Annotated in this window: 60 protein-coding genes, 1 pseudogene and 1 riboswitch; of the genes and pseudogenes, 30 read left to right on the top strand and 31 right to left on the bottom strand. The window is 71.6% G+C overall.

The window, feature by feature from the left end; genetic code table 11:
* Window positions 1–702, top strand: coding sequence for a hydrogen peroxide-dependent heme synthase (gene hemQ, locus C1J01_RS03730; protein ID WP_111176032.1), 702 nt, complete (start codon window positions 1–3; stop codon window positions 700–702).
* Between the two features lie 115 nt (window positions 703–817).
* On the top strand, window positions 818–1,528 hold the full coding sequence (locus tag C1J01_RS03725) for a hypothetical protein (protein WP_146615459.1): 711 nt from the start codon (window positions 818–820) through the stop codon (window positions 1,526–1,528).
* Between the two features lie 27 nt (window positions 1,529–1,555).
* On the opposite strand, the gene msrB is transcribed toward C1J01_RS03725, so the two are convergent.
* A complete protein-coding gene (gene msrB, locus C1J01_RS03720) occupies window positions 1,556–1,957 on the bottom strand; it encodes a peptide-methionine (R)-S-oxide reductase MsrB (RefSeq protein ID WP_111175972.1) in 402 nt (133 codons plus the stop codon).
* 337 nt (window positions 1,958–2,294) lie between these two features.
* On the opposite strand from msrB, the gene ligD reads away from it, so the two are divergent.
* The gene (gene ligD / locus C1J01_RS03715) at window positions 2,295–3,296 is read left to right on the top strand and encodes a non-homologous end-joining DNA ligase (protein ID WP_111175970.1); all 1,002 of its coding nucleotides are present in this window, start codon (window positions 2,295–2,297) and stop codon (window positions 3,294–3,296) included.
* A 6-nt stretch (window positions 3,297–3,302) separates the two neighbouring features.
* Here ligD and C1J01_RS03710 read toward each other — a convergent pair whose 3' ends face one another.
* Window positions 3,303–4,115, bottom strand: a complete 813-nt coding sequence (locus tag C1J01_RS03710) for an MBL fold metallo-hydrolase (RefSeq protein WP_111176028.1) — start codon at window positions 4,113–4,115, stop codon at window positions 3,303–3,305.
* A 5-nt stretch (window positions 4,116–4,120) separates the two neighbouring features.
* Entirely contained in the window at window positions 4,121–4,318 is a 198-nt protein-coding gene (locus tag C1J01_RS03705) for a hypothetical protein (RefSeq protein WP_111175968.1), read from the bottom strand.
* Window positions 4,319–5,454: 1,136 nt separating this feature from the next.
* Here C1J01_RS03705 and C1J01_RS03700 point away from each other — a divergent pair.
* From C1J01_RS03700 to C1J01_RS03690, 3 genes are all read left to right on the top strand, one after another.
* Window positions 5,455–5,934, top strand: a complete 480-nt coding sequence (locus C1J01_RS03700) for an RNHCP domain-containing protein (RefSeq protein WP_111175966.1) — start codon at window positions 5,455–5,457, stop codon at window positions 5,932–5,934.
* Window position 5,935: 1 nt separating this feature from the next.
* A complete protein-coding gene (locus tag C1J01_RS03695; protein ID WP_111175964.1) occupies window positions 5,936–6,337 on the top strand; it encodes an RNHCP domain-containing protein in 402 nt (133 codons plus the stop codon).
* Between the two features lie 537 nt (window positions 6,338–6,874).
* Window positions 6,875–7,738, top strand: coding sequence for an alpha/beta fold hydrolase (locus C1J01_RS03690; RefSeq protein ID WP_111175962.1), 864 nt, complete (start codon window positions 6,875–6,877; stop codon window positions 7,736–7,738).
* On the opposite strand, the gene C1J01_RS03685 is transcribed toward C1J01_RS03690, so the two are convergent.
* Window positions 7,704–8,579 (bottom strand): tetratricopeptide repeat protein, encoded by an 876-nt coding sequence (locus C1J01_RS03685; protein ID WP_181448558.1) that lies wholly within the window; start codon window positions 8,577–8,579, stop codon window positions 7,704–7,706. The two genes, C1J01_RS03690 and C1J01_RS03685, sit on opposite strands and share 35 nt — an antisense overlap.
* A gap of 216 nt (window positions 8,580–8,795) precedes the next feature.
* Between C1J01_RS03685 and C1J01_RS03680 the strand changes: the two genes are divergently transcribed.
* Window positions 8,796–9,875, top strand: coding sequence for a class I SAM-dependent methyltransferase (locus C1J01_RS03680; protein ID WP_111175958.1), 1,080 nt, complete (start codon window positions 8,796–8,798; stop codon window positions 9,873–9,875).
* 32 nt (window positions 9,876–9,907) lie between these two features.
* On the opposite strand, the gene C1J01_RS03675 is transcribed toward C1J01_RS03680, so the two are convergent.
* The gene (locus C1J01_RS03675) at window positions 9,908–10,831 is read right to left on the bottom strand and encodes a U32 family peptidase (RefSeq protein WP_220039715.1); all 924 of its coding nucleotides are present in this window, start codon (window positions 10,829–10,831) and stop codon (window positions 9,908–9,910) included.
* A 73-nt stretch (window positions 10,832–10,904) separates the two neighbouring features.
* Here C1J01_RS03675 and C1J01_RS03670 point away from each other — a divergent pair, with 73 nt between their 5' ends.
* Window positions 10,905–11,675 (top strand): enoyl-CoA hydratase/isomerase family protein, encoded by a 771-nt coding sequence (locus C1J01_RS03670; RefSeq protein ID WP_111175956.1) that lies wholly within the window; start codon window positions 10,905–10,907, stop codon window positions 11,673–11,675.
* 20 nt (window positions 11,676–11,695) lie between these two features.
* Complete coding sequence (gene pgeF / locus C1J01_RS03665; RefSeq protein ID WP_111175954.1) at window positions 11,696–12,403, top strand: peptidoglycan editing factor PgeF; 708 nt, start codon at window positions 11,696–11,698, stop codon at window positions 12,401–12,403.
* A gap of 183 nt (window positions 12,404–12,586) precedes the next feature.
* On the opposite strand, the gene C1J01_RS03660 is transcribed toward pgeF, so the two are convergent.
* Window positions 12,587–13,741: a serine hydrolase domain-containing protein gene (locus C1J01_RS03660; RefSeq protein ID WP_111175952.1), complete on the bottom strand. Its 1,155-nt coding sequence runs from the start codon at window positions 13,739–13,741 to the stop codon at window positions 12,587–12,589.
* Between the two features lie 182 nt (window positions 13,742–13,923).
* Between C1J01_RS03660 and C1J01_RS03655 the strand changes: the two genes are divergently transcribed.
* Window positions 13,924–14,598: a GbsR/MarR family transcriptional regulator gene (locus C1J01_RS03655; protein WP_181448556.1), complete on the top strand. Its 675-nt coding sequence runs from the start codon at window positions 13,924–13,926 to the stop codon at window positions 14,596–14,598.
* Window positions 14,599–14,659: 61 nt separating this feature from the next.
* Here the strand turns inward: C1J01_RS03655 and C1J01_RS03650 are convergent, their stop codons facing one another.
* From C1J01_RS03650 to C1J01_RS03635, 4 genes are all read right to left on the bottom strand, one after another.
* Window positions 14,660–15,511 (bottom strand): phosphotransferase enzyme family protein, encoded by an 852-nt coding sequence (locus C1J01_RS03650; RefSeq protein WP_111175950.1) that lies wholly within the window; start codon window positions 15,509–15,511, stop codon window positions 14,660–14,662.
* 102 nt (window positions 15,512–15,613) lie between these two features.
* Entirely contained in the window at window positions 15,614–15,958 is a 345-nt protein-coding gene (locus tag C1J01_RS03645) for a hypothetical protein (protein WP_111175948.1), read from the bottom strand.
* A 26-nt stretch (window positions 15,959–15,984) separates the two neighbouring features.
* The gene (locus C1J01_RS03640) at window positions 15,985–17,145 is read right to left on the bottom strand and encodes an ATP-dependent DNA ligase (RefSeq protein WP_111175946.1); all 1,161 of its coding nucleotides are present in this window, start codon (window positions 17,143–17,145) and stop codon (window positions 15,985–15,987) included.
* A complete protein-coding gene (locus C1J01_RS03635; RefSeq protein WP_111175944.1) occupies window positions 17,120–17,863 on the bottom strand; it encodes a pyrimidine reductase family protein in 744 nt (247 codons plus the stop codon). The genes C1J01_RS03640 and C1J01_RS03635 overlap by 26 nt, the downstream gene beginning before the upstream one ends.
* Window positions 17,864–17,990: 127 nt before the next feature.
* Between C1J01_RS03635 and C1J01_RS03630 the strand changes: the two genes are divergently transcribed.
* Window positions 17,991–18,386 carry a hypothetical protein gene (locus C1J01_RS03630; RefSeq protein WP_111175942.1) on the top strand — a complete coding sequence of 132 codons (396 nt, stop codon included), beginning with the start codon at window positions 17,991–17,993 and terminating at the stop codon, window positions 18,384–18,386.
* 105 nt (window positions 18,387–18,491) lie between these two features.
* On the opposite strand, the gene glgX is transcribed toward C1J01_RS03630, so the two are convergent.
* Both glgX and C1J01_RS03620 read right to left on the bottom strand, forming a co-directional pair.
* The gene (gene glgX, locus C1J01_RS03625) at window positions 18,492–20,621 is read right to left on the bottom strand and encodes a glycogen debranching protein GlgX (protein WP_111175940.1); all 2,130 of its coding nucleotides are present in this window, start codon (window positions 20,619–20,621) and stop codon (window positions 18,492–18,494) included.
* Between the two features lie 81 nt (window positions 20,622–20,702).
* Window positions 20,703–21,128, bottom strand: a complete 426-nt coding sequence (locus C1J01_RS03620; RefSeq protein WP_111175938.1) for an OsmC family protein — start codon at window positions 21,126–21,128, stop codon at window positions 20,703–20,705.
* A gap of 167 nt (window positions 21,129–21,295) precedes the next feature.
* Here C1J01_RS03620 and C1J01_RS03615 point away from each other — a divergent pair, with 167 nt between their 5' ends.
* From C1J01_RS03615 to C1J01_RS03595, 5 genes are all read left to right on the top strand, one after another.
* Window positions 21,296–21,847 (top strand): sigma-70 family RNA polymerase sigma factor, encoded by a 552-nt coding sequence (locus tag C1J01_RS03615; protein ID WP_220039714.1) that lies wholly within the window; start codon window positions 21,296–21,298, stop codon window positions 21,845–21,847.
* A gap of 58 nt (window positions 21,848–21,905) precedes the next feature.
* A complete protein-coding gene (locus C1J01_RS03610; protein ID WP_111175934.1) occupies window positions 21,906–22,796 on the top strand; it encodes a maleylpyruvate isomerase family mycothiol-dependent enzyme in 891 nt (296 codons plus the stop codon).
* Between the two features lie 141 nt (window positions 22,797–22,937).
* Window positions 22,938–24,140, top strand: coding sequence for a serine hydrolase domain-containing protein (locus C1J01_RS03605; protein WP_111175932.1), 1,203 nt, complete (start codon window positions 22,938–22,940; stop codon window positions 24,138–24,140).
* A 221-nt stretch (window positions 24,141–24,361) separates the two neighbouring features.
* On the top strand, window positions 24,362–25,105 hold the full coding sequence (locus tag C1J01_RS03600) for a hypothetical protein (RefSeq protein ID WP_146615458.1): 744 nt from the start codon (window positions 24,362–24,364) through the stop codon (window positions 25,103–25,105).
* A gap of 164 nt (window positions 25,106–25,269) precedes the next feature.
* Entirely contained in the window at window positions 25,270–25,845 is a 576-nt protein-coding gene (locus tag C1J01_RS03595) for an HD domain-containing protein (protein WP_111175928.1), read from the top strand.
* Window positions 25,846–25,849: 4 nt separating this feature from the next.
* Here C1J01_RS03595 and C1J01_RS03590 read toward each other — a convergent pair whose 3' ends face one another.
* Entirely contained in the window at window positions 25,850–27,208 is a 1,359-nt protein-coding gene (locus tag C1J01_RS03590) for an ankyrin repeat domain-containing protein (RefSeq protein ID WP_235854233.1), read from the bottom strand.
* Window positions 27,209–27,392: 184 nt separating this feature from the next.
* Here C1J01_RS03590 and C1J01_RS03585 point away from each other — a divergent pair, with 184 nt between their 5' ends.
* Window positions 27,393–28,106, top strand: a complete 714-nt coding sequence (locus C1J01_RS03585; protein WP_111175926.1) for a DUF1707 SHOCT-like domain-containing protein — start codon at window positions 27,393–27,395, stop codon at window positions 28,104–28,106.
* A gap of 71 nt (window positions 28,107–28,177) precedes the next feature.
* Here the strand turns inward: C1J01_RS03585 and C1J01_RS03580 are convergent, their stop codons facing one another.
* The 6 genes from C1J01_RS03580 to C1J01_RS52970 form a co-directional block, all read right to left on the bottom strand.
* Window positions 28,178–28,954: a sirohydrochlorin chelatase gene (locus C1J01_RS03580; protein WP_111175924.1), complete on the bottom strand. Its 777-nt coding sequence runs from the start codon at window positions 28,952–28,954 to the stop codon at window positions 28,178–28,180.
* Complete coding sequence (locus C1J01_RS03575) at window positions 28,936–29,664, bottom strand: phosphoadenylyl-sulfate reductase (RefSeq protein WP_111175922.1); 729 nt, start codon at window positions 29,662–29,664, stop codon at window positions 28,936–28,938. Before C1J01_RS03575 ends, C1J01_RS03580 begins: the two co-directional genes overlap by 19 nt.
* Complete coding sequence (locus C1J01_RS03570) at window positions 29,661–29,834, bottom strand: Insertion element protein (protein ID WP_111175920.1); 174 nt, start codon at window positions 29,832–29,834, stop codon at window positions 29,661–29,663. Before C1J01_RS03570 ends, C1J01_RS03575 begins: the two co-directional genes overlap by 4 nt.
* Window positions 29,831–31,519, bottom strand: coding sequence for a nitrite/sulfite reductase (locus C1J01_RS03565; protein ID WP_111175918.1), 1,689 nt, complete (start codon window positions 31,517–31,519; stop codon window positions 29,831–29,833). The genes C1J01_RS03570 and C1J01_RS03565 overlap by 4 nt, the downstream gene beginning before the upstream one ends.
* Before the next feature lie 111 nt (window positions 31,520–31,630).
* Entirely contained in the window at window positions 31,631–31,714 is an 84-nt protein-coding gene (locus tag C1J01_RS53645) for a putative leader peptide (protein ID WP_354532976.1), read from the bottom strand.
* Window positions 31,715–31,777: 63 nt separating this feature from the next.
* Window positions 31,778–31,903: a hypothetical protein gene (locus C1J01_RS52970; protein WP_268958570.1), complete on the bottom strand. Its 126-nt coding sequence runs from the start codon at window positions 31,901–31,903 to the stop codon at window positions 31,778–31,780.
* Between the two features lie 89 nt (window positions 31,904–31,992).
* On the opposite strand from C1J01_RS52970, the gene C1J01_RS03560 reads away from it, so the two are divergent.
* The 4 genes from C1J01_RS03560 (at window position 31,993) to glyA (ending at window position 36,179) form a co-directional block, all read left to right on the top strand.
* Window positions 31,993–32,367: a YccF domain-containing protein gene (locus C1J01_RS03560; protein WP_111175916.1), complete on the top strand. Its 375-nt coding sequence runs from the start codon at window positions 31,993–31,995 to the stop codon at window positions 32,365–32,367.
* A 131-nt stretch (window positions 32,368–32,498) separates the two neighbouring features.
* Window positions 32,499–33,359, top strand: a complete 861-nt coding sequence (locus tag C1J01_RS03555; RefSeq protein ID WP_111175914.1) for a YihY/virulence factor BrkB family protein — start codon at window positions 32,499–32,501, stop codon at window positions 33,357–33,359.
* A 34-nt stretch (window positions 33,360–33,393) separates the two neighbouring features.
* The gene (locus C1J01_RS03550) at window positions 33,394–34,782 is read left to right on the top strand and encodes a serine/threonine-protein kinase (protein WP_111175912.1); all 1,389 of its coding nucleotides are present in this window, start codon (window positions 33,394–33,396) and stop codon (window positions 34,780–34,782) included.
* A gap of 38 nt (window positions 34,783–34,820) precedes the next feature.
* Window positions 34,821–34,903: riboswitch (ZMP/ZTP riboswitch) on the top strand.
* Window positions 34,904–34,928: 25 nt separating this feature from the next.
* Entirely contained in the window at window positions 34,929–36,179 is a 1,251-nt protein-coding gene (glyA, locus tag C1J01_RS03545) for a serine hydroxymethyltransferase (RefSeq protein ID WP_111175910.1), read from the top strand.
* Between the two features lie 94 nt (window positions 36,180–36,273).
* Here glyA and C1J01_RS03540 read toward each other — a convergent pair whose 3' ends face one another.
* Window positions 36,274–37,017, bottom strand: coding sequence for an anti-sigma factor family protein (locus C1J01_RS03540; protein ID WP_111175908.1), 744 nt, complete (start codon window positions 37,015–37,017; stop codon window positions 36,274–36,276).
* Complete coding sequence (locus tag C1J01_RS03535) at window positions 37,014–37,655, bottom strand: sigma-70 family RNA polymerase sigma factor (RefSeq protein WP_438943087.1); 642 nt, start codon at window positions 37,653–37,655, stop codon at window positions 37,014–37,016. Before C1J01_RS03535 ends, C1J01_RS03540 begins: the two co-directional genes overlap by 4 nt.
* Before the next feature lie 236 nt (window positions 37,656–37,891).
* On the opposite strand from C1J01_RS03535, the gene rsgA reads away from it, so the two are divergent.
* Together rsgA and C1J01_RS03525 are read left to right on the top strand one after the other, a co-directional pair.
* Window positions 37,892–38,989, top strand: coding sequence for a ribosome small subunit-dependent GTPase A (rsgA, locus tag C1J01_RS03530; protein WP_111175906.1), 1,098 nt, complete (start codon window positions 37,892–37,894; stop codon window positions 38,987–38,989).
* 105 nt (window positions 38,990–39,094) lie between these two features.
* The gene (locus C1J01_RS03525; protein WP_111175904.1) at window positions 39,095–39,721 is read left to right on the top strand and encodes a phosphoribosyltransferase; all 627 of its coding nucleotides are present in this window, start codon (window positions 39,095–39,097) and stop codon (window positions 39,719–39,721) included.
* A 6-nt stretch (window positions 39,722–39,727) separates the two neighbouring features.
* Here the strand turns inward: C1J01_RS03525 and C1J01_RS03520 are convergent, their stop codons facing one another.
* Window positions 39,728–40,207, bottom strand: coding sequence for an ATP-binding protein (locus C1J01_RS03520; protein WP_181448555.1), 480 nt, complete (start codon window positions 40,205–40,207; stop codon window positions 39,728–39,730).
* 116 nt (window positions 40,208–40,323) lie between these two features.
* Between C1J01_RS03520 and C1J01_RS03515 the strand changes: the two genes are divergently transcribed.
* Window positions 40,324–41,220 carry a Sco1979 family transcriptional regulator gene (locus C1J01_RS03515; protein ID WP_111175900.1) on the top strand — a complete coding sequence of 299 codons (897 nt, stop codon included), beginning with the start codon at window positions 40,324–40,326 and terminating at the stop codon, window positions 41,218–41,220.
* 135 nt (window positions 41,221–41,355) lie between these two features.
* Window positions 41,356–41,589 carry a DUF397 domain-containing protein gene (locus C1J01_RS03510; RefSeq protein ID WP_111175898.1) on the top strand — a complete coding sequence of 78 codons (234 nt, stop codon included), beginning with the start codon at window positions 41,356–41,358 and terminating at the stop codon, window positions 41,587–41,589.
* Window positions 41,590–41,676: 87 nt separating this feature from the next.
* On the opposite strand, the gene C1J01_RS03505 is transcribed toward C1J01_RS03510, so the two are convergent.
* From C1J01_RS03505 to C1J01_RS03490, 4 genes are all read right to left on the bottom strand, one after another.
* Entirely contained in the window at window positions 41,677–42,864 is a 1,188-nt protein-coding gene (locus C1J01_RS03505; protein ID WP_235854231.1) for an esterase-like activity of phytase family protein, read from the bottom strand.
* A gap of 141 nt (window positions 42,865–43,005) precedes the next feature.
* The gene (locus C1J01_RS03500; RefSeq protein ID WP_111175896.1) at window positions 43,006–43,467 is read right to left on the bottom strand and encodes a hypothetical protein; all 462 of its coding nucleotides are present in this window, start codon (window positions 43,465–43,467) and stop codon (window positions 43,006–43,008) included.
* A 42-nt stretch (window positions 43,468–43,509) separates the two neighbouring features.
* On the bottom strand, window positions 43,510–44,370 hold the full coding sequence (locus C1J01_RS03495) for a DUF2188 domain-containing protein (protein WP_111175894.1): 861 nt from the start codon (window positions 44,368–44,370) through the stop codon (window positions 43,510–43,512).
* Window positions 44,370–44,699: a hypothetical protein gene (locus tag C1J01_RS03490; protein ID WP_146615457.1), complete on the bottom strand. Its 330-nt coding sequence runs from the start codon at window positions 44,697–44,699 to the stop codon at window positions 44,370–44,372. The genes C1J01_RS03495 and C1J01_RS03490 overlap by 1 nt, the downstream gene beginning before the upstream one ends.
* A 142-nt stretch (window positions 44,700–44,841) precedes the next feature.
* Here C1J01_RS03490 and C1J01_RS03485 point away from each other — a divergent pair, with 142 nt between their 5' ends.
* Both C1J01_RS03485 and C1J01_RS03480 read left to right on the top strand, forming a co-directional pair.
* The gene (locus C1J01_RS03485) at window positions 44,842–45,231 is read left to right on the top strand and encodes a YbaB/EbfC family nucleoid-associated protein (protein WP_111175890.1); all 390 of its coding nucleotides are present in this window, start codon (window positions 44,842–44,844) and stop codon (window positions 45,229–45,231) included.
* Between the two features lie 7 nt (window positions 45,232–45,238).
* The gene (locus C1J01_RS03480) at window positions 45,239–45,628 is read left to right on the top strand and encodes a YbaB/EbfC family nucleoid-associated protein (RefSeq protein ID WP_181448554.1); all 390 of its coding nucleotides are present in this window, start codon (window positions 45,239–45,241) and stop codon (window positions 45,626–45,628) included.
* A 179-nt stretch (window positions 45,629–45,807) separates the two neighbouring features.
* Here C1J01_RS03480 and C1J01_RS03475 read toward each other — a convergent pair whose 3' ends face one another.
* From C1J01_RS03475 to C1J01_RS03460, 4 genes are all read right to left on the bottom strand, one after another.
* Window positions 45,808–46,119 carry a WhiB family transcriptional regulator gene (locus C1J01_RS03475; protein ID WP_080036407.1) on the bottom strand — a complete coding sequence of 104 codons (312 nt, stop codon included), beginning with the start codon at window positions 46,117–46,119 and terminating at the stop codon, window positions 45,808–45,810.
* Between the two features lie 100 nt (window positions 46,120–46,219).
* The gene (locus tag C1J01_RS03470; protein WP_235854230.1) at window positions 46,220–47,080 is read right to left on the bottom strand and encodes a sucrase ferredoxin; all 861 of its coding nucleotides are present in this window, start codon (window positions 47,078–47,080) and stop codon (window positions 46,220–46,222) included.
* 114 nt (window positions 47,081–47,194) lie between these two features.
* Entirely contained in the window at window positions 47,195–48,703 is a 1,509-nt protein-coding gene (locus tag C1J01_RS03465; protein ID WP_111175884.1) for a glycerol-3-phosphate dehydrogenase/oxidase, read from the bottom strand.
* Window positions 48,696–49,205, bottom strand: a complete 510-nt coding sequence (locus C1J01_RS03460) for a TetR/AcrR family transcriptional regulator (protein WP_111175882.1) — start codon at window positions 49,203–49,205, stop codon at window positions 48,696–48,698. Before C1J01_RS03460 ends, C1J01_RS03465 begins: the two co-directional genes overlap by 8 nt.
* Window positions 49,206–49,236: 31 nt before the next feature.
* On the opposite strand from C1J01_RS03460, the gene C1J01_RS03455 reads away from it, so the two are divergent.
* On the top strand, window positions 49,237–50,802 hold the full coding sequence (locus tag C1J01_RS03455; protein WP_111175880.1) for an FAD-binding oxidoreductase: 1,566 nt from the start codon (window positions 49,237–49,239) through the stop codon (window positions 50,800–50,802).
* Window positions 50,803–50,856: 54 nt separating this feature from the next.
* Here the strand turns inward: C1J01_RS03455 and C1J01_RS03450 are convergent, their stop codons facing one another.
* On the bottom strand, window positions 50,857–51,270 hold the full coding sequence (locus C1J01_RS03450; RefSeq protein ID WP_111175878.1) for a hypothetical protein: 414 nt from the start codon (window positions 51,268–51,270) through the stop codon (window positions 50,857–50,859).
* Between the two features lie 423 nt (window positions 51,271–51,693).
* Here C1J01_RS03450 and C1J01_RS03445 point away from each other — a divergent pair, with 423 nt between their 5' ends.
* Window positions 51,694–52,887: a metallophosphoesterase family protein gene (locus tag C1J01_RS03445; RefSeq protein WP_235854229.1), complete on the top strand. Its 1,194-nt coding sequence runs from the start codon at window positions 51,694–51,696 to the stop codon at window positions 52,885–52,887.
* Between the two features lie 33 nt (window positions 52,888–52,920).
* Window positions 52,921–53,742: pseudogene (locus C1J01_RS03440) on the top strand (bifunctional 3'-5' exonuclease/DNA polymerase); the annotation flags it as partial.

Raw genomic sequence — 53,742 nt, 5'->3', positions numbered from 1 at the left:
ATGACAGAGGGCGCTCCGCGGCCGAAGGCCCGCGATCTCAACCAGGTGATCCGTTACACGATGTGGTCGGTCTTCCAGTCGACCGGGCCCTGCCCGGCCGACCGCGACGGCCTGGCCGACGAGGTGCAGGAGCTGCTCGACCAGGCCGCCGGGAAAGACGTCGTGACCAGGGGGGTCTACGACGTGGCGGGGTTCCGGGCCGACGCCGACCTCATGTTCTGGTGGCACGCGCCGACGCCGGAGGACCTCCAGGACGTCTACGCCCGCTTCCGGCGCACCGAGCTGGGCCGCCACACCAGGCCCGTCTGGTCGGCGATGGCGCTGCACCGGCCGGCCGAGTTCAACAAGTCGCACATCCCGGCCTTCCTCGCCGAGGAGGAGCCGCGCGCCTACGTGAGCGTCTACCCGTTCGTGCGCTCCTACGAGTGGTATCTCCTCGACGACTCCGAGCGCCGGGCGATGCTCGCCGAGCACGGCCGGATGGCGCGCGACTACCCCGACGTGCGGGCCAACACCGTCGCGTGCTTCTCGCTCAACGACTACGAGTGGATGCTGGCGTTCGAGGCCGACGAGCTCCACCGCATCGTCGACCTCATGCGCACGCTGCGGGGCGCGCAGGCCCGCCGCCACACGCGGGTCGAGATCCCGTTCTACACCGGCGCCCGCAAGCCGGTCCGGGAGATCGTCGCCGCCCTGCCCTAGCCGGAACGCCCGGAGCCTTCGCCCGCCGAGTCGGCTGTCTCGCTGAATTGATCTACCCCGTTTGCCACAATCAGGGGGTCGCCGATCGGCTGGCACGTTCCACGGAGGGGGCGGGGTGACGGACTCCCGGAAGCGCGGACGCCACGCGGCGGGGCGTTCCCGGCACGCGCGGCGCCGCAGGGGGAGAGGTCTTTGGGCGGCGGGTGCGCTGGCCGGCGGGGCGGCGGTGCTGCTCGTGGTCCACGGCACGTCCGGTGGCGACGCCACGCTCGGCGCGTCACCGGCCGCCTCCGGGTCCGCCGCCGGGCCGGACGGTCCTCCCGGGCGCGTGCCCGCTGACGCGCAGGACGGCCGGGGCGGGTCGTCGGGGCCGTCCGGGCGTGCCGGGGCGCGGGAGGAGGACCGGCCGCGCGAGACCGGCAGGCCCGCGTCCCCTTCCGCCTCTTCCGCCTCACCGGGCATGGTGGCCGGTGCGTCCGCCTCACCGGGTTCCGGCGGTGTGTTCTCGGCGCACACCGACCCGCAGGCGGCGGAGTTCTTCCGTACGACGTGGGGGTCGCGCGACAAGGCGCTGAAGCGCCTCAGGGACATCCGCACGGTCGGCGGATATTTGCGGATTTATACGGATTTGCCGGACAGCGCGGACAATTCCACTGCGGCGATCATGTTGTGCGAGCGCGGCCTGCACTATTTGCGCAGCCGCGGCGTGGCCGACCCGGTGGTGTTCGTGCACGCGAAAGCCGGCGGGAACGGCAACCCGGTGCTCGCCAACATCCTCGGCCCCGCCGACCGCACGTGCCGGGTCACCCGTCCCGATCCCGGCTGACCCGGGACCGGGACGTTCGCCCGCGCGTCAGGGCTTGGGTTCGAGGCGCAGCGAGATCGAGTTGATGCAGTAACGATCATCGGTGGGCGTCGGGTAGCCCTCGCCGTGGAAGACGTGCCCGAGATGGGAGTCGCAGCGGGCGCAGCGCACCTCCGTGCGCACCATGCCGAGGCTGCGGTCCTCGATCAGCCGCACCGCGTCGGACTCGGACGGCTCGAAGAAACTCGGCCATCCGCAGTGCGACTCGAACTTCGTGTCCGACCGGAACAACTCCGCGCCGCAGGCACGGCACGAGTAGACGCCCTCGGTCTTGGTGTCGACGTATTCCCCCGTGAACGGGCGCTCGGTGCCGGCTTCCCTGAGGACGTGGTACTCCTCGGGCGACAGCTCGGCCCGCCACTCCGCCTCGCTCTTGACGACCTTCTCCATGCGTCCAGAGTACGAGATGGTGGCAAAAAGAGATCTCCGCAGGGTGAAGCATCCGTTCTGGGGCGAATTCGCGTCTTTGTAGGCAAGGGGGTGTCATCGCCTCCTGCAAGGGGTGAGATCGTCCGCCAAGATCCCGCCGAGCGGCGCAGCCCACGCCCGTGCTGGAGCCGCGGGGATCGTGAGGGGCCGGCCGGGTGGCGCGCCAGCGCCCGGAACGGCGGCGGACGGTCTGGTGGCTCGTCCCGTCGAGCCCCCGGTCCCGCCACCGCGGCGGCTCCGGGACGGGCCCACCCCGCCTACCGCCGGGTTGTCGGACCGGGGGAGTAGGTTCGGGGGCATGGCATCGCCGTACATCGAGCTCGAGGTGGGGGAGCGGACCGTCAAGGTCACCAATCCCGGCAAGGTCTACTTCCCGAAGATCGGCGCGACCAAGCGCGAGCTGGTCGAATACTACGTGAGCGTCGGCGAGGGGGCGCTGCGCGCGCTCAAGGACCGGCCGACCAACATCAAGCGCCATCCCGACGGCGTGCAGACCGAGGCCATCTACCAGAAACGCATGCCGCCGCGGCACCCCGACTGGCTGGAGTCGGTGACCGTGACGTTCCCGAGCGGGCGCACGGCGCAGTCCCTGCGCGTCACCGAGGTCGCCGCCATCGCCTACTGCGCCAACCTCGGCACCATCGACTTCCACCCCTGGCAGGTGCGCGCCGCCGACGTCGAGCACCCCGACGAGCTGCGCGTCGACCTCGACCCGCAGCCGGGCCTGGAGTTCGACGCCGCCCGCCAGGCCGCCTTCCTGACCAGGGAGGTGCTCGGCGAGCTCGGCATGACCGGCTACGTCAAGACGTCCGGCAACCGCGGCGTCCACATCGCCGTGCGCATCGAGCCGCGCTGGGACTTCATCGACGTACGCCACGCCGGCATCGCCCTGGCCAGGGCCGTCGAGGCGCGCGACCCCGCCCTGGTGACCACGGCCTGGTGGAAGGAGGAGCGCGGCGACCGCGTCTTCATCGACTTCAACCAGAACGCCCGCGACCGCACGGTGGCCAGCGCCTACTCCGTCAGGGCCCGGCCGCACGCCCCGGTCTCGGCCCCGCTCACCTGGGACGAGCTGGCCGACGCCGACCCGCGCGACTTCGACATCCGCACGATGCCGGCCCGGTTCGCCGAGGTCGGCGACGTGCACGCGGCCATCGACGACCACGCCCACTCCATCGAGCCGCTCCTGCGGATGTACGCAGAGGACGACCGCGGCGACATGCCGTACCCGCCCAACTATCCGAAGATGCCGGGCGAGCCCAAGCGGGTGCAGCCGAGCAAGGCCAGGTCCGACACCTGACCCCGGTCAGTGCCTGACGAGGCGGTGCGGCGCGAGCTCGCGGGTCTCGCCCCGTTCCAGATAGACGACCCGGTCGGCCAGGCCGGCCTGCTCGATGTGGCGGCGGAAGTCGTCCAGCGGTGAGCTGAAGACCGTGTAGTCGTCGTAGTGGATCGGCACGACCGCGTGCGGGTCCATCAGGTCCACCCACGCGGCGCCCTGCCGGCCGTCCATGGTGACGAGGAGCGAGCCGAGCAGCTTGGTGCCGCCCAGGTGCACGAGCGCCAGGTCGATGTCGGGGAAGCGGCGCGGGATCGAGTCGAGGCGGCGGTCGAGCAGCGTGTCGCCGCTGATCAGCATGCGCAGCTCCACCAGCCCCTCCGGGCCGCAGAACTCCAGCATCGTGCCGATCACCGGCGGCAGCAGCCCCGCCACCGGGCCGGGCGCGTGCTTGGCGGGCAGGGCGGTGATCGTCACCGTGCCGCCGGGGCCGCGCAGCTCGTGCTGCTGCCAGTTCTCCAGCCCCACGCTGCGCTTGAAGCCGCGCCTGCGCAGCTTGCCCGCCGCCGAGGTGGTGGTGATGACGGGTGTGTCCTTGTCCAGGTTCTTGCGCGCCACGCGGTCCCAGTGGTCACCGTGCAGGTGCGAGAGGATCACCGCGTCGATGACTGGCAGGTCCTCGATCTCCACCGCGGGGTCGTGCAGGCGGCGTGAGGTCAGGCCGTAGCCCAGGTGCGCCCGTTGCCCCTGGTGCAGGAAGTTCGGATCCGTCAGCAGCGTGATGCCGCAGTAGCGGATCAGCGTGGTCGCGTTGCCGATGAACTGCAGGCTTCCCTTCACGCTCGTCACCCCGGATGGTTCGGTCGCTGGGCCGGCGGAACGCCTCCGCCTTTGCCTCCGCCCTTGCCGCCCTTGTCCGTGCCGTGCGGGTGGGCGGCGGCGCGCTTGGCGGCTCCCTTGGTCTCGCGGGCGGCGTCCGCGGACTTGGAGACGCTGCTGGCCTTGCCGGACCTGCGAAGCTCTGGCTGTTGCGGATTGCTCATTCCCTTTTGTCCCCCTTTGTCGCGATATCTCCTGCCACAACGCGCTATAGCCAAACCCGCCGGACCGGCCGGAAAACCAGTGGCGGGACGCCTGTGGGCGTCGTTACGCTCGCTGACGTCCCATCGGTGGAGTATCCGGGCCGTTCGCGCCCGAAGAAGGGGTGTATTGATGCCCGGCCCCGCGCCCAGCGCGCCTCGCCACACCACCAACGGCCCACGCCGCGACCCCAGCACCGCCTGACCGACCCCGCGCACCCGTGCCGTCGGACCCGAACCATCCGACCCTGCAGTCGGACCGGAACCGTCGGACCAGCGCCGTTCGGCCTGTGCCGTCGGACGGGGATCGTCAGATCGTGCCGTCGGTCGGGAACCATCCGGCCGTGCCGTCGGACGGGGACCGGGACTGTCCGAACCGTTCATGGACGGGGACTGACCGACCCGATGATCGTGCGGCGTCATGCGGTCGGCGCGGCACTGGCCTCGTGCGGCTGACGGAATGCCCGTCGGCGCTGCCGGCTGGTCTGCCTCGTCGGCGGTGTTCGACCTGCGGCATCCGCCTGTGACAACGCAGTACTGTCGGATTGGCGCGTCGGATCCGCGATGCTCGGCTGCGTCGCCGGATCGGTGCCGTCTGATGCACGCTGTCAGGCCGGCGTCGTTCAGGCCGGCGCCGTCGGGCCTGCCACGTCGGGTTCGCCGCGTTGCGACCGATGGGATGCAGCGCCGTCCCGTCGGCGGTGTGCGATTTGCGGCGTCTGGTTGTGCGTTCGGTCGGTGTGCTTCGGCCCGTGCGGCTGATCGCGTCGCCTGGCGACATCGTCCCGTCGGTGACGTCTGACCTGCGGTGTCTCTGGCTGGAACGTCCGGTCGGTGCGGTTCGGCATCAGTGCGGCCGGTTGTGCTGCCTGGTCGGTTACGTGCGACCGGGGGCGTTCGGTTGCGACGTCCGGTTGGTGCGGTCCGATGTGTGACGTCGGCTGCGGCGGCGGATCGGTCCGTTTGATGCGGGCCGTTCCAGGCCGTCGGGCTGACGTCGGCCGGATCGATGCGGCCAGGGGGACGCCGTCTGAGCGGCGACACCCTAGCCACCGGCACCGGCTCCGTCAGGCAGACGCCGTCGATCTGCGGCGTCAGAGATGCGATGTCCGGCCGACCGACCGGGTGGATGCTCTGCCGTACTGGACGCACGCGCCGTTGCGAGGCTCGTTCGGGCGCTTCCTTGCTGCTTCGAGAACGATCACTTTCGGCAAGGAGTACCGAGGTTGTCTGCCAAACCCATCATCACCGAGACCTTCACGTGCGTACGTTGCGGTCTTACGGTCGGTGCGAGTGCACCGGACGGCTCTCGTCGCAATCACTGCCCGAGTTGCCTGCACTCGCGGCACGTCGTGGACCGCGTGGAGGGCGGCCCCTCCGAGTGCGGGGCGCGGATGACGCCCATCTCGATCGCGGTCCTGCGTACCGGCGACTGGATGGTCATCCATCGCTGCGTCCGGTGCGGCGAGCTGACGTCGAACCCCGTCTGCGGGGACGACAACCGGCTCATCCTCATCCGCATGGCCGTCCGGCCGCTGGCACAGCCGCCGTTCCCGCTTGAGACGTTCGGGGACCTGTGACATGCCTCGACGCAACCCGAGCCGGGTACGGCCGCAGCGGCGCAAGAGGGAGCACCACGGAGAGGCCGGCGACGCGTTCCGCTGCGTCGGCTGCCGTCTGGACGTGCCGATGATCGCGCCGGGCACCGCACACCGCAACCACTGCCCGCACTGCCTGACGAGCCTGCACGTCGACCACCGGATCCCCGGGGATCGGCGGGCGGCCTGCCGGGGCCGGATGACGGCGCTGAGCGTCACCGTCCGGCCGGACGGGGAGTGGCTGATCATCCATCACTGCCAGTCGTGCGGAGGGCTCAGCGCCAACCGCATCGCGGGCGACGACAACGCGCTGGCGCTGCTCCGCATCGCCGTTCGCCCGCTGTCGGACACCCGCCTCCCGGTCAGCGCCCTGCTGTCCCTGTGACAGGCACCTGCCGCCCTGACCGGACCCCGGGGGAGGCCCAAGGAAGGCACCGCCTGATGCGGGGTAGCGGCCCCGGGGGTGGCCTGATGGCGGGGCAGCGGGCCCCGGGTGTCCTTTCATGGCGTGGAAGAGCTCCGGGCGTCGTGGACGTCTCCCTGGGGTACGCGGGTCCGATGCGTCTGCGGGTGGCAGGCGGTCGCGGGCTGTCGGGCAACATCGACGTCAAAACGTCGTAGAACGCGTGCGTGGCGCTAATGTGCGCCTCTTCCCTCGCTTGTGGTCGAGGGGGCCGCCGTTCGCCTGCCTGCGGAAAGGGGCCGATACGCGGGGGGTCGTGCTCGGTCGGGCGGTCGCCGCCGGACCCGGACGGTGACCGCTTCCGCGCCGACCTCACCGTGGTGGTCCACGCCCACCTCAACGCATCCGGTTGCCGGTTCGCGACCTCTTGGGGTTCGCGTGGACGGGCGGAAGCGCTGGGCGCCGGATTTTGTCGGGGGCGTGCTTTAGGGTCGCCGGGGACGGCGAGGGGAGGTCCCGGTGCGGGAGTTCGACGTGGCGCTCGGGGGCGGGCGCAGAGTGCGGGTCTACGATGCCGCGCCTGAGGATGAGGGACTGTTGGCGGTGCTCTGGCACCACGGGACGCCGAACGTCGGGGCGCCGCCGGAGCCGCTGATGGACGAGGCGAGGCGGCTGGGGCTGCGCTGGGTGGCGTACGACCGGCCTGGTTACGGTGGTTCGACGCCGTGGCCGGGGCGGGGGCTGGCATCGGCGGCCGTTCTGGGGGAGCGGGTCGCCGACGCGCTGGGGATCGGGCGTTTCGCCGTCATGGGGCATTCAGGCGGTGGAGCGCACGCCCTGGCCTGTGCGGCGCTGCTGGGTGAGCGGGTGACGGCCGCGGTCAGCGTGTCCGCGCCGGCGCCGTACGGGGCCGAGGGCCTCGACTGGTTCGCGGGCATGTACGCCTCCGGCGCGGCCGGGCTCCGCGCCGCCCTGCGGGGACGGGCCGAGCTGGAGCGCCACCAGGCGTCGGCCGGGTACGACCCGGAGATGTTCACCCCCGAGGACCACGCCGCGCTGGAAGAAGACTGGTCCTGGTTCGGCGAGGTCGTCGCAGCCGCGCTGGCCGGCGGCTCCGGCGGGCAGATCGACGACGACCTGGCCTATGTCGCCCCGTGGGGCTGCGACCCCGCCGAGGTGACCGCCCCGGCGCTGATCCTGCACGGTGACCAGGACCGGGTCATCCCGAGCGCGCACGGCAGGTGGCTGGCCGGCCGCTGCCCGTCGGCCGAGCTGCGCCTGCTGCCCGGCGACGGCCACATCACCGCCATGCGCGCGGCCCCGGCGGCCCTCCAGTGGCTGGCCCGGATCAGTCGCCGAACTGCAGGTGGAGAGCCCGGGTGAAGTCGGAGACGGCCTCCTCGTGCCGGTCGAGCTCCTGCAGGATCTCGCCGCGCACCCGGTAGGCCCAGATGTAGTCAGGGTCGAGCTCGATCGCCTTGTCCAGGTCCGCCAGCGCGGCTTCGTTGTCACCCAGCTCGCTCAGCACCGCGCCCCGGCTGCCGAGCGCGCGGTCGTTGCCCGGGTCGAGCTCCAGGGCCCGGTTCAGGTCCGTCAGCGCCTCCTCGTAGCGGTCGAGCATGCGCAGCGCCTCGCCCCGCCTGCTCAGCGCCCGCACGTGCTCCGGCTCGGCCTCCAGCGCCCTGGCGTAGTCGTCGACGGCCTCGGGGTAGAGCTGCATCCGCTGGTAGAGGTCGCCGCGGGCCACCCACGAGTACGCGAGGCTCTCGTCCAAGGCGATGATCTTGGTGTGCGTCTCCAGGGCCTCGTCCAGCCGGTCGAGATCGGCCAGCGCGTCGGCCTTGGCCTCCAGGATCCACAGCGAGTCGGGCGAGAGGGTGAGCGCGTGTTCGAAGTCGTCCATGGCCTCCTCCAGCCGGCCCATGGCCGCGTACGTCTGCCCGCGCGAGCCCAGGGCGTACGCGCTGTCCGGCTCCAGCTTCAGGGCCTCGTCGAAGTCCTCTAACGCGGCGTCGTACCGCTCGGTGACGCGGTGGCTCTCGCCGCGCAGCCGCCAGGCGCGGGCGTTCTCCGGCACCAGCGCGATCGACTCGGTCAGGTCCGCGATGGCCGCGTCGTGCCGGCCCAGCGCGATGTACGACTCGGCGCGGCTGCGCAGCACGGAGGCGCGGGAGTGGGCGGCCTCCTCGGACAGCTCGGGACGGTCCGTGATCCACTCGCTCATGACCGGTAAATCTATCCGACTGTACGGGGGACAAGAGCCACCTTTCGGCCAGGCGTTCACGGCTGGAACAGACGCCCGAAACCAAGCATATGCTTGCTCAAGTATCTCGCCTACAGTCGGACAGACGGCGCGTACCACAAACATCGCGTAAAGCGCACGAACGGTGACGCTTAGTCGCAATAGTGCAGGGGCACAACCGGTCGCAGGGTGGTGGCGATGGCATACAGATGGCTCGGCAGACTGGCGTACGGCTCCCGTTACGACCGCGTCCCGTGGGGACAGCGGGTGTACGTGCGCCCGGGTGAGCGGCTCGTCCGTGAGGCGCAGTGGCAGTGGCTGATCAGGCGGGCGCCGGTGATGACGCTGGAGGAGTACCGGAAGCTGCGGACGCTCGGCGAGATCGAGGAGTTCCTGAGCTGCATGATGTGCGGGGAGTCCCGCCAGCAGCCGCTCTTCGTCCCGACCGGCGGCACGGGCAAGGGCTGGCGCTACCACGTCGTCCGCTGCCCCTCCTGCGGCTTCCTCTACCGCAACCCGAACGTGCGGCCGGAACGCCTCGGCGACCTGTACGCCTCCGGCTACAGCAACTTCCTGAGCGGCAAGTACGCCGCCAACCGCCAGCGCCGCTACGACCTGACGATGAAGGCGTTCTCGCCGGTCTTCGACGAGGGCAAGGAACGCCGGCTGCTCGACTTCGGCTCCGGCGTCGGGCTGTTCCTGGAGCTGGCCGAGCAGCGCGGCTTCGACGCCTACGGTGTCGACCTGTCGCCCGAGTCGGTCGAGCAGGCCAACCAGCGGCTCAGCCGGGCGCGTACCTACTTCGGCGCGCCCGAGGACGTGCCCGAGATCGCCGCCGGCCGCTTCGACCTGATCACGTTGTGGTCGGTGCTCGCGCACCTGCCCCGGCCGCTGGAGGACTTCACGAAGTTCAGGAGCCTGCTCGCGCCCGGCGGCGTGTTGCTCATCCTCACCGTGAACGCCCAGTCGCTGCTGCTGAAGGCGTACGGGTCGAAGTGGAGCGGGTTCACCAAGAACCACCTGATGTTCTACTCCTCGAAGACCGTGCGCACGCTGCTGGCCCGTACCGGCTTCGCGGGTGTCGCCTTCGCCCACCACTACGGCGACACGATCGAGGCCGGCACCACCGCGCTGCGCCCCGACCTGACCAAGCGGCTGCGCCGCAACGTCGCCCGCAGCGACGGCGGCAACATGATGCGCGTGCTCGCCTTCGCCGACGAGGAGGCGATCGGGCGCTGGGGCGGCGGGCCGCTCACGATCCACCGCCTGCACGCCTGAAGAAGCCGGAACGCCTGGAGAAACCGGGACGTCTAGATCTCGGGGACCCCGGTGTCCGACGCCGGGGACGGCTTGCCCAGCTCCGGGTCGAGCTGCTCGATCAGACGCTGCGCCAGCGCCGCCCTGCGCACCCGCTCGCGGCCGAGCTCCTGCGGCACCACGCCGAGGTGGCCGCCGGAGGGGTAGATGTTGGGCGCGTTGCGCAGGCCCATCTTCAGATAGACGGGTGCGGCGGCCCGGACGATCTCCACCGCCTCGTAGAAGCGCACGAACCCGCCCTGGTCGTCGGGCACCTCCAGATAGAGGTCGATCGGCAGCCCGGTCGCGGCCCGGATCTCCGCAAGGTGCGGGATCGTCAGGTCGGTGCCCACGTTCACGGTGGTCGCGCCGAGCCGTTCGTAGATCGCGGCCGTCGGGCCGTTCGTCAGCGGCAGCAGCACCGACGTCTTCAGCACCAGACCGGCCGGGAGTGTGCCGTCCTCCTTGAGCGTGCGCAGCACCTCCAGCGTGCCGAGGTCGCCGACGAGCAGGCTGCGGATGCCGAGCGAGCAGGCCCGCAGCGCGTCGGCCACGCACGCCGCGACCATCGCGTTGCCCCGCGCCGCCGCGCCCACGGCCTGGGTGAGCTTGGCCTGGCCGCCGGTGTCCCAGGCCGCGCGCGGCCCCAGGAACAGGTTGACCTCGATGCCGCGCTCGGCCCCGATCCGCGCCATGCGCCGGATCTCGTCGTCGGTCAGCATCATCACGCCGCTGCCCTGAGAGGTACGGGCGACCGGCACCCCGAGCCGGTCCGCCTCCGTCACCACGGCCTCCAGCACGGCGGGCCCCTCGACGCTGGGGATCTCGAACCGGTACGGCGCCCCGTCGGCGAAACGGGCGCCGGACTCGGCGGCGGCCCGGACCACCGGGTGGCCGAGGCGCTCCATCAGGGCGTTCAGGTCGGCAAGGCTCGTCATCGGGTCCCTCCTCGTCGTCTCATGTGATCCACGCTAGGCCGGAACGGGCAGCATGGAAGGGGAAGGAGATCATGTGAGCGACTTACTCGTGACCGCCGACGGCCCGGTGCTGCGGGTCGTGTTCAACCGGCCCGACCGCCACAACGCCCTGACCTGGGCCATGTGGGACGGCCTGTACGACGCCTGCGAACGCGCCGACGCCGACCCCGGCATCAGGCTGCTCGTCCTGTCGGGCGCGGGGGAGCGGGCGTTCGTGTCCGGCACCGACATCTCCCAGTTCGCCGCGTTCACCGACGGCGCCGACGGCGTCGCCTACGAACGCCGCATCCAGCGCGTCGTCGACCGGCTCGAACGTGTCAGGGTGCCCACCCTGGCCGTCGTCCAGGGCTACTGCGTCGGCGCGGGCCTGATCCTGGCGGCCGCGTGCGACCTGCGGCTGGCCGTGCCGGAGGCCAGGTTCGGGGCGCCGATCGCGCGGACGCTCGGCAACTGCCTGTCGATGAACACCTACTCCCTGCTCGTCCACCACCTCGGCCCCGCGCGGACGCTCGACATGCTGCTGCGCGCCCGCCTCTACACCGGGGAGGAGGCCCACGCGGCCGGGTTCGCCGCCGAGCTGTGCGAGCCAGGCGACCTGCCCGCCGTCCAGGCCGAGATGGAGGAACGGCTGCTGTCGCACGCGCCGCTGTCGATGTGGGCGGCCAAGGAGGCCGTCAGGCGGCTGCGGGTGGCCGGCCTGCCGGACGGCGACGACATCGTGGCCGAGGTCTTCGGCAGCGCCGACTTCCACGCCGCCGTGCCCGCGTTCCTGGCCAAGGAGAGCGTCAGCTGGCAGGGCCGCTGAGGTGTCCTAGGATCGGAGCCATGCAGCTGGCCCCCGGCGTCCGCGTCGCCGTCACCGATCGTCACGGAGGGGTCAGCGCCCCTCCGTACGGCTCCCGCAACCTCGGCGGCGCGGTCGGGGACGACCCCGCCGCCGTGCGCGCCAACCGCGCCGGCGTGGCCGCCGAGCTGGGGGTGCGGGCCGTGGTGTTCATGCGCCAGGTCCACAGCGCGGAGGTCGCGTACGTGAGCGAGCCGTTCGGCGACGACCCGCCCCCGCTCGACGGCGTGTTCACCACCGAGCCGAAGCTGGCCCTCGCCTCGCTCGGCGCCGACTGCCCCGCCGTGCTGGTGGCCGACCCGGTGGCCCGCATGGTCGGCGCCGCCCACTCCGGCCGCCCCGGCACGGAGGCGGGCATCGCGACGGCGCTGGTGGAGGCCATGGCGGCCAAGGGCGCCCAGCCGGAGCGCATGGTCGCGCTGATCGGGCCGGGCGCGTGCGGCCGTTGTTACGAGGTGCCCGCCGACCTGCGCGAGCGGGTGGCCGGGAGGGTGCCGCAGACGTGGTCGACCACGTCGTGGGGCACGCCCGCGCTCGACCTGCGGGCCGGCATCGAGGCGCAGCTGCGCGCGGCGGGGCTGGCCGAGGTGCGCCATGACGCACGCTGCACGATCGAGTCGCAGGAGCTCTACTCCCACCGCCGCGAACAACCCGGCGGACGCTTCGCGGGGCTCATCTGGCTCGACTAGCCGGTCGATGAACGGTTGACCGGCCGGCCGGTACCGGGTCGCCGCGGTCAGTACCGGAAAGACCTGCGCCGATCGGCCACGCGCGGGCCTTCGTGGAGAGGCCGGGCGTTCAGCTTCCGGGCCCCATCGTCGATGACGGGGTGCACCACCGCGATGGGCCCGTTCCGCGGTGCCGGGTTCCGTCTACCGAGTCGGCGTGGTCCCGGCGTGCCCGCCGCAGAACACCGCCTTCACGAGCTTCTCCAGCGCCTTCGGGAACACCTGCAGCACGTCGATCGCGGCGTCCCCGGTGGTCAGCGAGGCGGTCAGGGTCTTGCCGCCGTCGGGCGTGCCGTACATCAGCGCCCCGTACCCCAGGGTGCTGCCGTTGTGGTGGAAGACGGTGCCGCCGCAGTCGGGGCCCAGGTCCTGCACGAACAGCCCGAGGCCGTAGCCGAGCCTCCCGTGCGGCTCGCGCATCTCGGCCAGCAGCGGGGCCGGCAGGAGCTCGCCGCCCATCAGGGCTGAGACGAACGTGTGGAGATCCCGGGTGGTCGAGATCAGGTCACCGGTGCCGGGCAGCAGGGAGGGGTTCTGGCGGGTGACGTCGACCACCTTCCACTGGCCGGCGTCCTCGTACCGGTAGTAGCCGTGGGCGTGCGGCCCGGGGATCTCCGTCTGGGCGCCCGGCACCACGGTGCCCGACAGTCCGAGCGGGTCCAGGATCCGGCGCCGCATCTCCTCGGCGTACGAGCGGCCGGTGACCTTCTCGACCAGCAGCAGGGCCAGCGTGTAGTTGGTGTTGGAGTAGCTCTGGTCCGTCCCCGGCTCGAACCGCGCCGGCTTGGACAGCGCCAGCCGTACGAGCTCCTCCGGCCGGTAGGTGCGGAACCGGTTGTCCACCCACTCCTGCCCCACCGAGGGGACCCCCGGCACGAACGTCCCGTCGGGGTCGAGCTCGCCGGTGTGGTTGAACACCCCGCTGGTGTGCCGGAGCAGCATCCGCACCGTGATCCGCCGGTCCAGCCCGAACTCGGGCAGGTGGTCGTCCACCGGAGTGTCCAGCCCGATCCTGCCCTCGGCCACCAGCTGCAGCACCAGGGTCGCGGTGAAGGTCTTGGTGCTGCTGCCGATCCGGAACCGCCCGTCCGCCGGCGGCTCGGCGTCCTCGCCCAGCTCGCGCACCCCGACGCTGCCGGCCCACTCGCCCCGCTCGTCGTGCACGCGCAGCTGCATCCCGGCGAAACCGGCATCGACGAACTCCTGGAGGGCCTTCCGCAGCTCCGGGCGATCCTGCCCGGCCGCGGGCCCGCCGTCCGTGTTGATCTCGTTCTCGACGGTGTGGAGAGATTCAGCCATGACCATCCTTGTTTCACGATAGTACGTGTTTTTTGCTGCTCGAAAGCTACGTTGCGTTCAGGCTCGCGTCAATCGAAAGAAACGCGTTTGCGCAGCTAGAAAGCGATAAATTGGCGCAATGACACTGCGCCCGAAAGCAACACCCTGTTGCAATGAATGGCCGCTAAGGCAACACTGAAGGCATGCCAGGAGGACGACTGACCCAGCAGGACCGCCGGCGCATCGCGGCCGGACTCGCCGACGGACTCTCCTACCGCGAGATCGCCAGACGGCTCGACCGGCCGACCTCGACGATCACCCGGGAGATCGCCCGCAACGGCGGCCCCGCCGGCTACCGGCCCCAGCAGGCGCACGAGGCGACGATCCAGCGGGCCCGGCGCGGCACACCGGCGCCCCCGCAGGCGGCCGCACCGCCGGTCGCCACGATGGAACAGGAGCTCATCGAGATGGCAGTCAGAGCGGGGATGCCGAGGACGGCCGCGCGCGTGCACCACGACCTGATGCTGGCCCCGGACGGCAGACGCACCGCCGGCGAGCTGCGCCGCAGGCTCAACGTCAGCCCGGCCTCCGTCTCCGTGGCGGTGAACTACCTGGTCCAGCACGGGTATGCCCGGCGCGAGCGCGATTCGCGGCGCCGTCGCGACATCTACGTGATCGACAACGACGCCTGGTACCGCTCCGTCCTGATCAGCAGGCGGCAGACCCTCGAGACGGTGCGGGCGACGATGGCGGCGGCCGAGAGCTTCGGGCTCGACAGCCCCGTCGGGCAACGGCTGGCCAAGACGGCGTCGTTCCTGGAACGCGTCAGCCTCGACATGATCGAGTCGGCCGACCGCTGGCGCCCCCTGCTGACGTGACGGGGCTCGACCCCGCGGGCCCACGCTGCGGCCGGGAAAGGATCACGGCGATCCGGGCGGATCAGCCGTGGACGTCCAGCCCTTCCTGATCGAGCGACGCCCGAAGCCGGGTGAGCCACTCCACGCCCAGCCGGCGCCCGTCGGGGAGCTGGTCGCCTCGATCCCAGCGCCACGTCGTGATCACCGCCAGCACGAGCATCCGGCACTGGCGCAGCAACTGCTGGTCGACGCCCGGATAGTGCTCGCCGACCTCGTCGGGCGCGTGGGCGAGGTCGAACTCGACCGGCCCCCGGCAGCATGTCTCGAGGTCGATGAAGAGCAGCCCGTTCTTCGTGGTGAGCAGGTTGCCCGGGTGCGGCTCGCCGTGCAGGAGTTGTTCGGGCCCACCATGCTCGCCGATCAGTCGCCTCAGCGTGCGCAGCGCGCCGACGAGCAGCTCCCGGTCGTCGTCGGCGAGCTCCGGAGTACGGTCGCGGTCCGTCGCGAGCCGCAGAGCGTGCTCGACGCGATCCATGAAGTGCGGGGTCGCGACATCGAGCTTGCGCATGCCGGCATGCAACCGATCGAGGGCCTCGGCGTAGTCGGCCGGTGAGATTTCCCGGCGTGACCCCGGCTCGTAGTAGGTCCACAGCGTGACCACGAAACCGTCGCGCTCGTGGACCCGTGGCTCCACTCGAGGGTCGAGGGCGGCCACCGGGCACCCGGACTCGGCGAGCCGCTGAGCGAGCTCGACCTCGAAATCCGCGACCTGATGGGCCGCAGGGGCCACCCGGGCCAGCACGTCACAGGGCAGCAGGCGCAGCGTGAGCTTGTTCGAGTCGTGCAGGACGATCGCGTCGTCGGCGGTCAGGCCGAGTGAGGAGGCGATCGACAGGGCCGCGGCCACCGCACGCTGGGTCTCTGACGCCTCCATCGTCGCCTGGCCTCTTTCTAGAACGCGGGCCCGCCGGACTTCCCGCTCAGGTGGTACGGGGCCCATCCCAGGCAGGAATACCACAGATTCGGGATGGAATGTCTAGCCGCGGCCCTTCGACCCGTTGAAGATCGCGTTGATCACGAGCATCCCGACCCAGATGGGGATCACCATCATCTCGCGCCCGTCGCCGAGGATGGTGAGCACGAGCGTGGCCACCGTGCCGAGCGAGATCGAGACGATCGCCAGAGCCAGCCGCTGAGCCTGGTTGGGCCCGCCCACCGCCGCCTTGCCGGCCGCGGGGGAGGCGGCCAGGCGTTCGTCCACCCGGCGATCGATCTCCTGGCCCATCTTGTCGAGGAACGACTCCACGACGGCGTCCTCGAATTCGGGCCCGAGGTCGCGCCGGGCGGACACGGCCGCCTTGAGCTCATCACCAGTAGTCACATGTCGAGATATAACGCCAATGTGCGCTACCGGGCAAGGATGTCGTCCAGGTTGTAACTCACTGGACGCTCCAACTGCTCATACGTGCACGATTCGGGCGTGCGGTCGGGCCGCCACCGCCGGAACTGCGCCGTGTGCCGGAACCGGTCGCCCTCCATCTGGTCGTAGGCCACCTCCATCACCAGCTCCGGCCGCAGCGGGATGAACGACAGGTCCTTCTTGGCGTTCCACCGTGACACCGCGCCCGGCACCCGCTGCCCGCCCGTCGCCGGCCCGGCGGCCGGCTGGCCGATGTTGGCCGCCGCCTGCTCGGCCCAGTGGCCCCAGGGGTGCTCGCTCAGCTCCGCGATGTACGGCTTGACCTCCTCGACCAGCTCGGCCCGGCGCTTCATCGGGAACGACGCCGCCACGCCCACGTGGTGCAGCCGCCCGTCGTCGCCGTAGAGGCCGAGCAGCAGCGAGCCCACCACCGGGCCCGACTTGTGCTCGCGGTAGCCGCAGACCACGACGTCGGCCGTGCGCTCGTGCTTGACCTTGAACATCGTGCGCTTGTCGGGGACGTACGGCTGGTCGCCCGGCTTGACGATGATGCCGTCGAGCCCGGCCCCCTCGAACGTGTCGAACCACTCGGCCGCCTGCGCGTCGCTGGTCGTCACCGGGGTCAGCCGGATCGAGCCGCCCTTCTCCGGGAACAGGCCCTCCAGCCGCGCCCGCCGCTCGGCGAACGGCAGCTCCATCAGCGACTCGTCGCCCAGCGCCAGCAGGTCGAAGGCGACGAACTGGGCGGGTGTGCGCTCCGACAACATCTGCACCCGCGACTTGGCGGGGTGGATGCGCTGCTGCAGCGCGTCGAAGTCGAGCTGCGACCCCATGGGCAGCACGATCTCGCCGTCGACCACGCATCTTTCGGGCAGCTCGGCCCTGACCGCCTCGATCAGCTCGGGGAAGTAGCGCGTGAACGGCCGCTCCTTGCGGCTGCCGAGATAGACCTCCTCGCCGTCGCGGAACACGATGCAGCGGAAGCCGTCCCACTTCGGCTCGTAGAAGAGCGTGCCGTCCTGCTTGGGCATGGCCTTGACCGGCTTGGCCAGCATCGGCGGCACCGGCGGCCGCACCGGCAGATGGGGAACCGGCTCCGGCTCCTCCGGCGTCGCGGGGTGCTCAGACTGCGTCGTCGGCTCGGTCATCTCTGCGCTCCCTCGTGTACGTGCAGAAGAGGACCCCCTCCTCCTCCAGCACCTGGCTGAGACTGAGTGGCACCTTCGCGTGCTCGCCGTTCTGGATGCGCGCCGCGTCGCCTCCGACCAGCAGCGGGCTGATCGACAGGCACAGCTCGTCGACCAGGTCGCAGGCCGACAGCTGGGCGTTGACGCGGGGCCCGCCCTCGCACAACAGCCTGGTCAGCCCCCGCTCGTGGAGCCCGGCGACGGCGAGCTTCATGTCGACGCACTCGTCGCCGGCCACGATCAGGTCGGACCGCTGGGCCGCCAGCCTGCGCCGGTCGAGCGGCGCGTGCTCGCAGGTGATGACGATCGTCCGGCTCGGGGCGTCGGTGAACAGCGGCCCGTCGAGGTCGAGCGCGAGGCTGCGGGAGATCACCGCGATGGGCGGCACCTCCGGCCGCCCCTGGCGGAGCTCGGCCCACGACGCGCGCGGCGGGACCGGGCCGTAGCCCTCCTTGCGCACGGTCGCGCCGCCGGCGACCACCACGTCGGCCAGCCCGCGCAGGGTCTGGAAGATCCGTTTGTCGCCCTTGCTCGACAACCCTCCCGAGCGCCCATCGAGCCAGGCCGCGCCGTCGGCGCTGACGACCATGTTGAGCCGCAGCCACGGCCGGTCGTCAGGGTAGGCGTACGCCTGCACGATGTCTGGGTTGTCCTGTATGTCGGGATAGATGCGCCGCACTCCTCTACCTTGGCACACGCCACCGACATCCATCCGCCGGCAGATATCGCTTTTTACCTATCTCCGGACGTACGGGCGATTCTCCGCTTAACGTGACAAGAGGGATGGGGTCTGACAGGGAGGCACAATGGGCCTGGTAACCGCCGTCACGGGGGCGATCGCCGTGCTCGCGGGGGTCTATCTGCTGTCCTTCTGGCTGCCGCACGGCGGCCCGCGCCGGACCAAGGTCACCCGTTTCCCGTCGGCCCTGGTCGTCTCCCATCCGGCGCTGGCGGTGTCGTCGCTGGTCTGCTGGGCGGCCGGCCTCGCCACCGGGAGCCGGGCGCTGGCCTGGGCGGCGTTCGGCGGGCTCGCGGCCGCCGCGCTGCTGGGCTTCACGATGTCCACGCGCTGGCTCGGGGCCGGCCGCCACGGGACGGCCGCGAGCAGGTTCCCGGTGCTCGCGGTGGCCCTGCACGGCCTGGCCGGGGTGGCGACGTTCACACTGGTCTTCCTCACCGCCAGCGCGGCCCACGTCATCTAGCGCCGCCCCCGCTGGGACGGGCGAAAGGCGCACGCGGCGGCCGAGCGGCTGCAACCGGCCGCTGCTCGTCGTCAAGCGCGGCCGGATCGTGCACCGCGCCGGAGCTCAGGGTCTGGCGGTCTTGCGGGGTTGGCGCAGGAGTTGCAGGGAGCGGGCCGTGACGGCGACGACGTCGCCCGCCCGCCACTGCTCGTCGGCGAAGGCGTCCTCCACCGTGTCGCGGGTGGTGTCGAGCACCGGCAGCCACTCGGTGCCGAACTCCTCGCCCGGCAGCGTGAACGCCAGGCTCTCGTGGTGGGCGTTGATCAGCAGCAGGAACGAGTCGTCGACGATGCGCTCGCCGCGCGGCCCCGGCTCCGTGATGGCCTCGCCGTTGAAGTAGACCATCAGGGACTTGGCGTAGCTGATGTGCCAGTCGCCCGCCGTCATCTCGCGCCCGCCCGGGGTGAGCCAGACGATGTCGCGCTTGCCGTTGTCGGGGTTGCGGCCGTGGAAGAAGCGGCGGCGCTGGAAGACCGGGTGCTCGCGGCGCAGCTTCGACAGCGCCCTGACGAACTCCAGCAGCTCCGACTCGGTGTACAGCAGCGACCAGTCGACCCAGGCCAGGTCGTTGTCCTGGCAGTAGGCGTTGTTGTTGCCGCGCTGGGTGCGGCCCAGCTCGTCGCCGTGGGAGAGCATGGGCACGCCCTGCGACAGGAACAGGGTGGCCAGGAAGTTGCGCCGCTGGCGGCGGCGGAGCGTGACGATCTGCGGGTCCTCGACGGGGCCCTCGGCGCCGCAGTTCCACGAGCGGTTGTCGTTGGTGCCGTCGCGGTTGTCCTCGCCGTTGGCCTCGTTGTGCTTGTGGTCGTAGGAGACCAGGTCGGTCAGCGTGAACCCGTCGTGGCAGGTGACGAAGTTGATCGAGGCGACCGGGCGGCGGCCGGAGGACTCGTACAGGTCGGCGGAGCCGGTCAGGCGGGAGGCGAACTCGGGCAGGGCGGAATGCGTACCTCTCCAGAAATCTCGGACGATGTCGCGATATTTGCCGTTCCACTCCGTCCACAGGGGCGGGAAGTTCCCGACCTGGTAGCCGCCCGGCCCGACGTCCCACGGCTCGGCGATCAGCTTGACCTGCGAGATCACCGGATCCTGCTGGATCAGGTCGAAGAACGCGCTCAGCCGGTCGACGTCGTGCAGCTCCCTGGCCAGGGCCGAGGCCAGGTCGAAGCGGAAGCCGTCGACGTGCATCTCCAGCACCCAGTAGCGCAGGGAGTCCATGATGAGCTGCAGCGCGTGCGGGGAGCGCACGTTGAGCGAGTTGCCGCAGCCGGTGTAGTCGAGGTAGTAGCGCCGGTCGCCGTCGTGGAGGCGGTAGTAGGCGGCGTTGTCGATGCCCCTGAACCCCAGCGTCGGCCCCATGTGGTCGCCCTCGGCCGTGTGGTTGTAGACCACGTCGAGGATGACCTCGATGCCGGCCTCGTGCAGCGCCCGCACCATCGCCTTGAACTCCAGCACCTGCTGGCCGCGCGTGCCGGCGCTGGAGTAGCCCCCGTGGGGAGCCAGGTAGGCCATGGTGTTGTAGCCCCAGTAGTTGGTCAGCCCGCGGGCCACCAGGAAGTGCTCGGGGATGTAGTGGTGCACCGGCATGAGCTCGACCGCCGTCACGCCCAGCGACAGCAGGTGCTCGATGATCGCCGGATGCCCCACCCCCGCGTACGTGCCCCGCAGGTCGGGGGGCACGTCGGGGTGGCGCATCGTGAGCCCGCGCACGTGGGCCTCGTAGATCACGGTCTGGTGGTACGGGATGCGCGGCGGCCGGTCGTTGCCCCACTCGAAGAACGGGTTGACGACCACGTTCTTCGGCATGTGAGGCGCGCTGTCCTCGGTGTTGCGCCGGCTCGGATCGGTGAAGTAGTAGGGGAACAGCGCCTGGTTCCAGGTCAGCTCCCCGTCGATCGCCTTGGCGTACGGGTCGAGCAGCAGCTTGGCCGGGTTGCACCGGTGACCGTGCGACGGCTCGTACGGCCCGTGCACGCGGTAGCCGTAACGCTGCCCCGGCTGGATCCCCGGCAGGTAGCCGTGCCAGACGAACCCGTCGACCTCGGGCAGCTCGATGCGCTCCTCGGAGCCGTCATCGTGGAAAAGGCACAGCTCGACCCGCTCGGCGACCTCCGAGAACACCGCGAAACTGGTGCCCACGCCATCCCAGGTGGCGCCGAGTGGATAGGGCTCGCCCGGCCAGACCTCACGCATGTGACCCGATTGTCGCACGCGAACACGCTCTTGGTCTCTTGTTAACCCGAACGCTCTTCGAAAGACATCCGCTCGACCGGGTCAGAGCAGCTCCGCCTTGAGGCTGATGGCGGTGCCGGCCAGCGCCTGGCTGACGGGGCAGTTGGCCTTGGCGTCCTCGGCGGCCTGCTGGAACTGCTCGGCCGTGATGCCGGGCACCCGGCCCTGCACGGTCAGCACGATGCCGGTGATGCCCTTGCCGGGCTGGAACGTCACGTCGGCGCTCGTCCGCAGCGACTCCGGCGGCGTGCCGGCGCCGGCCAGCCCGTGCGAGAGCGCCATCGAGAAGCAGGACGAGTGGGCCGCGGCGATGAGCTCCTCGGGCGAGGTCTTGCCGTTCGCCGACTCGGCCCGCGACGGCCAGGAGACCTCGAACGTGCCGACTCCGGACGTGTCGAGCGAGACGGTGCCCGAGCCGTCGAGCAGGGCGCCCTTCCACTGGGTGGTGGCGGTGCGGGTGGTGGCCATGGTTGTGTGATCCCTTCGTGCGTCGGCTTTCGACACTATCGCTACCCGGACGTGTCCCTGGACGGTCATCCCGCTCTACATTTGGTGCGAACAGTGACATGCGGCGGACATGCGGCGGGCATGTGGCGCGGCCGCCATGATCCGGAAGACACGGGAGCGTGGTGCCAGTGGAGGCACCGTACGACGACCGCCTGCTGCACCAGCGGGTGGTCGGCGGCGACGAGTCCGCGCTGGGGGAGGTCTACGACCGCCTCTCCCCGCTGATCTTCGGTCTCTCCCTGCGGGTCACCAGGGACCGGGTGATCGCGGAGGACATCACGCAGGAGGTGTTCCTGCTCTTCTGGGAACGCCCGCTCGCCTACGACCCGGACCGCGGCACGCTGCGCGCCTGGCTGGCCACGATCGCGCACCGCCGCGCGGTCGACCACGTGCGGGCCGAGGAGCGCCGGCGGGTGTCGGCGCTCGGGCCCAGGCTGTTCGAGCGCGAGCCTGTCAGGCTGGAGGACACCGTGCTCGCCGCCGACGAGGCCGAGCGCGTCCGGCAGGCGGTGACCGCGTTACCCGACGGCTTACGGGAGGCGATCGAGCTGGCCTATTTCGGCGGCCGGACCTACCGGCAGGTCGGCGAGGAGCTCGGGGTGCCGGAGGGCACGGCCAAGTCGCGCATCCGGCTGGCGCTGCGGCGCCTGGCCGTCGCGCTGGCCGAGGAGGAAGTGTGATGGGCGCCGGCTCGCCGTTCGCGGGCCCGGCGGCCGTGCGTGCTCAGGAAGAGGTGTGATGGACCCCGTCGAGCGTCTCTATCTGGACGCGATGATGGAGGACGCGGCGGTGCCGGCCCACTCGCTGCGACCCCAGCTGCTGGCCGGGGCCCGGGCGCGGCGCAGGCCGGCGGCCCCCGCCGCCGACTGGGCGCGGCCGTACGCCGGCCGGGTGGCCGCCATGGACGCGCTGTTGACCTCGGCCGTGGACGACGACTGGGCGCGCGTCATCGTCGAGGGCTGGACGCTCCAGGAGCTGGTCGCCCACCTGGCCGCCAAGGACGGCCTGGTGGCCGCCTCCGTCGGCGCTCCCGTGCTCGGCCCGCCGATCGGCGCCGCCGACTCGCTGGGCCGGACGGGCGACGTGCAGGCGTACGAGCGGGCCCGCAGTCCGGAGCAGACCCGCCGCGACTGGCGGGCGCAGGCCGACGCCCTGTGCCGCCACCTGGCCACGCTGCCGCCCACGACCCCCGCCACGCTGGACGGCCTGGAGTTCGCGGTGCGCGACCACATCCTGGCCCGCGGCCTGGAGACGTGGATCCACACGGCCGACGCGGCGCGGGTGGCCGGGATCCGCCTGCCCGACCCCGTCCCCGAGCACATCCGCCCGACGGCCGACCTGTGCGCCCGCCTGCTGCCCTGGACGATGCTCTTCTCCGGCCTCGACGGCGCTGGGCGCACCCTGCACCTCACCCTGACCGGCCCGGGCGGCGGCGAATGGCGCGTCCCCCTCGGCGTGGCCGACACCGAGCCGGGGGAGCCGGACGCGCGCGTCACGGCCGACGTGGTGGCGTTCTGCTTCCTGCTGGGCGGCAGGGGCGACCCGGAGGATTTCCCCGCCGAAGTCGAAGGTGACCTTTCGCTCGCCCGGGACGTCCTCACCACGGCACCCGCTTTTTCTGGCCCGTAGTTCCGCAAATCGGACGAATTTCGATTATGGCGCTTTTTCGGGATAAGTAAAGGCGGAGAAAAGCGGAATCCGCCGATGAGTTTCCGCGCGCCGGAGAGTCTGTCCTCGCGAACCCTCACGCACCTGACGGAAGGAGCTTCGATGAGCCCGAGCGGACTCTCCCCGGCGCGGCTGGACCGGATGCGCGACGTGCTGGGCGCCGCCGTGGAGCGCGGCGACGTGCCGGGGCTGGTGGCGCTCGTCCACCGCCGCGGCGAGACGCACGTCGTCACGGCCGGCGCCGCACACGCCGGCGACGGCGCGCCGATGCGGCGCGACACCGTCTTCCGCATCGCGTCCATGGGCAAGCCGATCACCGCGGTCGCCGCCATGATCCTCGTCGAGGAGTGCCGGCTGCGCCTGGACGACCCGGTCGACGACCTGCTGCCCGAGCTGTCCGGGCGGCGGGTGCTGCGGAGCGTGGACGGGCCGCTCGACGACACCGTCCCGGCCGCGCGGCCCATCACCGTACGCGACCTGCTGACCTTCCGTGCGGGCTTCGGCGCCGTCATGGCGCCGCCGGGCGCGTACCCGATCCAGCGCGCGATGGACGAGGCGGGCCTGACCGCCGGGCCCGACGGGCCGGGCTGCGGTCCCGACGAGTGGATCAAACGGCTCGGCGCGCTGCCGCTCGTGCACCAGCCGGGAGCGGGCTGGATGTACCACACCGCGGCCGACGCGCTCGGCGTGCTGGTCGCGCGGGCCTCGGGGCGGCCGTTCGACGCGTTCCTGCGCGAGCGGGTCCTCGAGCCGCTCGGCATGCGCGACACCGGCTTCCAGCTGCCCACCGGCGAGCTCGGCCGGCTGGCGGGCTCGTACACGCCCGATCCGGCCACCGGGGCGCCGCTGCCGCGGCCCCATCCGCGTGACGGCGCATGGCACCGTCCGCCGGCCTTCCCGTCGGGCGGCGGCGGCCCGAGCCTGCTGTCCACCGCCGACGACTACCTCGCCTTCTGCCGCATGCTCCTCCGCAAGGGGCGGTACGACGGCGGGCGGCTGCTGTCGCGGCCCGCGGTCGAGCTGATGACCCGCGACCACCTCACGCCGGAGCAGAAGGCCGGCAACGAGGTCTTCTTCGGCTCCGGCGGCTGGGGCTTCGGCCTCGCCGTGGACGGCGCCCAGGACGGCCTGGACACGCGGCCCGGCCGGTTCGGGTGGGCCGGCGGCCTCGGCACCTCCGCCTACACCGACCCGGCGGAGGAGCTGATCGGCGTCGTGATGACCCAGGTCGCCTTCACCTCGCCCAGCGCGCCGAGGGTGATCCGTGACTTCTGGACGTCGGCGTACGCGGCGATCGACGACTGACGTCCGATATCAACGGAGAAGCCGCAAACATGGCTCAAATAATCGTTTAATCACACCTCCGGCGAACGCTAATGATTTGACGGGTTGTTTGGGTTCGTGGAGGTAAATGGGTTTCTGCGTATGGGTACGTCTGATCATGTCCGACTGCTCCTAGAAAATGAGCATCGGATTCCGGGTTTCTCTACCCATGGACGGAAATAATGCACGCAGAATCCACTCGTATGCGTACGTCGCGTCGCGGACGTATCGCAGGGCTGGCCGTGGCCGTCGCCGCCGCCGGCTTCACCCTTCTTCCCGGCCAGGGGGTCGCCGGCGCGAGCGCAGGCGCGGCCGTCGTCCAGACCGGCGCCGGGTATGTATCCGGTGAGAAACCGCTGCTCCGTTGCGGTCGTAAATGCTCGTGGGGCCCCCGCTGGTCCCGCACCCGCACCTTCTACGAGGTCGAGATCCACAACATCAACCACAACAAGCAGCGCCGTAAGGAGCAGCGCCACCACCACGACAGGCACGACGGGCCCGTGGTCGTCGGGGTACCGGTGAAGGAAGAGCCGAAGGTCGACGAGGAGGTGGTCGACGAAGAGCCGATTTTCGACCACAAGCGGGACGACAAGAAGTGGGACGACCACAAGTGGGACGACAAGAAGTGGGACAGGGACCGCTGGAAGCCGGACGAGCGGGATCACCATGACCACGACGGCTGGGAGGGCGACGGCTGGTGGCCCTTCAGCGCCGACGCCGAGCCGGACAACACCATCGTCCGCGACATCTACTTCGACGACGCGAAGAACGCCGCCGACGTGGCGAACACCGCCGACATGTCGAACACCGCCGAGGTGGCGAACACCGCCGAGGTGGCGAACACCGCCGACATGTCGAACACCGCCGCCATGTCGGACGCCGCCGAGGTGGCGAACAGCGCCGACGCGTCGAGCATCGACGGCGACAACGCATACTCCGGGCACTGACCCGGAGCGCGGCGGCCGGGCGTGAACCGCCCGCCGTGTGGACGGAACACGACGGGGGATGCCGTGCCGGCCGACCGGTCCCGGCATCCCCCGACAGCCGGGCGGGGCACGGCGGCGGCGGAAGCCGTCGTCTAGGCTCTGCGCCATGACGAGAGGGGGTCCTCGTGGCGGATGACGTGACGGGTCTGGCAGGACTGCTGTACGAGTTCGGGCTGCTCAAGCGGTACAAGCGGACGGGATGGCTGGTCGCGGGAGTGCGCGACCCCGAGAGCATCGCCGAGCACTCGTTCCGCGCGGCCGTCATCGCGGCGGTGATCGCCAAGCTGGAGGGCGGCGATCCGCAGCGGGCGGCGTTCATGAGCCTCTTCCACGACACCCAGGAAACCCGCATCACCGACATCCCGTACATCGGCAAGCGCTACCTCAAGGCGGCCTCCAACGAGGACGTCACCGCCGACCAGGTGCGGGGCGTCCCGGCGGCGGTGGCCGGCATGGTGAGCGACGCGGTCGCGGAGTACGAGGAGAAGACCAGCCTCGAAGCCGTCTGCGCCCGCGACGCCGACAAACTGGAGTGCCTCATCCAGGCCGTCGAATATCGCGAGCAGGGCCACCGCAACGTGCAGGGCTGGATCGACAGCTCGCTCGCCGCGCTCACCACCGCGACCGGCAAACGCCTGGCCGAGGAGGCCCTGAGCACGGGCACCCTCGACTGGGTCGTCCGCGTCCTGAACGGCGACTGAGCGCTCAGCCCGTCGGGGTCTGGGTGACGAGGTCCCTGGCGTAGTCGTCGTCGCTCTCCGCCAGCACCCGCTGCACGCCCTGCGCGGCCCGGTCGTCGCCGCGGATCGCGAGGCCGCGTGTGGCCTCGGCGACCGTGCGCAGGTCGGAGTCGGTCAGCCGGGCCGCCAGGGCCTCCCTGATGCGGGGCGTGTCGGCGGAGAGCCCGGCGAGCCCGGCGGTGGCCCAGTCGCGGATCTCGGCGTCGTCGTCCTGCGTCATCGAGATGAGCAGCGCCAGGCCCTCCTCGTGGTCCGGCGGCAGCACGTCGGCCAGCGCGATCGGGTCGGTGACCGTGCGCTTGTGGCCGGGCCGCCCGATCAGGTCGAGCACGTACGGCAGCGCCCGCGGGTCGCCCTGGTGGCCGAGCGCGGCCAGCACCGAGCGCAGCACCTGCGGATTGGCCTCCGTGGTCACCATCTTCTGCAGCAGCGGCAGCGTGCGCTCGAGGTACGGCTTGTCGCCGTCGGCGAACCCGAACTGGGAGATGGCGTCGACCCCGAACTCCCGCTCCCTGGCGTCCTCGCTCACGCACAACCGGGCGAGGCCCTCGTACGTGGCCTCGTCGGCCCGCTTGGCCAGCGCGTCGGCCACGATCCACCACGTCTCGGCGTCCTCGTCGATGTCGCGGTGGGCCAGGGCCCGCGCCACCAGCCGCTCCACCGGCTGCTGGACGCCGATCGCCTCCTCCAGCAGGGTCGCGACGGCGGCGTGGCCGCGCTGGGCCTGAACCTCCTCGGTCTGCGAGCCGTCGGGCGAACGCCCGGAGACGGTGACCAGCTCGGTGCCGTCCTTGGCGTACTGGCGGGTCACGACGTACTCCCAGCTGTCCTGCTCGATCTGGTCGAGCAGCGCGCTCTCCAGGTGCACGCCCACCCAGTCGACGGCGATCTCGAGCGGGGTGTCGCCGTCGCCGTCGTACTTCTGCGGGTCGGCCCCGGCCTCCAGCAGCTCGCGCACGACGCCGAGCGCGCCGCGCCGGGCGGCGAGCGTCAGCGGGGTGTCGCCGTCGTCGTTGGTGACGTCGGCCTCCGCCCCCGCCTCGATCAGCACGCGGGCGACGGCGGAGTGGCCGTTGGCGGCGGCCCAGAGCAGGGCGGTCCAGCCGCCGGCCTCGCGCGCGTCGACCTCGGCGCCGGCCGCGAGCAGCGCGGCGGCCACCTCGGTGCGGTCCCAGGCGGCGGCCGCGCACAGGGGCAGCCCGCCCTCCCCGCCTTCCTCCGCCGGCTCGCTGGGACGGTTGGGATCGGCGCCGCTCGCGAGGAGCTTGCCGACGGTCTCGGTGTCGCCGTTCAACGCCGCGCGGTAGAGCTGTTCCTCATGCATGACAGGGACCCTAGCCTGGTCCGGCCGCGCCCCGGACCATGCCAGGGCCCCGTGTCATCGGGTGGTACGCGGCCCGCCCGTGAACGGGTTCACCGCCCATGCCGGACGCGTATGCATCGAACGTCGTACGGATTCCTACCAAAGGAGGAGCTTCACGGCGGTCAAGACGCGATATGTTGCGTCTATGACTGATCCCGGTGGGGTCCGCGCGTCGGACGCCGAGCGCGAGGCCGTCGTCGAGCAGCTCCGTGTCGCCTCGGTCGAGGGGCGGCTCACCCTCGCCGAGCTGACCGACCGCACGGAGGCGGCCTACACCGCCACGACCCACGCCGAGCTGGCCCTGCTCACGCAGGACCTGCCGTCCGCCGGCCTGACCGCGCCGTCGCCGGCGCCCGCCGCGACGGGCAGGAAGCGGCGGTGGTTCGTCGGCGTCATGGGAGACACCAAGCGCCGCGGGACCTGGCGCGTCGATCAGGAGCTCGGCGCGGTGGCCGTGATGGGCGACGTGCTGCTCGACCTGCGCGAGGCCGAGGTCCGCACGGACCAGGTGGACATCGTCGCCGTCTCCGTGATGGGCGACGTCAAGATCATCGTGCCCGACGGGGTCAACGTGGACCTGGAGGGCGTGGCGGTCATGGGCGACAAGAAGGTCGACGTGCTGGAGGCGGCCCCGGGCATGAACGTGCCCGTGGTGCGGGTCAAGGCGTACGCGGTGATGGGCGACGTCAAGGTGATCGGCGACGCGCGGGCCAAGCCGCTGCAGCGCGGGTTCGCGGCCTGGCGCGAGCACTGGCGGAAGCTGCACGGCGACGACTGGCGCGAGATCGGCCGCCAGCTGCGCACTGAGGGCCGCGAGCTGCGCAGGCAGCTCCGCGACGACCGCCACAACGGCTACTGACCCACCCGCCTGGCGCGCAAGCCGCCGACCGGCCGCTCTACCGGACCGCTACCGGTCGGCACGGCCTGAGGTCAGCCCGCCAGGGGCAGCGGTTGACGCAGGGCGGCGTCGTAACGTTCCAGCACCACCCGCACGAGCTCGGGAGCGGGCCCGAGCACGTCGGACACCAGCTCGGCGCCCGCCTCCAGCGCCTCGCGGCGCACCCTGTCGGCGAAGTAGCCCGGCGCCAGCAGGTACGGCGCCACGACCACGCGCGGCGCCCCGGCCCGCAGCAGCGCCGCCACGGCCTCGCCCGGAGCCGGCCCCGCGGCCGAGGCGTACGCCGGTGAGACAGTCCACCAGCCCGCACGCCGCCACGACCGCGCCATCCCCGCGACGACCGCGTTGGCCCGCGCGTCGCTCGACCCCGCCGACACCAGCACCACCGCGGTGCCGGGATCGCCCACGGGGACGCCCGCCTCGGCGAGCCGCCGCTCCAGCGCGGACAGCAGCAGCGGATGCGGCCCCAGCGTGGCGCCGTAACTGACGCGCAGCCGCGGCTCGCGCGCCCGCGCCTCGTTCAGCGCCGCCGGGAGGTCCACCCGGCTGTGGTAGGCCTCGGTGAGCAGCAACGGCAGCACCACGGCCTCCTCCAGGCCGTGCAGCGCCTGACCCAGCGAAGGCGCGCAGTGGTCGAGATATGCGACCCGCACGTCCAGCGGCACCTGGTCGAGCAGCGCGGCCACGGTGGCGGCGGCGCGCGGGTCGCGAGACCCGTGCGCCACCGCCACCAGTGGCACGCGGCCGGGGGCCGCCCCGCCTGCCAACGGGACGGAGCCCCTGTCGGGGATCACAGGTGAATGCCGCATTCGACCTTCCCCAGGCCCGCCCAGCGCCCGCTGCGCGGATCCTCTCCCTCCGCGACCTGCCGCGTGCACGGCGCGCAGCCGATCGAGGGGTAGTTGTCGTAGTGCAACGGGTTGATCAGCACCCCGTTGTCGGCGATGTAGTTGTCGACGTCCTCCTGCGTCCAGGCGGCGATCGGGTTGACCTTCACCATCTGCCGCTTGGCGTCCCACTCCACGACCTTGGTGCCGGCCCGGCTGGGCGACTCGTCGCGGCGGATGCCGGAGATCCACGCGAGGTACGGCTCCAGCGCCCGGTTGAGCGGCTCGACCTTGCGCAGGTAGCAGCACAAATCGGGGTTGCGGCCGAACAGCCGCGGGCCGAGGTCGCGATCCTGCTCCGCGACCGTGCGCGAGGGCTTGATGTCGATCACGTTGACGTCGTACACCTGCCGCACGGCGTCGCGGGTGCCGATCGTCTCCACGAAGTGGTAGCCGGTGTCGATGAACAGGACGTCCACGCCGGGCTTGACCCTGCTCACCAGGTCGATGAGGAGCGCGTCGCTCATCGAGGAGGTCAGGCACAGCCGGTCGCCGAACGTCGCCGCCGCCCAGCGGATGATCTCGCGGGCGGGGGCGCCCTCCAGGAACGTGGCGGCGGACTCGACGATCTCCCGCAGATCGAGCTCGCCGCCCTGCTCTCTGAGACCGGCCTCGATGTCGGCCAGCGTCATATCTTCACTCCGATTCCGAGAAACTTCAGCTTGAAGGCCCGAGCGCAGGCGCGGCAGTACCAGCCGCCGCCCGCCGCCGACCCGGCAGATGCGCTCAGTTCGCCCTCGTAGGGCTCCAGATCCTCGTCGCCGCAGTAGGGGCAGTGGAAGGGAACCGCTCGTTCGCTCATTTCAGGTCCGCCTCGTCGGCTCGCTGCACCCAGTCGGCGAACGACTCGCCTTCCTTCTTCTGGCTGTCGTAGTTGGACACGACGCGCGCCACGTAGTCGGGCAGCGCCTTGGCGGTGGTCTTGAGCCCGCGCACCTTCCGGCCGAACCCGGCGTTCACGCCGAGCGAGCCGCCCAGGTGGATCTGGAAGCCCTCGACCTGGTCGCCGTTCTCGTCGATGACGAGCTGGCCCTTCAGCCCGATGTCGGCGACCTGGATGCGGGCGCACGAGTTGGGGCAGCCGTTGACGTTGATGGTGAGCGGCTCGTCGAAGTCGGGCAGCCGCCGTTCCAGCTCGTCGATCAGGTCCGAGGCGGCGGCCTTCGTCTCGACGATGGCGAGCTTGCAGTATTCGATGCCGGTGCAGGCCATCGTCTGGCGGCGGAACGTGGACGGCTTGACCCGCAGGTCGGCGGCCTCCAGCTCGGCCACGATCGAGTCGACCTGGTCGGGCGCGACGTCGAGGATGACCATCTTCTGCTCGACCGTCGTGCGAACCCGGCCCGAGCCGTGGCGCTCGGCGATGTCGGCGATCGCGTGCAGCTTGTCGCCGTCGAGCCGGCCCACCTTGGGGGCGAAGCCGACGTAGAAGTTGCCGTCCTTCTGCCGGTGGACGCCGACGTGGTCGCGCCGGCGGCCGCGCGGCAGCTCGGGCGCGGGCCCGTCGGGCAGCCGCTCCTTGAGGTACTCGGTCTCCAGCACCTCGCGGAACTTCTCCGGCCCCCAGTCGTTGACCAGGAACTTGATGCGGGCGCGGTGGCGCAGCCGCCGGTAGCCGTAGTCGCGGAAGATGGCGACCACGCCCTCGTGCACGTCGGCCACCTGCTCCGGCCGGACGAACACGCCGAGGCGCTTGGCCAGCATCGGGTTGGTCGACAGGCCGCCGCCGACCCACACGTCGTAGCCGGCCTCCCCCTGCTCGTCGACCACGCCGACGAACGCCACGTCGTTGATCTCGTGCACCGTGCAGTGAGCCGGGCAGCCGCTGACGGCCGACTTGAACTTGCGCGGCAGGTTGGAGTACGCCGGGTTGCCCACGACCCGGTCGTGGATCTCCCGGATCTCCTCCGTCGCGTCGATCACCTCGTCGGCGTCGATCCCGGCGAGCGGACAGCCGAGGATCACGCGCGGGGTGTCACCGCACGCCTCGGTGGTCGACAGGCCCACCGCCTCCAGGCGCTCCCAGATGTCGGGCACCGACTCGATCTCGATCCAGTGGAGCTGGATGTTCTGGCGGTCGGTGACGTCGGCGGTGCCGCGGCCGTACTCGTTGGAGATGTCGGCGATCGTGCGCAGCTGGGCGAGGTCGAGCTGGCCGCCGTCGATGCGCACCCGCAGCATGAAGTAGCTGTCGTCGAGCTCCTCCGGCTCCAGGATCGCCGTCTTGCCGCCGTCGATCCCGGGCTTGCGCTGGGTGTAGAGGCCGTACCAGCGCATGCGCCCACGCAGGTCGGCGGGGTCGATCGAGTCGAAGCCCCGCTTGGAGTAGATGTCGATGATGCGCTGGCGGACGTTGAGCCCGTCGTCGTTCTTCTTGTTCTCTTCGTTCTTGTTGAGCGGCTCGCGGTACCCGAGGGCCCACTGACCCTCGCCGCGCGGGCGCTTGTGGTGCCGGTTGGCAGGAGTGCGGCTGGCAGGGGTGATCATTGCGCGTCCTTCGGATCGTCGGCGCGCGCAACGTCCCGCCCGCCTCGTCATCGAGGGCAGGGCTTGCGAAAAGAGGAGTGCGACGCGCTCAGCGGCAGACAGAAACTACGGTCAGCGGGCGTCGCAACAGATGGCAGAGCGGACACGCAGAAGGTCGACGTGGCGTCGACCGACGAGCATGGGGTCCGCTGGCATGCTTCTGAGACTACTCTGGCTGTCCGAGATGTCCAAGACCGCGTCCAGAGTGTGGGACTTGTCTCATCCCTGGTGCGGCCAGCTCAGCTCCGAATCGTCCTGCTCCTGCTCCGTCTTGTGCTGGCAGTCGCACCACGAGCCGCCGCGGCACTCCTCGTGGCGCTTGTCCTTGCAGCTCTCGCAGATCACACCCGCATTATCACTCCGGGTGCACATCCGGGACGGGATCGGGGAGACACCCGAGGCGGCGCGGCCAAGATCGGTGACATGCTGACGGCATGCGCACGATTCTGAACGTCATCTGGCTGGTCTTCGCGGGCGTCTGGCTGGCCATGGGCTACGCCCTGGCGGGGATCATCTGCTGTGTCCTGATCGTCACCATCCCGTTCGGCATCGCCTCGTTCAGGATCGCCTCGTACGCGCTGTGGCCGTTCGGCCGGACGGTGGAACGCGACCCGGACGCCGGCGTGTTCTCGCTCCTCGGCAACATCATCTGGTTCGTGGTCGCCGGGATCTGGCTGGCCATCGGGCACGTGGTGACCTCCATCCCGCTGTTCATCTCGATCATCGGCATCCCGATGGCCATCGCGAACCTCAAGCTGATCCCCGTCTCCCTCCTCCCGCTGGGCGCCCGCATCGTGCCTGGCGACTAGGGCTGGACCAGGGACGTAAGCTGTGGCGAAGAGTCACTGCGAATTCCCGTTGGGTGCCCATGACGTCCACCGAAGCGCCATCCCGGCCCAAGCGAGGTCTCGCCTCGCATGCCCGGGCCAGGTTGAGCTGGGTGCTCGACACCCGTTCCTGGGCCATCGTGCGCGCCGCGACCAACGCCGGAGTCGCCTACCGCGTGACCGGCCTCGCGGGTGAGGCGGCGTTCTTCGCGCTGCTGTCGCTGCCGCCGTTCGTGCTGGGGCTCATCGGCGTGCTCGGCAAGCTCGGCACCTGGCTGGGGCCGACCGTCGTCACGCAGGTCAAGACGTGGGTGATCGACCAGGCGGGGCTGCTGTTCACCGACGACGCGGTCAACTCCGTGGTCAACCCGCTCATCACCGACGTGCTCAGCGACGACGCGGGCAAGGTGTCGATCATCTCGCTGGGCTTCCTGCTGTCGCTCTGGTCGGGCTCGCGCGCCCTGTACGTCTACGTCGACCTCATCTCCGTCGCCTACGGGCTCGGTGAGGAGCGCGGCATCATCCGCACCCGGCTGATGTCGTTCGGCCTCTACGTCGTGGGCCTCATCATCGGCATCATCGTCATGCCCATCCTGGTCATCGGCCCGACCCTGCTCAGGGACGCCCTGCCGGGGGAGTACGGCATCATGATCGACCTGCTCTACTGGCCGGTCGTGATCATCGGCTCGGTGCTGTTCCTCACCGTGCTCTACCACGTGAGCGTGCCGGTGCGCACGAAGTGGTATCGCGAGCTGCCGGGCGCCATCCTGGCGCTGTTCCTGTGGATCGTCTGCGCGGCGGTGCTGCGCGCCGTGCTGGCCGCCTGGTTCTCGCCCGTCTCGGTGTACGGCTCACTGGCCGCCCCCATCGCGCTGCTGCTGTGGCTCTACATCACCGCGCTGGCCGTGCTCATCGGCGCCATTCTGAACGCCGAGGTCGACCGGCTCTGGCCGGGCGTGGGCCGCACGAAATAGCCACGACGCGGGCGTGTCCGGAATAATCCCTGCGATGGACGTGCAGCGGGTCGGACCGTACACCCTCGTCAAGAAGCTCGGCGAAGGCGGCATGGGCTACGTCCACCTCGCCCATGACCCCGCCGGGCGGCCGGTGGCGCTCAAGACCATGCGGCCCGAGCTGGCCGCGCGCGAGGAGTTCCGGCGCAGGTTCGGCAAGGAGGCCGAGGCGGCGAGACGGGTCGCGCGGTTCTGCACCGCGCCCGTGCTCGACGCCGGCTTCGACCGCGGCACCGCCTACATCGTCACCGAATACGTCGAAGGCCCCGACCTGTCGGCCGTCGTCGCGCAGGCGCCGCTGGCCGGCTCCAACCTGGAGGCCCTGGCCGTCGGCGTGGCCACCGCGCTGGCCGCCATCCACCAGGCGGGCGTCGTGCACCGCGACCTCAAACCGTCGAACGTGCTGCTCAGCCCCGTCGGGCCGCGGGTCATCGACTTCGGCATCGCCCAGCTCGCCGACACCGGCCAGGCGGTGATGACGGTCGCGCAGAGCATGGGCACGCCCGCGTACATGTCGCCGGAGCAGGCCAGGGGAGAGCAGGCGAGCCCGGCGAGCGACATCTTCTCGTGGGGCTCGCTGGTCGCGTACGCGGGCACCGGCAGGCCGCCGTTCGGCACCGGCGGGGTCCACGAGGTCGTCTACCGGGTGATCAACCACGTGCCCATGCTCGACGGGCTGGACGAGCGCATCCGGCCGCTGGTGGAGCGGGCGCTCGACAAGGACCCGCGTCGCCGGCCGACCGCCCAGCAGCTCATGGACCTGCTGCTGGGGCGTTCGGAGGTTCCGGTCGCGGCGGCGACGAAGGCCGTCTCGGAGACCTGGACGCCCGTCCTGACCAGGCCCCAGAGCCTGCCCGCGCCCAAGCCCGCGCCCGCGCGGCGCGGCCCCTGGCTGCCGGTCGTCGTCGGCGTGCTGGCCGCCGCGCTCGGCGCCGGAGCCACGCTGGCCGTCGTACGCCCCTGGGAGGAGCGCGGCGCGCTGCCGGGCACGGCCGCCACCACCAGCACCGTCGACGCCCTCGGCACGAGATTCGAGGTGCGGATCGACTCCCTGGTGCGCCAGGGCGCCACCGCGCGCCTGCAGTGGACGGTCAAGAACGTCGGCACCGAGAACGCGCCCCTGTACAACAAGTTCGGCAACGGCGCCCTCGACACCACGGTCTCGCGGGTGAGCATCGTCCCGCCGGGCGTGGGCAAGCCGCTCTACCCGGCCAGGAAGGACGACGCCTGCCAGTGCTCCAACGTGCCCACGGCGCCGTTCGACGGAGGCAACCAGCTGCAGTTCTGGGCCGTCTACGACGGGCTGCCCGAGGACGCCGAGCACGTCGACGTCAACCTCGGCCCGCTCGGCGTCATCACGAACGTGGCCGTCTCGACGGCCTGATCGCCGACCTGGGCTCCCGGCCTCATCCGCTATCGTCTACAGCGAGACGCGACTGGCGCATTGGGTGGGAACGACCACCGGGGAGCGGAGGGAGCGGAGGCCGTGCGCCTGGGTCTTCGCCGATGGTCAATGATGACAGGAGAGTCATGGGTTCTCTCGCGAGCGTCGACCCGCAGATCGCCGAGCTCATCAGGGCGGAAGAGCGTCGCCAGGCCGACACCGTCAAGCTGATCGCGTCCGAAAACTACGTGTCCAAGGCCGTGCTCGAGGCCACGGGCACCGTGCTGACCAACAAATACTCCGAGGGCTACGCCGGCAAGCGCTACTACGAGGGCCAGCAGGTCATCGACCAGATCGAGACCCTCGCCATCGAGCGCGCCAAGGCGGTGTTCGGCGTCAACCACGCCAACGTCCAGCCCTACTCCGGCTCGCCCGCCAACCTCGCCGTCTACATGGCGTTCCTGGAGCCGGGCGACACCGTCATGGGCATGGGCCTGCCGTTCGGCGGTCACCTCACGCACGGCTGGTCGGTCTCGGCCACCGGCAAGTGGTTCAACCCGGTCCGCTACGGCGTGCGCAAGGACACCGGCCGCATCGACCTCGACGAGGTCCGCGAGCTCGCGCTGGAGCACCGGCCGAAGCTGATCTTCTGCGGCGGCACGGCGATCCCGCGCACCATCGACTTCGAGGGCTTCGCCTCGATCGCCCGCGAGGTCGGCGCGGTGCTGGCCGCCGACATCGCCCACATCGCCGGCCTGGTCGCGGGCGGCGCCCACCCGTCCCCGGTGGGCCACGCCGACGTGATCTCCACGACCACCCACAAGACGCTGCGCGGCCCGCGCGGCGCCATGCTGATGGCCACCAGCGAGGAGCACGCCAAGGCGCTCAACAAGGCCGTCTTCCCCGGCCTGCAGGGCGGCCCGCACAACCACACCACCGCCGCCATCGCCGTCGCGCTCCACGAGGCCGCCCAGCCGTCGTTCCGCGACTACGCCCACCAGGTCGTCGCCAACGCCAAGGCCCTGGCCGACGAGCTGGGCTCGCGCGGCTTCGACCTCGTCTCCGGCGGCACCGACAACCACCTGATCCTGCTCGACCTGACGCCGAAGGGCATCGGCGGCAAGCCGGCCGCCCAGGCGCTCGACCGCGCCGGGCTGGAGACCAACTACAACACGGTGCCGTTCGACACGCGCAAGCCGTTCGACCCGTCCGGCATCCGCATCGGCACGCCGTCGGTCACCTCGCGCGGCATGGGCGAGGCCGAGATGCGGCAGATCGGCGCCTGGATCGACGAGGTCGTCACCGCCGTCGCCAAGGGCGACGCCGAGGCGGTCATCACCCGCGTGCACCACGAGGTCAGCGAGCTCACCGCCCAGTTCCCCGCTCCCGGCCTGTAAATCCGAGGGAGAGCGTCCCGCCGCACGGGCTCCCGGTGTGCGGCGGGACGCCGGTCCCCGGCCGGTGACATGTCGCCGGTCAACATGTCGCCGGTCACACGTCGACGGTGAGCAGGCGCTCGCCTTCCGAGGTGACCACCTCGAAGCGGTCGACGTCGTCCAGCGGCGTGGCGCTGCCGCCGTGCATGTAGAGCGGATCCGGCGAACCCGGCACTCCGTACCCGGCTGGAGGTACGGACCATCCGGTCATCACCCGCCGCTCTCCCGACTTCGACACGGAGATCAGCTCGCACTCCAGCGGCCCGGTCACCCCGGACAGCTTGAGCGCCGCGTGCGTGCCCCATCCCTTCGACTCCACCACGAGCCCGCCGGTCACGCCGCCCGCGCCCTTGCCCGCGATGGGCCGCCCGTCGACGTAGAACTGCTCGGCCGGCCCCATGTGCTCGCCCGTCCGCCCGCCGTGCCCGTGGGCGAGCGGCGGCTGACCGCCCGCGCCGAGCTGCGTGCCGAGTTGCGTGCCGATCGTCAGCCCACCGGCCACGAGCGTGACCGCCGCCGCCATCCCGATCACGAACGTGCCCCTGCGCGTGCGCCTGTCGGCGTCCTTCTTGTGCCGCAGCAGGTCGATCACGTCGCCTTCGGGGCCGCCCGGGCGGTCGAGCGGGTCCTCGACGGGCCCGATCCCGTGCAGCACACTGGCCACCCCCGCCAGCTCCGTCAGCTCGTGCCGGCAGGCGGGGCAGCCGAGCAGGTGGACCTCGAAGGCCACGCGGTCGTCGTCGTCCAGCAGGCCGAGCGCGTAGGCGCCCACGTCCGTGTGCTCGACTCTCGAAGTCACGCCGTCACCCCCCTTTCCTCCAGTGCGATCCGCAGCGCGCGTACGGCGTAGTAGACGCGCGACTTCACGGTGCCCACGGGGATGCCGAGCACCTCCGCGGCGTCGTTGACCGACCGGTCCCGCAGAATCGTCTCGTTGAGGATCTCGCGGTGCGCCGGGGAGAGCGCCTTGAGCGCCTCCGACACCACCACCTGGTGCAGCAGCCCCTCCATCTCGTCGGGCACGGGCACGCTCTCCAGCGGACCGTCGCCCGCCTCCCTGGGCCGGGCGTCCCTGCGCCGCCGGTCGTCGATCACGATGCGCCGGGCCACCGTGGCGAGCCACGGCATCAGCGAGACCGCGTCGGTGTCGAGCCGCTCGGCGCTGCGCCACGCCCGGATCATCGTCTCCTGCACCACGTCCTCCGCCCACTGCCGATCGCCCGCCGTCAACCGGATCACGAACGCCAGCAGCGGCCGGTGATACTCCCGGTAGAGCGCGGACACGACCACCTCGTCGTCGGGGCGCACGCGGCGGATCCGGTGGCGCGGGCGCGGCTCGCCCGCCGGGGCGGCTGCCTCGGCCGTGTTCACCGGGTACGAGGGCGGGGGATACGTACTGATCCGCATCGTGCTGATCCGCATCGTGCTGATCCGCATCGTGCCCCTTTCTCAGTCCGTCGGCAGGTGGTACGGCCGTCCGGGCGGGCGGGGTTCAACGGATGGCGGAAGACAAACCGATTGCGTCTGTGCCCGCGGGGTGCGTAGAGTCGCCCGATAACCGATCGAGGAGGTGAGGGCTATGCGGGTCCCCGTGCGCGGCATGCCGTCAGTCCACCTCCGGGCGTCCTTCTGACCGCCCGGCTCCATCCTTCTCGAACAAAGGTTTCACTCCGTTGTCTTACGATCTTTCTCTGCTCGGCTGGACCGATCTGCGCGCCGCCGAGCTGCCCGACGGCGCCGTGCCCGCGCGGGTGGCCCGCGTCGACCGCGGCGCCGCCGAGGTCATCGCCACCGACGGCCAGCACCACGTCCGCTACGCCGCCCACGTCCGCCGTGCCGCGGCGGCCGATCCGGTCGCGCTGCCGTGCGTCGGCGACTGGGCGGCGCTGCGGTGGCTGTCCGAGGGCCGCTACGAGCTCGACGCGGTGCTGCCGCGCACGACCGCGTTCGTCCGGGGCGGTGTCAGCCGCGACTCGGTCGGCGGCCTGTCCGGCGACGGTCAGGGCCAGGTGCTCGCGGCCAACGTCGACATCGTCTTCGTGGCCGAGCCGGCCATGCACGCCACCGACTTCGCCGACCTGGCCCGCATCGAGCGCCTCGTCGCGCTCGCCTGGGAGTCCGGCGGCACACCGGTGGTGCTCGTCACCAAGTCCGACCTGTTCGAGCACGGCCTCGACGGACTGCTCGACGACGTCCGCACGGCCGCGCCCGGCGTCGACGTCCACGCCGTCTCCTCGCTGCACGGCGACGGGGTCGAGCTGGCCGCCTCCTACCTCGCCGGGTCGCGTACGGCCGTCATCCTCGGCCCGTCCGGCGCCGGCAAGTCCACCCTCGTCAACGCGCTGGCCGGCAAGGAGGTCATGGAGACCCAGCGGGTGCGCGCCGCCGACGGGCGCGGCCGGCACACCACCGTCCACCGTGAGCTGATCCCGCTCGCCCGGGGCGGTCTGCTCATCGACACGCCGGGCATCCGCCGGATCGGCCTGTACGACATGGGCGACGGCGTCGACCGCGTCTTCTCCGACATCGAGTCGCTGGCGGAGGACTGCCGCTTCGGCGACTGCGGTCACACCGGCGAGCCCGGCTGCGCGGTGCTGGCCGCCCTGGAGCGCGGCGAGCTGCCGGAGCGGCGGCTGGAGAGCTGGCGCAAGCTGCAGCGGGAGGCCCTGTGGATGGCGTCCCGCACGGACGCCCGCCTGCGCAAGGAACAACAGAACAAGTGGAAGGTCATCCACAAGGAGATGCGCCGCACCGGCCGCAACCGGCCCTGACCCGGACCGCCTGACCGGCCGGGGCTCCCGGGAGAGCCCCGGCCGGCGGGTGCGTTCACCTGCGTGGAGAGGCGAGGAGGCGGCCCGTCAGGGTAGGCAGAGGGCATGGACCTCTTCGCAGACCGGGTCGAGGCGGGGGAGCTGCTCGCCGAGCGGCTGCTGGACGCGCACGATCCCGTCATCCTCGCGCTGCCCCGCGGCGGGGTCGAGGTTGCCGTGCCGATCGCGTGCCGGCTGGACGCCGTCCTCGACGTGCTCGTGACCAGGAAGATCGGCTACCCTCCCGCGCCCGAGCTGGGCGTCGGGGCGATCGCCGAGGGCGGGGAGCCGGTGTTCGACATGGGGCTGCTGCACCGCCTGGGCCTCACGCCGGAGTCGGTGGCCGAGGTGGTGGCGCAGGAGCGGCGGGAGCTGGCCCGGCGGGTACGGGTCTACCGCGGCGACCGCCCGCTGCCCGCACTCGACGGGCGGGAGGTGATCGTGGTGGACGACGGCCTGGCCACCGGCGGGACCGCGCGGGCCGCGCTCAGGGCCGTCGCCACGGCCAGGCCCGCCAAGGTGACGCTGGCCGTGCCGGTCGGGGCCCGCGAGACCGTGCGTTCGCTGCAGAAGGAGGCCGACGAGGTGGTCGTGCTCAAGACGCCCGTCGACTTCCGGGCGGTCGGCCAGTGGTACGTGCACTTCGACCAGCTCACCGACGCCGACGTGCTGCACCTGCTCGGCAAGGACTGACGGGCGTCAGGTGGCGGCGATGACGGCCCAGACCAGCTTGCAGGGGCCGCCGGGGGTGAGCCAGCCCCAGGCGGAGCAGAGGGCGTCGACCAGGCGTAAGCCGCGCCCGTACTCGGCGTAGACGTCGGGCGCGGTGGTCACCGGGATCGTCCTGCTGTGGTCGGAGACCACGCACGCCAGCTCGTCGCCGTGCCACAGCAGCAGCCGCAGCTCCCGCGCCCCGCCGCCGTGCCGTATCGCGTTGGTGACCAGCTCCGAGACCACCAGCTGCGCCTCGAACGCCAGCCCCGCGGCGCCCCAGGCGCCGAGGTTCCGGTCGACGAAGTGCCGCGCGGTGGCCACGCAGGCCGGCTCGAGCGCCGTACGCTGATCGAACGGGAAGACGGCGTCACGCTCGGCGGGCCGGCCCTCCACCAGGGCGGAGGCGAGCCACCCTGGTGGCCGGGAGCCGCTGGCGGCTTGCGGCCGGGCGTCGAAAGTCGTCATGCTGGCCCCCGAAGCGCGTTCTGATGATCCAGTGCCCATCTTTACGGCGTGTGGTCAGTGATGCAAGACTTTTCGTAGTTTACTGACGTGAATTGCATCTGCACGTGCAGGGCCCCATGAGGAGCGGTGGAGTGAGCGCAGAGAGCGCGGAAGGAAGGCTGCTCAGCTATTCGCCGGGAAGCCCGACGGTGCTTCGGATCCTGCTCGGCACCCAGTTGCGCAGGCTGCGCACGGAGAAGGGTATCTCCCGCGAGGACGCCGGGTACTCGATTCGCGCCTCTCACGCGAAGATCAGCCGGTTGGAGCTCGGCCAGGTCAGCTTCAAGCAGCGCGACGTGGCCGACCTGCTGACCCTCTACGGCGTCACCGACCCGGCCGAGCGCCAGCCCCTGCTCGACCTCGCCAAGCAGGCCAACGCCCCCGGCTGGTGGCACCGCTACGGCGACCTGCTGCCGTCCTGGTTCGAGGTCTACATCGGCCTGGAGGGCGCCGCGTCCGGCATCCGCACGTACGAGAACCAGTTCGTGCCGGGCCTGCTGCAGACCCCCGCGTACGCCAGGGCGGTCATCAAGCTCGCGCACGGCAACGCCGGCCCTGACGAGATCGAGCGCCGGGTGACGCTGCGCACGACCCGGCAGAAGCGGCTGGAGGACGGGCTCACTCTCTGGGCGGTGATCGACGAGGCCGTGGTGCGCCGGATGCTGGGCGGCCCCGAGACGATGCGCGAGCAGATCGTCCACCTGCTCGACGTCACGGCCGAGCGCAACATCACCGTGCAGGTCATGACGTTCGAGCGCGGCGGCCACGCGGCGGCCGGCGGGCCGTTCAGCATCCTGCGCTTCCCGGAGACCGAGCTGCCCGACGTCGTCTACATGGAGCAGCTGACCAGCGCCCTCTACCTCGACAAGCCGGCCGACTCCGACCACTACATGGAGGTCATGGACCGGCTGAGCGTCCAGGCGGAGGAGCCTCGGGCGAGCCGGCGTTTCCTGGAGCGCATGCTCTCCATGTGAGCGGCCGATACTCCCTGTGATCCACTCCATAGCGGAATTTTGGTTGTCCGCTATATGGAGCTCTTCGTGCTGCCGTATTGTCAGCTCGCAAACGCGGATGCACGTGCATCCGTAAGATCGCGAGGAGCTGCCCCCATGCAAGAGTTCCGGAACGGGACGCCCGCCGGCCGCCTTCCCGTCGTCTGGCGCAAGAGCAAGAGGAGCAACCCCAACGGCAACTGCGTCGAGGTCGCGTGCCTGCCCAGCGGGGAGATCGCCATGCGCAACTCACGTTTCCCCGAGGGCCCCGCGCTGGTCTACACGCGGGCGGAGATCACCGCGTTCATGCTCGGGGCCAAGGACGGGGAGTTCGACGACCTCATCGTCTGAGCCCTTTTCGGGCAGGGCGTGGGCGGGTTTCGGTCAGCGGCCGCGAGAGGGCCGGCGACCTCCCCGAGGCCGCCGGATCCCGGGTGGTCAGCGGTGGACGCGCGGGTCGGCCTGGAGGCCGCGGGTCAGTCGTACGGTGATGAACTCGTTGTCGTCCGGCCGGCCGGGCGTGCGGCCGCTGGAGAACGGGAAGTTGTTGTCGTCCAGTACGCCGATCGTGCGGTCGTCGAGGATGACGACGTCCTCGATGGTCTGGAACGGGAAGCGGAACGTGCCCGGCGCGCCGCCCAGACCGCGCGGGTCGGCGAGGTCGAGCAGGTCGGCCACCAGCGTCTTGTCGAGCGCGCCGTCACGGTCCCTGTCGCGCATGTCGGCCAGGTAGACGCGCTTGAACCGGGCCTCGTCGCCCTGGAGGTTGTCACGCTCGATGATCAGGAAACGGTGCTCGTCGACCGCGATCGCGTCGCCGATGGCGTGGGAGGGGTCCTCCAGCCGGTACGTCCAGCGCCGCCCGGTGTAGGCGCTCTCGCGCAGGTCGAACTCGTGCATGCGCAACGTGCCGGCCGGGTCGCCGCTCACCGTGCCCTCCAGCAGCGGGTAGAGGCGGCGGCCGTCCACCGACCTGGCCATGCCCTCGAAGCCCTTGCTGCTGGCCAGGTTCGGGGTGCCGCCGTTCAGCGCCGGGTTCTCCGGGGCCATGACGCCGGGCAGCGCCACGGGGGCCTCCATCAGCCGGCCCTGGCGGTCGAAGTGCAGCAGGAACGGGCCGAACTCGTCGCCGATCCAGTACGTGCCGTCCACCAGCCGCACGATCGACTCGACGTCGAAGTCGGCGCCCGTCAGCGTGCGGTCCTGCCGGGTGAGCGGGAACGGCACGAGCCCGCGCGGGTCGGTCAGGTCGAACCCGCCGAGCAGCCTGACCGACTTACGGGCGAAGTCCGGCTTGATCCGGTGCACGCGCAGCAGGAAGTCGGCGCTGTTGCCCTGGTTGCCGTAGCCGTTGTCGGACAGGACGTCGAAGGTGCCGTCGTGGCGGCGCGCGATGCCGCTGAAGCCCTGCACCGGCTGGCCGGGGAACGGCGGGGTGACGCCGTTGACCGGCTCCGTGCCGAGCAGCGACCCCGACGGCTCGCTGCCGGGGACGAAGGTCAGCGCGGGCAGGGAGGCGAACCCGGTCAGGGTGGCCCGCCCTGACGGCCGGGAGTCGGCGGTGGCGGGGGCGGCCAGGCCGAGGGCCAGCGCGCCCGCGCACATGAGGATGGCGATGCGTCTCATGGCGCGCGACACTAGGGCGGCCGGGCTGACGGTGTCCCCACCGCGGGGAAACGGCCGGTGACGGCTCGGTGTCGGGCAGCGTCCCGGCCCGCGTCTCAGCCGGGCACGTGCGGTCGGCGTCGGCCGTGCCTCAGCCTCGCGTCAGGTGTCGGCGTCGGCCGGGCCGCACGACCACGACTGGTCGACCAGGGTGAGCAGGTGGCCGCCGTACTGGGCCGGGTCCCAGCCGTCGCGGATGAACAGCTGGGCGACGACGTCGGACGGCGCCCCGAGGACGTCCTCCGCGGCGGTCTCGCCGAGCAGGCGCGTCAGGGCGGCGACGTCGTTGACACGGATCCGGTAGTGGGCCTCCACGTCAACGGTGGCGCCGTCGGGGATGGCGGTCTCCGCCTCCTCCTCGCGATCCTCCTCCAGGTCGCTGAACGGGTTGCCCCAGCCGGTGCTGTCGGCGCACCGCTCGGCGTACTCGAGCGCGGCCGACCGCAGGCGGTTGAGGGCCTGCGCCACGCGGGGGTAGTCGTCGGGCGACTCCTCCAGGACGCGGGCGTGCTCCACGATGGCCGCACCCAGCTCGGCGGCCTTCGCCGACAGTTCGTTCGCCACAGTCGTCAGTCTTCCTCGCTCGTCGGGTTCCGCGGCCGCGGTCTAGTCTTTCTTCTTCTTCCACGGATAGTGCCTGGTGTGGCTGATCTCTCCGTGTTTGTTGATGTAGTCCACGTGCACGTGGTCGTCGCTGGAGCACGGCCCGCGGAACCGGCTGCGCCCGCCGTCCTTGGCGTCCTTCTTGGCCGCCTCGACGGCCTCGTCCTGAGTGTCGAAGTGCCGGGTCCCGGAGTTCGTCTTGCCGGGGGAGTTCTTGCGGAAGATGCCCATCTGGGCGATGGACATGCCGCGCGGACCGCCGTCCCCGGCTCCGCCCGGCCCGCGTCCCAGAGGGCCGCGTCCCGTGCCGAGACGGGGCAGGTCGTCGAGGACGTTGCGGAACTTGCCGGTGGAGCCGGCGGCGAGCGCGGGCCGCAGCACGCGGCCGACGCCCTCGGCCCCTTCACGCTGGACGTTGGTGACGAGGATGCGCCCGCGGATCAGCTCGCGCAGCGCCAGCGCCCCCGCGGTGGGGCCGCCGACCAGCATGGCGCGGGCGATCATGGCGCTCGTCCAGACCGCGCCGCCGGCGACCGCGTACTTGACGGCGGTGGTGAGCCAGGCGGCGTTGTCGAGCACCGCGGGGACGTACCGGACGGCGGAGGCGGCCTGGCTGAGCAGCCGGCCGACGCCGCCGGGATCGTCCCACAGGCCGGCCAGCTCGGTGGCCGCGGCCCCTTGGTACGCCGCGCCGGCGGTGGCGCCGACCGCGGCCAGCGCGCCCGCGGCGGAGGGGCCCGCGCCCGCGAGCACGGTGGCCCAGGCGTCGCGGTCGGCCAGGATCTCCGGCACGCTGACGTTGGGCCAGGGGACGCCCATCAGCTCCAGAACGGCGTCGACCTCGGGCGGAACGGTGACGTCCATCAGAGCGGCAGCTGCCGGTACAGCTTCGCCGACTGCTCGCCGGCGAGGGTCTCGGCCTCGGCGATGCGGCCGCGGGCGGTGTCGAGGCCGTCACCGGTCTGCGTCATCACGCCGGAGATGCCCAGCAGGGCCTCGGCCGCGTAGGCGCCGCACTGGCCGTACTCCGCGTGGAAGGCGGCGAACAGGCCGGTGTCGTCGCCCCACGAGCCGCATCCGTAGCCGCGTTCCCTCAGCCGCTGGAGGGCGGCGGCGTAGTCCTCGCCGTGAATCCGCAGTGACGCCGCGTTCCGGGCGACCTGCCCATGAGCGATCTCCATCCCCGAACTCATGGCGTGTCACCTTAGCGGACCGATCAGCCGCAATTTGTCGATATTTGCAGATCAGTGACCTATGTCGCTTCTGTAACTCCGGTCACCCGCGTCTCGGTAAACTGGCTGACCTTACCAGCAGCCAGCAGCGGAGTCCGGGACGATGCCGACACCTTCACCGCACGACGACGTCGAGCAGGCGGAGCTGTACCTCAGACGGGGACGCGACGCGATGCGCCGCCTCCAGCAGGCGAGGGCCGCCGTCGAGGCGGTCGCCGGGGCGGCCGAGAGCGCCGACGGCCTGGTGCGCGCCACCGCCGACGGGCGCGGCGGCATCACCGGGCTGCGCCTGAACCCGCGCGCCATGCGGCTCGGCGCGGGCGCGCTGAGCCGGCAGGTCACGGAGGTGCTCCAGGAGGCCCAGCGGGACGCGGGGGAGCAGGCCAGGCAGATCGTGGACGGCGCCCTGGCCGACACCGCCGACCTGCCGCCGCCACCGGGCGAGGACTTCATCCGCGAGCGGGTCGAGCAGATCGCCCGCAATCTTCTCTGAACCGGAGGTGACGAGGTTGTTCGGCCCTCGCAGGAACCCCGCCGACATCAGCGCAGAGGAGCTCGCCCGCGACGCCGAGCAGGCCGAGCGCATCCTCGCCTGGAGCGAGCGCGCGCAGGCCGCGCTCGACGAGGTCACCGGCACGGGCCGGGCAGCGGGTGGCCAGGTCACGGCCACCGTGGCGGCCGACGGCAAGGTGCTGCGGGTCGACATCGGCGAGCGGGCGATGCGGCTGGGCAGCCTGCAACTGGCCGAGGAGATCCTCGCCGCGCTCCGGCTCGCCGGCCTGGACGCGGCGCGCAGGACGGAGGAACTGGTCCGCGAGAGCCTGCCGGGATTCGACCCCGCCGGGGCCCTCGCCGAGTTCGAACGCCTGGCCGCCGCCACCTGGAGGTAGCGGAACGCCTCCGGACACGACAACGGCCACCCCGTGAGGAAGGGTGGCCGCTTCGCGAAAAGGGCCTGATCAGGCAGTTGCGCCGACCGGGTTCGCCAGAGCCTGGACATGGCGGGCCAGGCTCCGGTTCATCGGGACAACTGCGTGATCACGCGATGATGGTGATGCTGCCGGGTGTGTCAGGCGGCGGAGATGCCGGCGCTGGCCGCGCGGCGCATGCGACGGCGACGCTCGCTGGCGCGCTCGTCCTCGTTGAGACCGCCCCACGTGCCGTACTTCTCGGGCCGGGACAGCGCGTAGTCAAGGCACTCGTTGCGGACGGGGCACTGGGCGCAGATCGCCTTGGCCTTCCGCTCACGTACGTCACGCTCGGGCTGCCGCTCCCCATCGGGGCCGAAGAAGAGCACGAGGTCCTCACCCCGGCACGCGGCATCATCCTGCCAACCCCAGCTGGGGCGCGGGCGGGCGAGCTGCCGACGTACCTGAGACATGAGAAAACCACCTTCGTGAGAGGTATTTCGGTAATTGAGCCGCATTGGACGCTTTTGGCGTCACTGTTCCAACGCAAGGTCGGGCCGTGATGTTCCCTGGTCAGGTGAGAGCGGGCGTGGCGTACTGCACAGGCGCGAGCCTGTCCAGCGAAACCAGCCGGTAAGTCGTGATCGTCTCGGCGCAAGCCGTACCACACGGCGGTGTGAACGCCGATGGCTCGACCACAACTTGGAACCGGACGTCGCCGCAGCGCACGATGGCTTCGGTGACGTCGCCGTCCGACCTCGAGGATTCCACGGCCACTGCTCCGACGGAGCGTTCTCCCGTATGAACTCGGGCGAAGTGCTCCGCGGCTTGCGATGGCTCAGGGATGCCTGCGCGTCCCCGGTAGCGGTCGAGGATGACCTCGCCCGACCGGTACGCGTTAGCCGCTGTCAGTGCAGCAGCCTGAGACATGCTGCCGTAGAAAATTCCGTGTGGCAAGCACACGAGGTTGGCGGCGTAGCGATCGCCGCCGACGTGTGACGTTTCCCACACTCTGTCCGGCAGCTTTTCGGCCAGGGACCGAGCGAGGGGTAGTCCAATGCGGGCGCAGCACGCATTGCGCTTGGCGTGCGTGCAGACCAGAAATACCGGCTCGTCTTCCAGTATGCAGGACTCCGGGACCACTCCGGCCACCAGCGCGTCGAGGTCAAGATCGTCCGGACCTGCGACGACGCCGCGCGCCAACCAGGGGCTCTCGCCGGCCGCGTAGGCCACTAGCACATGGAGACCCTGATCCCGCGGGCGGGTGCGCCTTCCCGGGCGGCGGATCAGCTGCGGTCTGATGCCGCGGTCGAGGGCCCGCCGGACGAGCTCGGAGATCGGCCCGGGGAGCGCGAGGCTCTCCAGGTGAGACGGCCACGGCCCGGGGTACTCGATGAGCAGCCACAGCCTGGCCCCCACGGTGGCGCTGGCCATCGTGGGCACCGCGCCGGTGTGGCAGCCTGCCGGGTGGTCGCAGCCCCTCGCCAACGCTCCTACCCCTTCCCCCCGATTGAGCTTAGGTAAGACTAACCTAACGGTTGCGGGGCCTCAGCGGCGGGGTGTTCGGTCCAGCACGTCCCGTGTCGCGGCGAGCGCACGCTCTCTGTCCTGCTCGACCAGGCCGATCCTGGTCCGCCGGTCCAGCAGGTCGTCCGCGTCGAGCGCGCCCTCGTGCAGCACCGACCAGAGCAGGTCGCCCTCCGTCAGGCCGAGCCCGACCTCCCGGGGGTGCGCCTTGACGAGCTCGTACGCGGCCGCGGCCTCGGAGCCGTACCGCTCGGTCAGGCGGGCCGGCACGCCAGGCGGCTGCGGGCCCGCGCCGGTCAGCGGGATCCTCCGCGTGCGGCACCGCCCGGCCCGCAGGCCCGCCAGCGCGACCGCCCGGTCCACCGCGTCCTCGGCCATGCGGCGATAGGTCGTGAGCTTCCCTCCGACGACGGTGACGACACGGGCGTCCGCACGGTCGCCCGCGAGGACGGCGTGCCGGCGGGACAGGTCGGCCGTCCGCCCGTCGGCCGCCAGAAGGGGCCTGAGGCCCGCGTAGGCGCCCGCGACCGCCTCCCGGGTCACCGGAGTCTCAAGAACCCCGTTCAGCACCTCCAGAAGCGTTCTGACGTCCTCCTCGGGCGCCTCGGGGACGTCGGGCACCGGCCCGTCCACCGGCTCGTCCGTCAGCCCGACGTGGACGCGGCCGTCGCGTTGCGGGAGCACCAGGGCGAACCGGTTGACCTCGCCGGGAATCGGCACGTGCAGGCCCGCGATCAGGCCCGGCAGCGCGCCGGGCGCCAGGACCAGGTGGGTGCCGCGGGACGGCCGCAGCCGTACCTGGGGGTCGAGGGCGTCCGCCCACACCCCGGCGGCGTTGATCACGACCTTGGCCCGGACGGTGAACTCCTCGCCGGTCAGCTCGTCGCGGACGTCCGCGCCCCGCCCCGTCAGCCGCAGGGCGCGGCAGCGGGTCAGCACGTACGCGCCGTGCGCGGCGGCGGTGCGCGCGATCGCCACCACCAGGCGGGCGTCGTCGAGCAGCCGGCCGTCCCAGGACAGCAGCGCGCCGCGCAGCCCGTCCTGCTTGAGCACGGGCGCGAGGGTGTGCGCGCGGGCGGCGTTCAGCGTCGTGGGGCCGGGCAGCAGGCGGCGCGGCGTGCGGGCGGCCGCGCGCAGCCCGTCGCCGATCCGGTAGCCGGCCATCACGAGCGCCGCCTGCCGCCGGGAGACGGCCGGGGTCAGCGGCAGCGCGTACGGGTGCGCCCTGGCCAGGTGCGGCGCCGTGCGGCGCAGCAGGATCCCGCGCTCGACCGCGCTCTCGTACGCGACGCCGACCTGTCCCTTGGCGAGGTAGCGCAGGCCGCCGTGGACCAGCTTCGAGCTCCACCGCGAGGTGCCGAAGGCGAGGTCGTGCGCGTCGATCGCGGCCACCCGCAGACCGCGGGAGGCGGCGTCCAGCGCCGCGCCCGCGCCGGTCGCGCCCAGGCCGACCACCAGCACGTCGAGCTGTTCCCCGGAGACCCGGAGCAGCTCGCGGGAGCGTCGGGCGGCGTTCAGCGAGCTATCCAAGGTAGGCCTCCAGGAGGGCGGTGAGCTCGGCGTCGAGCTCGTCCATGGTGACGGGATCCAGCATCGTGGGCGCCGACAGCAGGAACGACTGGGCGACCAGCAGCACCGCCCTGGCCTTGCGCGCGTCGCCGACGGTGCCCTCCAGCAGGCCGAGCATGGCGTCGTGGGCGGCGCCGCGGCGCCGCAGCAGGTACGGCAGCAGCAGCTCGGGGTCGGCCTCCACGATCTTGCGCCACAGCGGATGGGCGCGCAGCTCACGCACGCCCGTCACGACCGCGCGCACCGGGTCGGACAGGTCGAGCCCGGCCACCACGCGCACCCACTCCCTGGTCATCACGTCGGCGACCAGGGAGCGCACGTCGGGCCAGCGGCGGTAGAGCGTCATCCGCGACACCCCGGCGCGGCGGGCCACGTCGGTGAGCGTCGTCCTGCGCACGCCGTAGGCCAGCACGCAGTCGCGGGCCGCGTCCAGGACGCCCTCATTGTGACGAATCGACGCCATATGTCACAGTGTAAGGGTGACTGGAGAACCCATGCTGTGGTCCGGCTGGGGCGACCCCGCCCAGGCCCGTGAGCTGCCGGAATCGGTGCGCGGGCTGCTGCGCGACCTGCTCGGCGTGCGCGCCCCGCAGGCCCCCGCCGCCACACTGGAGTCGGTACGGCTCCCGCCGGTCGCCCTCCGCGAGCCCCTGCTGAAGGCGCTCACCGAGGTCGTCGGCGAGGGGCACGTGCTGACCGGCCACGAGGACCGCCTGCGCCGCACGCGCGGCAAGTCCACCCCCGACCTGCTGCGCATGCGCGCGGGGGACGGCTCTGACGCGCCCGACGCGGTGGTGCTGCCCGGCTCGCACGACGAGGTGGCCGAGCTGCTGCGGCTGTGCTCGCGCGAGCGGATCGCGGTGGTGCCGTTCGGCGGCGGCACCTCGGTCGTCGGCGGGCTCGCCGCCGCCCGGGACGGCTTCGCCGGGGTCGTCGCGCTCGACCTGCGGCGGCTCGACCGGCTGCGGTCGGTGGACGCCGAGTCGAGGGTCGCCGAGTTCGAGCCGGGCGTGCGCGCGCCCGACGCCGAGCGGCTGCTCGCCGCGCACGGCCTCACCCTGGGGCACTTCCCGCAGTCCTTCGAGTACGCCACGCTCGGCGGCTTCGCGGCGGCCCGCTCCAGCGGGCAGGCCTCCGCCGGGTACGGGCGCTTCGACGACATGGTCGTCGGCCTCACCCTGGCGGCCCCGGCCGGCACCCTGGAGCTCGGCCGCGCTCCCAAATCGGCGGCCGGGCCCGACCTGCGCCAGCTCGTCCTCGGCTCGGAGGGCGCGTTCGGGGTGATCACGTCGCTGCGGCTGCGCGTGCGGCGGGCGCCGGCCGAGCGGCGCTACGAGGGGTGGCGGTTCGCGTCGTTCGCGGAGGGGACGGCGGCCGTGCGGGCGCTCGCCCAGGACGGCCCGCTCCCCACGGTGCTGCGGCTCTCCGACGAGACCGAGACCCTGATCGGCCTGTCCAGCCCGGAGGAGATCGGTTCGACCGGCTCCAGCGGGAGCCTGCTGATCGCCGGGTACGAGGGCGAGCGGGTGGGGGCCCGGCACGCCGCCGCCTCCGCCGTGCTGGCGCGGTCGGGCGGGCGGCCGCTGGGCGCCGGACCGGGCGAGGCATGGGAGCACGGACGTTTCTCGGCGCCGTACCTGCGCGACTCGCTGCTCGCCGCCGGAGCCACCGTCGAGACGCTGGAGACGGCCGGCTTCTGGTCGAACCTGCCCCGGCTCTACGACGCCGTGCGCCTGGCGCTGCTCGGCGCGCTCGGCTCGCCGCTCGTCATGTGCCACGTCTCGCACGTGTACGAGACCGGTGCCTCGCTCTACTTCACCGTCGTCACCCCGCGGGACGCCGACCCCGTCGCGCAGTGGGCCCGCGCCAAGGCGGAGGTCAACGCGGCGATCGTGGCGGCGGGCGGCACGATCAGCCACCACCACGGCGTCGGCCGCGACCACCGCGACGCCTACGCCACGGAGATCGGCCCGTTGGGCGCCGCCGTGCTGCGCGCCGTGAAGGCTGAGCTCGACCCCGCCGGCATCCTCAACCCCGGCGCCCTCGTCCCTCAGGACTGACCGCCCGCGGCCTCCGGGGAGGGAGTGGGATTCCGGCGGAGCCGGTCCGGCGGGTCAGTCGGATCGGGCGACGGACTCGGCCTCGGCCAGCGCGGCGGCGGCCTCGGCGTGGCGGTTGAGCGCGTCGAGGGCTTCGGCCAGGCGGCCCAGGGCCATGACCAGGGGGGCGCCGCCGATCGAACGGGTGAGCGCCACCGCCTCCTGGGCGAGGGGCAGCGCCTCCGTGGCGCGGCCGCGGCCGAGCAGGAGCCCGGCGCTGGTGCGCAGGCAGCGGGCCAGCAGCGCCGTGTGCTCGGCGGGGGACTCCCTGAACAGCGCCCGGCTGCGCGCCACCGCCTCACTGGCGCTCTTGATCGCCGAGGAGCCGCCCCATCGCGGCCGGTTCGCCGCGAACGCCAGCAATCCCTCGATGGCCTCCACGTCGGAGGTGCCCTTGCGCGTCGCGTCGTCCGAGCCTTTACGGATCATGGGAGCCTCCCTCGGCGGCCCAACCGCTTGCTTGGGGGGATGAGGCTACACCATGAAACACCTTCTGTGTTCTCGGCGGTACGGAGCGTTCAAGGTGCGTGATTGGTAGATCACGGTAAAGATGTGGTCATGGTGGAAGTCGCGGCTGAACGGGGAAAGCAGCTCTCGTCCCGGGTGTCGGAGGAGGGGGCGGGGTGGGCCTGTGCCCAGACCGGTACGTTCGCCCAGCTCAGACCCGACAAACGGGGCTTCTCGTGGCTCAATCCGCGCACGCTCTGGCGGTCGAGGAACGAGGTTCTCGCGGGGCTGTTCGGAGATCCTTCGGGTCAGGTGCGGGCGCGGTGGGTGGAGTCCCAGAAAGCCCGCGGGATAGATCCGGAATTTCGCATCAAGCCACCCGTCGAGGGAAATTTCAGTTTCCTCTTGCTGGGTGACACCGGCGAAGGCGACGCCTCCCAGTACGCCGTCGTCCCCGGAATGCTGAAAATGGGGGAACAGACGTCGTTCGCGATCATCGCGAGCGACGTCATCTATCCGACGGGATCGGGCAACGAGTACGGCGACAAGTTCTTCCGCCCGTACAAGGACTACGACGCCCCCATCTACGCCATCCCCGGCAACCACGACTGGTACGACGGGCTCGGCGGGTTCATGCGGGTCTTCTGCGACGCGCCCCCGCTCAAGCCCAAGCCCGACCGCGGGCTGCGCGGGCTGCTGTGGCGCAGGCCGGAGACGATCGACGAGGCCCGGCTGGCCGAGGCGCGCTCGATGCGCGGCAAGCCCACCCAGCAGGCGACGCAGCCGGGGCCGTACTGGGTGATCGAGAGCGACGACCTGCTGGTCGTAGGGGTCGACACCGGCATCAGGAACGTCATCGACCGCGACCAGACGGCCTGGCTGCGGCGGGTCTCGCGGGATCCGCGCCCCAAGATCCTGGTGACCGGGAAACCCATCTACACCGCCAACGCCTACAAACCGTCGCCGCTGGAGGAGGGCGGCACGATCGACGACATCGTGCGCGACCCGGCGCACCGGTACGTCGCGGCCATCGGCGGAGACGTGCACAACTACCAGCGTTATCCGGTCAAGGTCGGCGACCGCGTCATCCAGTACGTCGTCACCGGCGGCGGCGGGGCGTTCATGCACGCCACGCACACCATCCGCCGCGTGGACGTCGGCGGCGTGCACGAGGACGACTTCCGCTGCTACCCGCTGCGCGGCGACTCGCTGTCGTTCTACAGCCAGCTGTACGCCAAACGGCTGCGGATGAAGTGGCTCTACCTGACCCCCGCCGAGGCGGCCTGCATCATGTCGGAGCAGATCAGGAACGAACCGGTGCGCACCCCGCAGGGCCCGGTCACGGTCACCCGGCGGATGCGGTGGGCGGCGCGGCTGCTCGGGGCCTGGCCGTGGCCGCTGCGGCTGCCGGTCGACCGGGTGTTCCACCGCTACCTGTCGGAGTTGTCCGACTGGGACACGCCGCCGTTCTTCAAGCAGTTCCTGCACGTCACGGTCACCCCGCGGGAGCTGACCCTGCGGTGCTTCGGCGCCACCGGCTGCCTGGCCCAGGAGCTCGACCCGCCGCTGGAGGACGAGGTCCGCATCAGCCTCGCCTGAGTTTCTGTCGGTGCCGTTTGGCACCCTGGACACGTGTACGTCGTGGTCGCGGGGGAGACGGTGCTGCCGGTCGGAGGCACGCCGCGGCGTCCCGCCGATCTCGCCGAGGCCGTGCGTGAGCTGGAGGCCGCCGAGCGGCCGCGGTGGGTGTGGGCCGACGCGCGCGAGACGTACGCGCCGCTGCTGGAGCGGGGGGTGCGGGTCGCGCGCTGCCACGACGTCGCGCTGACCGAGGGCCTGCTGCTCGCCCACGAGGGCCGTCACGGCGAGCCGCGCTCGGCCAGGGCCGCGCACGCCCGGCTGCGCGGGCTGCCGGTGCCGGAGGAGCAGCCGAGCGCGCCCGGCACGCTGTTCGCGCCCGAGCCGCCCGCCGCGGAGGCGGTCGCCGAGGTGCTGGCCGACCAGCTCCGGCGCATCGCGGCGCTGCCCGAGCCTGGCCGGTTCCGGTTGCTGGTGGCGGCCGAGTCGGCCGGCGCGCTGGTGGCCGCCGAGATGTCCCACGAGGGCATGCCGTGGCGCAGGGACGTGCACGACGCGCTGCTCACCGAGCTGCTCGGGCCGCGCCCGGTCCACGGCATGCGGCCGGCCAAGCTGCAGGCGCTGGCCGACGAGGTGGCGGCGGCCTTCGGCCACCAGGTCAACCCCGACTCGGTGCAGCAGCTGGTCAAGGCGTTCAAGGGCGCGGGGGTGGCGCTGAAGACGACCCGGTCGTGGGAGCTCAAGCGCGTCGACCATCCGGCCGTCAAGCCGCTGCTCGCCTACAAGGAGCTGGCGCGGCTGTTCAGCGCCCACGGGTGGGCGTGGGCCGACCAGTGGGTGCGGAGCGGGCGGTTCCGTCCCGAATACGTGGTGGGC

This window comes from Nonomuraea aridisoli, assembly GCF_003236395.1.
GTDB lineage: Bacteria > Actinomycetota > Actinomycetes > Streptosporangiales > Streptosporangiaceae > Nonomuraea > Nonomuraea aridisoli.
Note: the sequence above shows the minus strand (reverse complement) of the source record. Positions and strands in the feature narration are given on the sequence as shown.

Excerpts from the sequence above, each read along its gene's own strand:
- C1J01_RS03475 (WP_080036407.1), bottom strand. The coding sequence starts at position 46,119 with ATGTCTCAGGTACGTCGGCAGCTCGCCCGCCCGCGCCCCAGCTGGGGT.
- C1J01_RS03525 (WP_111175904.1), top strand. The coding sequence starts at position 39,095 with ATGGACCTCTTCGCAGACCGGGTCGAGGCGGGGGAGCTGCTCGCCGAG.
- C1J01_RS03655 (WP_181448556.1), top strand. The coding sequence starts at position 13,924 with ATGCCAGGAGGACGACTGACCCAGCAGGACCGCCGGCGCATCGCGGCC.
- C1J01_RS03680 (WP_111175958.1), top strand. The coding sequence starts at position 8,796 with ATGGCATACAGATGGCTCGGCAGACTGGCGTACGGCTCCCGTTACGAC.
- pgeF (WP_111175954.1), top strand. The coding sequence starts at position 11,696 with ATGCAGCTGGCCCCCGGCGTCCGCGTCGCCGTCACCGATCGTCACGGA.
- C1J01_RS03570 (WP_111175920.1), bottom strand. The coding sequence starts at position 29,834 with ATGAGCGAACGAGCGGTTCCCTTCCACTGCCCCTACTGCGGCGACGAG.
- C1J01_RS03455 (WP_111175880.1), top strand. The coding sequence starts at position 49,237 with ATGCTGTGGTCCGGCTGGGGCGACCCCGCCCAGGCCCGTGAGCTGCCG.
- C1J01_RS03470 (WP_235854230.1), bottom strand. The coding sequence starts at position 47,080 with ATGGCCAGCGCCACCGTGGGGGCCAGGCTGTGGCTGCTCATCGAGTAC.
- C1J01_RS03650 (WP_111175950.1), bottom strand. The coding sequence starts at position 15,511 with ATGGAGGCGTCAGAGACCCAGCGTGCGGTGGCCGCGGCCCTGTCGATC.
- C1J01_RS03675 (WP_220039715.1), bottom strand. The coding sequence starts at position 10,831 with ATGACGAGCCTTGCCGACCTGAACGCCCTGATGGAGCGCCTCGGCCAC.
- C1J01_RS03485 (WP_111175890.1), top strand. The coding sequence starts at position 44,842 with ATGCCGACACCTTCACCGCACGACGACGTCGAGCAGGCGGAGCTGTAC.
- C1J01_RS03685 (WP_181448558.1), bottom strand. The coding sequence starts at position 8,579 with ATGAGCGAGTGGATCACGGACCGTCCCGAGCTGTCCGAGGAGGCCGCC.
- C1J01_RS03510 (WP_111175898.1), top strand. The coding sequence starts at position 41,356 with ATGCAAGAGTTCCGGAACGGGACGCCCGCCGGCCGCCTTCCCGTCGTC.
- C1J01_RS03600 (WP_146615458.1), top strand. The coding sequence starts at position 24,362 with ATGCGTACGTCGCGTCGCGGACGTATCGCAGGGCTGGCCGTGGCCGTC.
- C1J01_RS03495 (WP_111175894.1), bottom strand. The coding sequence starts at position 44,370 with ATGGACGTCACCGTTCCGCCCGAGGTCGACGCCGTTCTGGAGCTGATG.
- C1J01_RS03520 (WP_181448555.1), bottom strand. The coding sequence starts at position 40,207 with ATGACGACTTTCGACGCCCGGCCGCAAGCCGCCAGCGGCTCCCGGCCA.
- C1J01_RS03695 (WP_111175964.1), top strand. The coding sequence starts at position 5,936 with ATGCCTCGACGCAACCCGAGCCGGGTACGGCCGCAGCGGCGCAAGAGG.
- C1J01_RS03490 (WP_146615457.1), bottom strand. The coding sequence starts at position 44,699 with ATGAGTTCGGGGATGGAGATCGCTCATGGGCAGGTCGCCCGGAACGCG.
- msrB (WP_111175972.1), bottom strand. The coding sequence starts at position 1,957 with ATGGAGAAGGTCGTCAAGAGCGAGGCGGAGTGGCGGGCCGAGCTGTCG.
- C1J01_RS03585 (WP_111175926.1), top strand. The coding sequence starts at position 27,393 with ATGACTGATCCCGGTGGGGTCCGCGCGTCGGACGCCGAGCGCGAGGCC.
- C1J01_RS03605 (WP_111175932.1), top strand. The coding sequence starts at position 22,938 with ATGAGCCCGAGCGGACTCTCCCCGGCGCGGCTGGACCGGATGCGCGAC.
- C1J01_RS03580 (WP_111175924.1), bottom strand. The coding sequence starts at position 28,954 with ATGCGGCATTCACCTGTGATCCCCGACAGGGGCTCCGTCCCGTTGGCA.
- C1J01_RS03610 (WP_111175934.1), top strand. The coding sequence starts at position 21,906 with ATGGACCCCGTCGAGCGTCTCTATCTGGACGCGATGATGGAGGACGCG.
- C1J01_RS03640 (WP_111175946.1), bottom strand. The coding sequence starts at position 17,145 with ATGACCGAGCCGACGACGCAGTCTGAGCACCCCGCGACGCCGGAGGAG.
- C1J01_RS03560 (WP_111175916.1), top strand. The coding sequence starts at position 31,993 with ATGCGCACGATTCTGAACGTCATCTGGCTGGTCTTCGCGGGCGTCTGG.
- C1J01_RS03660 (WP_111175952.1), bottom strand. The coding sequence starts at position 13,741 with ATGGCTGAATCTCTCCACACCGTCGAGAACGAGATCAACACGGACGGC.
- C1J01_RS03515 (WP_111175900.1), top strand. The coding sequence starts at position 40,324 with ATGAGGAGCGGTGGAGTGAGCGCAGAGAGCGCGGAAGGAAGGCTGCTC.
- C1J01_RS53645 (WP_354532976.1), bottom strand. The coding sequence starts at position 31,714 with ATGCCAGCGGACCCCATGCTCGTCGGTCGACGCCACGTCGACCTTCTG.
- C1J01_RS03705 (WP_111175968.1), bottom strand. The coding sequence starts at position 4,318 with ATGAGCAATCCGCAACAGCCAGAGCTTCGCAGGTCCGGCAAGGCCAGC.
- C1J01_RS03565 (WP_111175918.1), bottom strand. The coding sequence starts at position 31,519 with ATGATCACCCCTGCCAGCCGCACTCCTGCCAACCGGCACCACAAGCGC.
- glyA (WP_111175910.1), top strand. The coding sequence starts at position 34,929 with ATGGGTTCTCTCGCGAGCGTCGACCCGCAGATCGCCGAGCTCATCAGG.
- C1J01_RS03630 (WP_111175942.1), top strand. The coding sequence starts at position 17,991 with ATGGGCCTGGTAACCGCCGTCACGGGGGCGATCGCCGTGCTCGCGGGG.
- C1J01_RS03550 (WP_111175912.1), top strand. The coding sequence starts at position 33,394 with ATGGACGTGCAGCGGGTCGGACCGTACACCCTCGTCAAGAAGCTCGGC.
- C1J01_RS03700 (WP_111175966.1), top strand. The coding sequence starts at position 5,455 with ATGCGATGTCCGGCCGACCGACCGGGTGGATGCTCTGCCGTACTGGAC.
- C1J01_RS03505 (WP_235854231.1), bottom strand. The coding sequence starts at position 42,864 with ATGAGACGCATCGCCATCCTCATGTGCGCGGGCGCGCTGGCCCTCGGC.
- ligD (WP_111175970.1), top strand. The coding sequence starts at position 2,295 with ATGGCATCGCCGTACATCGAGCTCGAGGTGGGGGAGCGGACCGTCAAG.
- glgX (WP_111175940.1), bottom strand. The coding sequence starts at position 20,621 with ATGCGTGAGGTCTGGCCGGGCGAGCCCTATCCACTCGGCGCCACCTGG.
- hemQ (WP_111176032.1), top strand. The coding sequence starts at position 1 with ATGACAGAGGGCGCTCCGCGGCCGAAGGCCCGCGATCTCAACCAGGTG.
- C1J01_RS03590 (WP_235854233.1), bottom strand. The coding sequence starts at position 27,208 with ATGCATGAGGAACAGCTCTACCGCGCGGCGTTGAACGGCGACACCGAG.
- C1J01_RS03575 (WP_111175922.1), bottom strand. The coding sequence starts at position 29,664 with ATGACGCTGGCCGACATCGAGGCCGGTCTCAGAGAGCAGGGCGGCGAG.
- C1J01_RS03620 (WP_111175938.1), bottom strand. The coding sequence starts at position 21,128 with ATGGCCACCACCCGCACCGCCACCACCCAGTGGAAGGGCGCCCTGCTC.
- C1J01_RS03450 (WP_111175878.1), bottom strand. The coding sequence starts at position 51,270 with ATGATCCGTAAAGGCTCGGACGACGCGACGCGCAAGGGCACCTCCGAC.
- C1J01_RS03460 (WP_111175882.1), bottom strand. The coding sequence starts at position 49,205 with ATGGCGTCGATTCGTCACAATGAGGGCGTCCTGGACGCGGCCCGCGAC.
- C1J01_RS03535 (WP_438943087.1), bottom strand. The coding sequence starts at position 37,655 with ATGCGGATCAGCACGATGCGGATCAGCACGATGCGGATCAGTACGTAT.